This window comes from Stenotrophomonas aracearum (assembly GCF_031834615.1).
Taxonomy (GTDB): domain Bacteria; phylum Pseudomonadota; class Gammaproteobacteria; order Xanthomonadales; family Xanthomonadaceae; genus Stenotrophomonas; species Stenotrophomonas aracearum.
The window spans coordinates 3,973,070-4,030,740 of record NZ_CP115543.1; the positions used below are offsets into that span (position 1 = coordinate 3,973,070).

Sequence of the window (57,671 nt, forward strand, 5' to 3'; positions counted from 1 at the left end):
CGGCGCTCCGAATCTGGTGGTGTTCTTGGAACCGCTCGAACGCAAACCGCAATTGAGCCAACCTGGCGTCAGACGAGAACGCGTTGAACAACTCAAAGCTTAGCGGCACGTCGATCGTATCCGGCCAAGTTGCCGCGTCAGCTAGACCGCTGACTACTAGATCGAGTGGCAGCGAGGTTGGCACGTCCGGATTCGTGATGTGCGCATCAACCAATAACGACACGGCTTCCCCCCGGGCCCCGCACTTGGTCTTCGCCATAGCTAGCGCGGTGAGGACGCGATACCTCTCAGCGATCGGCGCATCTTCTAAAAGACAATTTAGCTGTTCGATCGCATCCTGCGCGCGACCGGTCTGAAGAAGGTGACGCGCAATGTAGGCACGGTGGCGATTCAAAGAAATCTGCACCCCCAACGAGCTCGGGTCTTTCCCGAAGTACAACAGCTCAATGGACGCCAGCGTAGTTCTATAAAGATCGGCGGCGACGATGGATGCTCGAGCCTGCTTTAAAGCAGTCGGCCTTGCGCACGCAAGCGTGAGTGGCGACACCCACGCGTCGTATACCGCGATCGTCTTCATCTGATCGATCATCGGCTTGTCGTTCTCCTGCTGAAGACAGGCTAGAACGACCTCCCGAAGATACAGACCCCAGGTATGTCCGTAATGCACATCCACCGTAGAGAAGATCGAGGTGGCCTCACCGTATGAATTTTCATCCAAGCGAAGTACGCTCATGAGGCTCGAGCAAAGGGCCGAATGCGCAGGGGAGAGACTTGGAATCGCGCAGCCTGACCGTACAGCTGCTCGCGCTAGGAGCGTCAACATTGCAGCATCAGTGGGGTCGCACTCTGCCAGGTACTTACCTCCCTGCTGCAGGACGTCTTCATACCCGCTCTGGAAATACGACTCAAATATCTTCGCCCGGGCGACAGCCTCAGCTCCGGCATCAAGTTCTACAACACATCCGAATGCCAAGCCAAGAGGGTCGAGCCTGCGGTCTTTAATGCGACGGCGTAGCAGTGAGACGGGCCTTTCCAAAGCCGCAGAAACAACCATCGGAAGTCGATCAGCTGTGGCCATATCCTGCAGCGTTGTGACCAATGCCTCATAATGATCGATCAGGCTCGCTTGCGCCTCGAAGAAAAGGTAGGCCGAAAGCTCACTTGGGTTGGCGGTGGATACATCGCTGACTCGGCTCGCAGCGTAGCTCCGGAACACGTCTGACACATCATTGAGCTTAGCTAGAACTTCGTCTTTGAGGAAGCGCTTAGTTCCACGGCTCTCTGCTCGGCGAGAGAGGTAATGAATCAGAAATGCTGAGATCGACTTCGGCGCTGCGGCATCGAACTGTTCTTGGACGCGCTGCCGCTCAACCAGAGGCGCGTTGTCACCAAGCGTCAACCAAGCTTGTGCGAGCCATAATGAAACACCAAATCGCCTCTCATGCGAGATCAGAGACTGCGCTGCATTTTCGAACCGCGACAGCAACATACTCGATTCAAATTTATTCCGTGCCGCAACGTATTCAGCGATCGCGTCGCTGTGGAGTAGGCATCTACACACCGCCCAGACGACCTCATTAACTGGCCCTACGGGTGCGCCGGCGGCTTGGATCCCGAACATATCTTTGTAGGCTTGAGGGAAAGGCTCGCCATGAAATGGAAGGAGACGTTTGGGCTCATTTATGAGCTTAGGGAACCGCTCGAAGAGCTCCGCGGGCGTGCTATTCGCCTTCAATAGAAAGAGAGTCTCCCTAGCGAAGTCCCCGCCCTGGCGAACAGCGCCGATAGAGCGGTGCAGCGAGTGCTTCCGTTTGCCTTTTCGGGCCATGATCTTCCTTGCAGTGTAGTTTCGACGATCGCGGGTTCTTCTACGAACGACTCTAGCCTGTGGCGAGAGGCCGCCTCGGCGTACTCTATCGAGGTTTAGATCGGGTTGGAACTGGCTTCGCGGTCAGCGAGTGCGAGGCCGAGTGATCCAGACCCATGGCGAGGGTCGGATGATGTCGCCAGGCGGTTTTGTTCTTGGGATTGCGCAATTGCAGGCAAAGCTGCGCCTCGCCCCAGGCAATATCCTGGGCGACCTATCCCAATCCACATCTCAGCGCTGGCTGCCAGCCAGCCCACTCTCCGTCAGGCGACGTTTCCCCTACGTCCGTAGCAGTTCGCAACCGCCGGACGATTCTCGCTGAACATTCTACGTCGCTTTTTTTGCTCGGATCCGCGCGGATTGCTCTGCTATGAACTTGTGCATCTCGGATCTGGATTCTCTCGCCGCCTGTGGAATATCCATCGCAAATTGCAGTGATAGAGATTTTGCGAGGGCAAATTGCGCGGGTGTGGGGGCCTTAAGATCCCAATCAATCAGTTCGGGAAACGCCTTCGATAACTCAGTTGAGAGCTTACTCCCGAATGCCGCCAAGTTGCCTTCGTCCTGAAGCCGCAAAAGCTGCCACTGCATCCGCTTCTGCGCGTCTTCCGTAAGGCCAAGCTCGATAGTGAAGTCCAAATCGGTACATACGAGAAAAAAAGGCATAGTGCTCCACCGATACTTTTAAGTAGCCTACCTTTAAAGTCGTAGTCTTAAAAGTATCAGATCAATAGCTTTGGCTCATGGATGAACATGAGCTACTGCCCAAAATTGGTTCCGCGCTTAGAGCTCGTCGCGTCGCCCTTGGCCTCAGCCAAGAGGCGTTCGCAGATAAGATTGGGATGCATCGGGCCTACTATGGGCGAATCGAGCGCGGTAGAACAAATTTGACTATTGGCACTCTCAATAGGCTGGCTGGGGGATTGAAGGTGTCCTTAGGCGCACTCTTTACGTCGGTGGAGGCTGAGTCGACTCGTGACGCCGGCCTGCTATCGGGGTCAGATGGTGGTTGACCACTTTCGCCATGAACCCCTGCCCCTGCACACGTAACATGCTATTCTCAAAAAGCCCACGTAACAAGACTGGATGGACAAGTGGCTGTTTTGGAGCGTGTCGCACGCCAATCCCGTGGAGAAGCGGGAGGGGCTAAGAATTCCCTTGGCCCTCTGCCGATGATCTTTTGGCAGGACAACAGCCCTTGGCGAGAAGTCAATTTATGGATCTCGCAGAAGAATGGTGTTGATGGCGCAACATTAAAATCTCTAATGACTCACCTCCTCGCATATGCCAAGTGGCTTGAGGAGACGGGTACACACTGGTGGCACTTTCCAGCAGACAAGGAGGACAGGTGCCTATTCCTCTACCGATCATTTCTAATTCGAGAGATAGCTGCCGGCAGCATTAACCGGCGGACCGCCGCGTCCAGGATTCGCGCCATCGTCCAGTTCTACCGCTGGGCGAACACTCACCACCTCATTTCCCCTGAGTGGCCGATGTGGCAAGACAGGCATATTGGTGTGCGTGTCTCAACCAACTTCGGCTTTGAAAGAACAATTCTGAAACTAAGCACGGATCTTCGCATTCCAGAAAGGCCCGCACCTTCTTCCACAGCTCTCGAAGACAACCTGCTTCCCATCTCTGCAGACGACCAAGAGTCAATCCAAGCATATGCGCGCCAGCATGGAACGGAAGAGCTGCAGCTGTTCCTGAGTTTGGGATTCCGCACAGGACTTCGGCTTGGAACAATATCGGACCTCAAGGTCCAAACTCTACATAGAGCCACGCTCGATCCGAACATGACCGGCTTCATGAGGATTCGCGTCGGGCCTGGGGCGCAGCCGCCGGTCGCGACCAAGCACAATGCGAATGGCACCATACCCATCCACAAGAGCGATCTTGATGCGCTGATTGCATATGCGACGAGTACCAAACGCCTAAGAAGATCGGCAAGCACCAGCTCAGAGCACCGTGACCTTCTGTTCCTCACTAGGTCAGGCCAGCCATACGCGGGAAAAGCCGGAGAGAATGAGTACCGCGCGATGGAGATGGAGATCTCACGGCTTAGATCTCGCGCAAGGCAAGATCGCTTTACCGCAATGAACGGGTTCAAGTTCCACAGGACCCGCGCTACTTTTGGAACCAGCACGGCTCGACTGTTTCTCAAGCATCTCAAGGTAGCTGACGCCCTAGCACTGTTGAGGGATCTAATGCTGCACTCCGACGTTGCGACAACCCTGAAGTACGTGAAGTTCATAGAAACCGGAGATCTCATCTCCTCTCTAGCGGACGAGTACACGCGAAGCTACCTGAAACTTACCGATGCTCGCTAAGCAGCCTAGAATTCCGAACCTCACCCTTCCGGGCTTGCCGCAAGGCCCGTCTCAGGTTCCACTGGATCTACAGCACCATCTGTATCTTGGCATGTCCGAGGCGATGATTGGCGTTGCTGCCAGAATCATCTCAGAGCGCCGAGCGGGCGAACCGATCCTAAGCAGACTCTCACTCTTGAGAAGTGTGCATAAGGGGCTAACGGACATGATCAAGAGCGGTGCAAGCCCGCAATCGATAAGGAACACTTGCAGATCACTTCGATACTACTTTGCCTGGTGCGACCGAGAAGGTCGACTAGAAGGCGAGTCCGAAGCTTTTTCAGACTTCACAGACTGGTGCAATCATCTCATTGATAGGGCAAATGGCCTGGTCAAGCTACCAGATTCCAGAGCTGCGCCGTTGGGTGCAAACCCTAGGGCGACGCAACGCAAAGACAGGATCGACATCCAGACCGCATTAGATCTGGCTTCTGCCGTGTCCCGCACCTTCACTCCTGCCCTTGGCATTGAACGCCCGATCGTCCGCTTTACGCGACTGCCCGCGCTTGCCGCGAAAGCTCGCGCGCCCTACAAAAAGAGCGATGCCATCTCCTTTGGGGAGGCATCCAACTTCGGCAGATTTCTAGTTCAGATATGCGATCAACTCACTGTTGAGAAGGTGCGGTCATCAATCCCGGTTCAGATAGAGCTAGAGTCAGGGCATACGCTCACTGAATGGTGCAAATTAAAGCCGCCGGAGAACGTAAGGGCACTCCAGGGCCTCACTTCTGTTGGAAGCCGAAATGTAGTAATCCGCGACCGAAAATTATGGGAAGAGGACGGAACTGTTCGCACGCGATACACGCTCGTCAACCTTCGGATTGAATGTGAGCTTCTGATTTTTCTCTCTCAGACGGGCATGAACCTAGCCCAAGCCCACTCATTGGGAAGAACTCACTTTCGTTACCAAAGTGCAGACAGCGACATTCATGTTTCCGCTCAATACAAGGCACGAAGGGGGGGCGACGTAAACTTCACAGTGTTCAAGGAGTACAAGAAAATTCTTCAGCGCTACCTGGAGTGGCTCGATGAGTTTGTACCCATTGACCAAGACGATCGCCTCTTCCCGTTCTACTATCCGTCTGCGATTCCTGCAGAGCATTCGCCCCCCAACTTTAGCTCCGTACGCATCAAGTGCAAGAAAGTTGGACTGCCATTCGTTGGCCCTCAGAAGCTCCGCAGTCTTCGCGTCAACTGGTTCCGCGTGAGATCCAGTGATGCAGTCGCGGCGGAAGTGGCACAACACACTGAACGGACTCTCCGCGATGTCTACGTGAGGCCATCCCATCCCGTCGCCGCAAGCGAGATCAATCGATTTCATGCCGAGGGCGAAGCCAGCCGTTCACCACCTGCGGCTGGCGACTGCGCCAGCAGTGATGGCCCGAGTCCCATAGCTAGCATGCCTGAAGGCGTGACCACTCCCGATTGCTTGAATGCAGCCGGCTGCATGTTCTGTAAGTATCATCGAGATGTGTCTAGCTTCGACTACGCCTGGTCGCTTGTCACATATCAGCAGCTAAAGCGCGCCGAGCTAGCAACCCACATCCAGGCGCCCAACAGACCGCCTCCACCGGTTGAGGCAATCCTGCTCCGCGTCAGCCAGAAGGTCACTGCATTTGCTGAGTCCAGCGCAGTAAGAGGCCAGTGGATCGAAGAATCCCGAGAACGGGTCACCGAGCGTAACTATCACCCATTCTGGGCGGCGTCTATTGAGATGCTGAATTAGATGAAAGAAGACATGCACTTCAGCTTGAGCCTGACCCACCCAAGTGTGTCGCCGACTGCGCCAAACTTCAAAGTTCCTGGCTTCCCACCTCCCCCGCACCATCCGGTCTCTGTAGCAGCAAATGGAACAGTTCTAAGCGTTTTTTCTGATTCATGCTGGGACCTGACTCCAATGGCCAGAAAGATCACTCGCATCTACTTCCGAGATGGGGCCGATGATAGATGGCGCATCATGGACCCAGCCAACGGAGCGATCTTTAGAACCGTTGCCTCGTACTGGCTGTGGGGCCGTATTGGAGTCGCGACAGCGACAGAGCTGAGCACGCGCGTGCAACTTATGAAGCCGATCTTCGCTCTTTGCGCAAGCAATGGCGTTACGGCAGACAGACTGCACCGGCATCCGCGAGTCGTGTCAAAGATTGCAAAGCTGATCAAGCCATCTGGAGCGAAGCACACTCTTCGTATTCTTCATGACCTCTATGAGGCTCGCGACGATCTTGGATTCTTCATCCTGCATCGTGATCAGATCGTCGCACTTGCCGCTAGGCTTCCGGATCATCAAAGGATCCAGACACCGTACATCCCGCCCCGCATCTGGACGTTCGTAATGCAGCGCTCTCTGCTTTTCATCGATGAGTTCCTCGCAGTAGCGGAAGAATACTCAACGACGTTCACGCAGCTGGTTGATGAGAAGCTCCAAGAAACCGGTACGCCCGCGCAGCCAACGCGCGCGTTGACAGCCTTAGCATCGAAATGGCTACTCAACACCCATAGCTTTACAGACGTCATGTCGAGCATTGCCACACTGGTCAATTTGTCCGCGTCAATTCAGATCATCTCCTATTCACTAATGCGAATTGAAGAGGCGTCAAGCCTGCCCCTCAATTGTCTAGTGATTGAGAGAGATGCTCTGGGAGACACAATCTATCTGCTTCGCGGCAAAACTACGAAGACAGTCAAGGACTACAGCGCTAGATGGATAGTGTCCTCTGACTGTGAGCGGGCAGTACGCGCGGCCAAGATTGTCGCCAAGCTTAGGCTTGACAGCAGACGGAAGCGGCTGGGCGAGGAATCAATCATCCCGGACGACGCCCCCCTCTTTCCTAGGTCCTATGAACCTTGGCAGGGTCGCAAGTCAGCACCGGAATCCCATTACTGGGATCTTAACGTTACCAAAGATCCCCAAGAGCTCCCAAGGGAGCTAGCGAGGCATCCTAAGCTCATACCATCGTCATCGTTGGAGATTACCGAGACGGACATGGTCGTGAGCCGACACCTGAACCCTATGGCGCTGGCTACAAAGATTGAGGCTGGACTCACTTGGCGGCTTGGGTGGCATCAGTTACGGAGAACTGGTGCGGTTAACATGCTCTCGTCAGGCATAGTTAGTGACCTGAGCCTTCAGTATCAGCTTAAGCACACCGGCCTCACCATGTCCCGCTACTACGGACGAGGCCACTTACTCTTGGGCGCAAGAATGAACGATGGCGCCAGGGGCGAGTATGTTCGCAACATGTATCAGATCCTCGCACATGAGTTTTCCAACCTGCGAAGCGACCAGTTCGTCAGTCCTTATGGCGAACGACACAAGGATCGATTGATTAATATCGTGTCCGCGACCGATCATAAGACTTTGGTCGCCGCTGGAAAGTCAGGGAAGATACAGTACCGACAGCATCTCCTCGGTGGTTGCGCGACTCCCAAGCCATGCAGCTTTGGAGGCTTTGAGAACGTTGTCGCGTGCAGCCTCCCCAAGCCTTGCGAGTACCTTCTGTACGATAGGACGCGGGTCGACAAGTTTCGCCATCTCTTGGATGACACACTGAGGAGACTTGCAAGTGCAGCTCCGGACAGTCCGCTTCATGTGGCTCTGACGGGCCAAGTGAAGGCGCTTAAGAGTGCAATCAACTACTGCGATTCAAGCAATGAAAATTAATAAGGCAGAAATTGCATTCATCGAGGCGTTTGAACGCCTTAAGGCAGGAAGATCCCTCATCTGCTCCATTGGCACGCCGGTTTCCCAGGCCAGTGTTGCCCGAGAGGCAGGTGTCACTCCGTCGGCACTGCGGAAATCTCGCTTCCCGCAGGTGGTTGCCATGATCCAACAGTGGATCGATGCTCATGAACTGCCAGATAGGCCGACCACTGGCTCCAGGATACTCCAGCGGCAAAAGGCACGAAGCCTGCGTCAGCGGATAGACGACCTCACCCAACAGCGCGACGAAATGGCGAGGCTACTAGTGGCAGCTGACGCGCAGATAGTCCAGCTCACCCTGGAGTGCGGCAGACTTCGGGCTCTTGCGCCCGAGAACAATGTGACCTTTTTTCCCCAGAAGAAACCGACAGCCAAAGAAGGTTGAGCGGACGTTGCAGGCCTGCCTCGCAGCTATAACTTTGCAGCTTCTAGTAACGTGGAAGCCGACAGCCCCAAGGCGTCGGCGAGCCGGATGAGCGTTGTGAGACGACAATCCTTCTTGCCCTGTTCGATATGCCCTAGCTGGGTCCGGTGCATTCCCAACTGCTCCGCAAAGTCCTCCTGAGACACTCCCAACGCCATCCGTCTCGCCTTAACGGCGGCGCCAAGGGCTAGCTGGGGCTTGAGAGTGCTCACTCCCTAAGCTTTCGTTTTGTAGTACTTTTGGTCTACAGTACTTACGGTAGCATCGCGACCGGTACTGGCCGGGCATCGGGCGACCAGGACTACTTAAGGACCATGGCAGGAATGCGAGCATGAGCTTCTTCTTAGTAGATGCTGAGTCAGAGTTCACCCTCGAGCTTTCGCTGAGCCCGGAGTCCGAAGTGGACCTCCGTCGACAGATTGCGAAGCTCCAGCAGTGTGCCGACGCAGGTAATCTATCCAGACGACTTGCCACCGAACTCTCTCGACTAGTTCCTGAGATGCTCGATTGGGACATCAAGCGACCGACGAAAGCCCAGATCGCTTACGCCCGCTCCATTTGCTACCAGCAGAAGATCGAGCTTCCAGAACGAGCCATGGAGTCTCGGCACGCGATGCACCTTTTTATCGCTTCGCGCGGCCAATGGCCTTGAACCGCCACCGGCTCGGACGACCGCTGAACAGGCGGCTGTAGGCTCTACCCGCCGACGGGCATGAGCCTACGCACCACGAAATCACGTTGCACTCCACATAGTCTCCCCAAACCAACAGTATGCTGATGGCTGGGTTCGTCGCCCCAGCGAGACGTCCATCTTCAGAGGGCCAACTGCGCTGACATTAATCTGCCGCGGTCAGGACCGCGATCTAGCCTCGGTGCGCCAGCACCTGGGAGCACCGGTGGTGGACGCCCGCTCAGCGCCGACCAGTGGAACACCTCTATCTCAAGTATCCAGCCCAGCCCCGCGCCTGCGCTAGCTACATCACTTGTGAGCTGATGCCAGTACGAAAGCTACATGGCCTATCGACTTCTGATTTGCGCTGATCTTCTTCTCAAGCAACTCAATGAGCTCCGCTTCGTTCTGGCCGGAAGGTGCGACTACTCGGACCGCTGTGGCCAGATTACCGCTGATCGCCAAGACACCCTTGAGCGTGATCCCAGTAGACAGCGCGTTCATGAGGCGCCCCCTGTTCTCCTCTGACATTGGCTCATCGGTTCCATCGGCACGGCTGGGCACGCCCAAGTCCGGGATGAGCTCCACTGCAGAGGAAGCCTCCTCGACAGAGAACTGAATTTGCCAGCCTTTATCCGGCTTCTGCGTCATATGCCAAGCGCTCGACGAGAGCTCAACGCCCCGATTGAGAAGCACCCACTGCTTCGTTCGACTGACTTGGAAGATGTGGACCGGCCACCGGAAGAACTTGGGCATGTGAATCTCAGCGACGCGGGTCGCCTGCGAAGCAAACTTCGCCAGTACACGATAGGCGCTCTCGTAGCGAAGCTGCCCAACAATCAAGTAATCCTCTAAACCTCCCAGGAGCTCAGAGATCGTAGGCGTGAATGGCTGACGCAAGTTCCAGTGGAAGGCGTGGAAGCTGTCAACGTCTCGGTCGCTGTGGAAGAACTGCGATTCAACCATCTTCTCGCCGTGAATCCCAACGTCTACAGCCGCCATATCTCCACGAATGAAGAGGTATGCAGCATCCTTGACCTGATCGAGGGGTACCTGCTGGACATCACATGCCTGAGTGATGTTCAGAATGTAACGACCATTGGCACGTCGTTCCTGCAGCACAGTGCCAAATCGAACATGCCGCTTCAGCCACTGGAGGCGCTCACTGGTGGCAGCGCGCTGTAGATGATCGGCGTACTCATCGAATTGTTCTTCCCGAGCACCTGCCATTACCTCCTTTAATCGCTTAGCGACCTCAGTTCCTCCAGCTCGCGGCGACAATCCGACGTCTGAATCAGCGAGCTTACCGGCGGCGCCCTCGATCACTTCAGCAACTTCAGCGACCGCAGTCGGCTCGACCTTCTCACGCTCAGGCACAGCTGGAATTTCCCCTAGCACTTTCCACCAGGCCGGTCGATGCCAGATTACGTCGGACATCAAACTCCTGATACCCAACTGCGCATCCCGAAGCTCAACACCTCTGGTAAGGATGGGCATGATCTTGTCACGCTCCTGATCCATGACTCGCTGAAGCGCCTTGACGCTTTCAAGAACAGCCCCGCGCTCCTCTGCCTCTGCCATGACGCGACGGCTAAGCAGATCGGACAAGTACTCTTCAATCTCCATTGAGTCATCCTTGGCAGTCGCTTCCAATACCGCAAAGGCACTGCCATCGAGATCAAGCAGCCTGAGCTCCATCGCCCTTGCCGCATCCTCAAGACTGACCTTCCAAGCCTTGACGAAGTTCTCCATAGGAATGATGAGGCGGCGCTGGCTCGCAAGCTGGGTCAAGGCCTGCGCCCAGCGCTCTTTGATCACCACCACTCCACCGCCAGGCGCGGGCGATGGCTTCTCCAGAATTCGGAAACGAGCGCTGGAGACTGCAATTTCCTTCTTGATGGTCTGCATGTTGGCAATCACACCGCCGCCGTTCGACGTCATGAGCACTACGAGAAGAGGCTTCTCCTCCACTTCATGCAGCTTCAACAATTTCTTGATGTATGGCGCGGTCTCATCCGGGCTTTCGCCGACCAAGTAGTAGTCGATCACGAGAAGATCGAAGATGTCGCCCGGCGCCTCTACCGTATCGCTCGGCGCCGTACGAACAACAGGCTCACTGCCTGTCCAATCTTTCACCCACTCGATGACCTTGCGCACCGAGGCGCCTGCGGCAATGATCTTCTCTCTGGCGGTCTCATATGGAACCCGAATGGATTCCGGCGCCTCCGCCAGCACCTCCGGGATGTGGAGGCTATCGAACAGCTCATTCTCGTTGCCAGTCTTCCCTCCGTGAGCGGCTGCAACAGCCACCAGCGCTTCGTTGTCGTCATCGGTGGTATCACGCAAGATATCGGATACCAGATGCGCAGGCGGCGAGGCCTGGTCGACATCAGTGAGCGCAGGCCTATCGCGAAGGTCGTCATCGACAAAGAGGACCTTCCGAATGCCGGCGTCCTGGATCAAGTCCTTGATTTCCATCATTGCTTCCTTGGTAGCTCGAGAACAAAAGTGTTTAGACCACCGCAGTCGCCGACGGAGGCATCAAGATACAGACGCCCTTGGTGGTACTCGGCGACTTCTCTGGCCAGATACAGGCCGTAGCCCTTACCCTTGGCGCGCAAGCTGAATCCGGGATGGAAAACACGCTCCCGATCGGAAAGCTTGACCCCGGGGCCATTGTCCGTAACCGACACGGTGTTTGAGCCTGGATCAATATCAATCGTGATTTTCGCCGACACGGTCTTGTCATCACGCTCGGCCAACCAGTAGACCGAATTACTGATGAGGTTCTCCAGAGCAAGACTGAGGAACCCTGGAACCATGTTCACAAGGAATGCCTCGGAGTTTTCCGGCTTTTCGATCACAAGACTGATCTCATGCCTGGCAAAGCGCGTCTCGTAACCAGAGGCGATCGTTCTCACTAGGCGCTCTACGTCGATGTCCTTTTTTACATGGCGAGCACCAGGCATGAGAGGGTCCATCTGCCGCAGGCGAACATTGATGGCTTTGATCTCCTGCTCAAGCTTGTCGAGTAGTTCCTGCGTATCTTTGTCAGCTCGACCGGAGATCTTCCTGATGAGCTCTCTCGTTTGGGCCGTGGTCCGGGTCAGCTCATGCATTACGCCGTGCATCACATTGCCAACGCCCGCAAGCTCAAGAATTTCTTCTCGGCCTTCTCCAGCCTTCTCCACAGCGCTCTCAAACTTTGTGACCTGGGCGGAAATGAAGTGAAGATGCGAGTCGAGGGAGCTAATGGCCCGCTTGAGTGGCTCGGGAGCTGAAGTGCGAAGCGAAGCAATATCCTGCTTGGCCAGTGTCAGTCGGTCTGCGAGAGTCGAAGTTCCATCGCTGACCAGACGCTCAAGATCTTGCTGCCGGGTCTTCTGATCCTCCATCTGTACCAGAGCGCGAAGGGGGTTGATGGCGACGCGAATGAGCAGTTCTTTGAGCGCCTCCACCTCCGGCGTCGAGATCAGGCCCTCTCGATTTGTTAGATCCCGAAGATTTGGGTTTCCACGATGCGTAATCTCCAGGGCGCCCATGACCTGAATTCGATTGACCACGTAGCCACTGCCACGGAGGGCTTTCGCATCCAAACCAAGCCAGTCACCGTCCTTGTCGGAACCAGTAAAGCCGACACGGAAGCCGTCTCGGTAGATGGCAATGCCACCCGACCACATATCTAGCTCTCTACGCACCAAGTCCCAATCCTGCTTGACCTTCTCGCGAAGCTGACGGCGATTGAAACGAAGAATGTGGAGCTTGAATGGGCCGATGGCCTTCAAGGTATGGAGATCGATAGGCGTCGCTTGATCGTTGACCGCCACTGCGTGCTTCTTTGCCTTTTTCCTGGCGCCGTCGGTATCGGTCAGTATGCGAAGGACCGCGCTAGCTGAGCGCGGCTGCTCTTCAGCGCTATCCACATCCTCGCCAGTGGTCAGCTTCATCCACAGCAGTGGATCAGTCAGTGACAAGACACCCTTGGGGTCAAAGCGAAGCTCAAGGACTTGGTCGGCATGACCCCGCATCGAGTCATGAAGCGGGGGAGTCGGAATTGGCCTTGAACCGTTCACCGAGACCCGAATCTTGAATTTTCTGACAGCCGAGAAGGGACTGCGGAGGCGTCTGATGAATGACTTCAGGCCACCGAGCTGCTCATTACTCTCAGTCCAGTCGCTCTTCAGTGGGAATACGCGTACCTGTGTACCGCTGGCACTCTCGCCAGGGATCTTCAAACGGCTGGTTGCGATAGGAATGTCACTAACTTGCAGATCAGCATTGTCGAACTGGCGCCAGTCAAACTCCACCGCCGTAGCTCGCGACGAGCCCTCGATCCAGGTAGTGACCTTCGCTCGGTCGCCGAGCCTCATCATGGCCAAGCGACCAATGCCCTTGTTACCCAGGCGCTCAGTGCCATCCGGGCTGCTCGGATTTAGGACTTTGTTGTCTGTGCCTACAGTGAGGAAGACCGGCACGATCGTACTGGAGGCCATTCCATGACCAGCGTCAGACACTTGGAGATAATTCAACCTCTCCAAGATGTCCACAATCGCGTCATCGCTGCGGGCGCGACCAATTTCTTCAATGCAACCATCAAAGTGATCGACTGCAACCTTCTTGAGGTCTCGCTCCTCGATTGCATTGTTCAGCTCCACGATCACGCCTTTCCTGACGTTCGCAAGCGTCTCACTGCTATCCCTAACCATCTCGATCAGGCTTGCCACCTCTGCAGGAGGGATCGGGCAAACGATAGTTACGTCAGCATTGGGAGAGCCTGCGTCGAAAGCGTTCTTGATCAACTCATTGATCGCGATCTCATCGGACGTGATGAGCTCCCGGCCAAGATGGAGAATGGTACGCGCGGCAACCCGGAATGACTTTGGTCCAGTAGGCTTTTTGACCCGCTTCGGAGCCACCTTCAGCTTCTGCCGCCGAACTGACACTACTTTCTTTTTGCGGGTTGCCATCGCTTACACGTCCCTTTGCTAGTTCCGCCAAGATTTCCATACCCGCCGAGCTCTCTTCTGTACCAGCGGGCGCGCCTAGATCGAATCTAGGACCTCTCGGACGGCATCTGACATGTATTCGGCAGCTTGTGCAACTTCTTTAGCGGTCGTCGATCGCCCAAAGCTGATTCGAAGCCCCTCACTAGCCGTCTCTTCATCCAAGCCAAGCGCTCTGAGGACCCTAGACGCCCTCAACTCCCCTGCAGAGCAGGCTGCCCCCGATGAGACCGCCAGCAATGGCAGAAGCCTTGCCAGCAAGTCCGGCGCTCCTGCCCCAGGAAAGCGGACGCTAAGGTGCCCGGGCAGACGATCCGACGGGTGGCCGATGACAACTGGCGATATGCCATGGCTCGCGAGGGCGCCGATGAACTGCGAGGCCATCGCCTGAAGATGAGCGCGCGCTTGTCCCATACGATCTCGAGCAAGCCGAGCCGCAACACCCAGCCCGACAGCCAAGTAAGTGGGAACGGTGCCGGAGCGCACCCCGCCCTGCTGCCCGCCTCCGTGAAGAAGCGGGGACAGCTCGGTTTTGAGCGTAGGGTCGAGCCAGAGCGCACCAATACCCGCAGGACCGTACAGCTTGTGACCGGAGATGCTCAGAGTGCTGATCCGCATGTCCTGGACAGAAATTGGAACATGGGCCGCCGTCTGGGATGCATCCACGTGAAACAGATGACCTTCGCCCGAAATAGCGGCACCAATCTCAGACAGCACCTGGATGGTGCCGATTTCATTGTTGCCATGCGCCAGTGCCACCAGTGCGCGTCCCCTGCCGGTCGTCAGTGCACTCTTCACAGCCGCAGGAGAGATGCTTCCCTGTGCATCATGCTGCAGCCGACCAACGCGGCACTGGCCAGTCTCGGCCAGGTGATGGGCCACCTCAACGATGGAGCTATGATCCAAGGAACTGAAATACAGACCTCCGATGCAATTGCCGGCCAGACCTTTCAGGGCCAGATTGTTTGACTCAGTCGCGCCGGAGGTGAAGATCACTCCGTCCGGGTCAGCGTCGAGAAGGTCTCCAATGTGCTGCCGCGCATCGTCAATGGCTCTGGCGGCGCGATGTCCAGGCAAGTGGTCGGCGTGAGGATTCGCGTGAGAGCCACCTAGCCATTCCATCATGGCATCTACGACCTCGGGCAACGGGGGCGCAGAGGAGGCAAAGTCGGCATAGATGGGCTCTAAATGCTTCATTGGCGGACCTTCTACTTCTGGCAGATGACGCAGGCGGTGCTCTCGCCGAACACCTCTTCCATCTCAACGCCCGCCGGCAACTCTACTCCCTGCCGAAGTGGGTTGACCCGACCTCGGCTTGAGGACTTTTCCTTCCTTCGCTCGAAGTCGCGCTCGATCGCTTCAATACGCTCGGGCTGCTCAAGATCGGCCAGAGACTCTCGATCGCTCCAGGTGAACGGCGAACCATGCTCCAGGGCTGTCTTTTCGTACTGCTTAGCTTCCTCGAATCGCTCCGGATGCTGCTGCTTGAGTCGCACCCACTCAATCTTCTGCTGGAAGAAGCAGAAGGTGCATCCGCTGCGAGACCTCCACTCGTAGTACTTAGGCAGGCCGACACCTGCACCTTCCAGAAGCTCCATTACGCCAGAGTGGTCGATGCCAGCCTCGCGAAACGGGAGGTGGACCGTCAAGTTCCGATGGCCCGAGTCGTATCCTTCGCGGTGATTCTCGTCCGAGCGGATGGCCACGTAGCTGTGAACCTTGTCACCAGCCTCAAGCCAAGGCTTGATCCAGTTCCGGAACGGGGTCAGCTTCAGCTGACGGGTACACCACCGGCTTCGAGGCGAAGGAAGGAAGTTGTTGTACTCCCGCAGCCAGAAGTCAAAGTCGCGCTGCGGGTTGAGCCTGAGAATTTCCTTGCCCAAGAACCCTTCAAGACTTCCCAGGAAATCGTAGACCTCCGGCAATTCTTTGCCGGTATCAGTAAAGAAATACTTGAGATCCAGCTCGGGATGATTGAGCCGCATATATACAGCTAGTGCCGCGCTGTCCTTGCCTCCAGAGATTCCTAGAACATGATGTTCAACCATTACGGGCCTCCGTCGCCATTCCATCCTCCAGCATCATTGCACCAGCTTCTGCGAGGGCTGCAAGGTAGAGCTCCTTTGACAGACCATCTCTCTTTGCCGCAGCAAGGATCACATCACGGACCTGCGAGATCAGCTCGCGGTCCTCATCGGCCACATCGATAGTGGCACTGACGGTCTTCTGGCTACCAAAGGCAACGGCGAGCGCATGGCGGCCAGACGGCCGACCCTGAACTGATGCCAGCAGCTCCACGCGTCGGAATTGGAACGCCCAATCAGCCAGCTGAATCCCTGCGCGTTCAATGTCCTGGTCGGTGAAGTCGCGAGCAGCACGGTTGGTCGCCAGCGACGCAAGACTCTCATTCTGGGGAGTAAGCCCATCGTACTCAGCCAGCCTGGAAACAAACGCATCGATTCGGAAGTCCCCTGTCCTTCCAGCGATTGCCTTCGCCCGCGACCGAAGGCGTGAGAGCGGTCCTGAGTGAGCCAGGGAAATCAGCAACTGATCCCCAAGCTTTCTGAGCACTCGCTCGTAGGCCGAGTCGAGCTCATTGACCACATTGATGATGACGTCAACGATCTCCTTGCCTGGCTTGAGGTCAAGCGCGTCCGGGAGGTCGACGAAGATCGTCTTCAGAGGATCAGAGGCACGAAGTAGAACAGAGCGCACATTCCGGGCCGGCTCACTGACCGAGACAGTCTTACGAGTCCAAGTAGGGAGCGAGAACGCCCACGCCACCAGTGCCCTGGCCGAATCCAAAGGGTCAGCCTGCACGGGCCGATCGGCGATAGGTTCAAGGCGGCGCGCAAGCTGCCGCAGCATCTTGCGCGCGCTATCATCAATGTGAAGCCACTTCCAACCGATTCGGGCCGCATCCTGCAGCCATGCATCGGAGTCAGCATCGCTCATCTCCGGCGTGAAAATCCCGTCGATATACAGGGTGATCTCACTGCGATGAGCTAGGAAGAAGGCCAGTGCAAATATCGGAATCAGACCATTGCGCACCCCGTAAGGTGCCCGTCTGGCTGTTTCAAACAGCGCAGACAGGGGAAGTGTTGATCTTGACTGGACCAACTGAAGCTTCCAATCCTGCCAGAGAGCAATGATGCTCGAGCCGCCCATCTCCTCCAACTGCGCCAGCGTTCGGAAGCCTGCTGCTTCGCCGTTGGGCCCGTGGAGCTGAAGCGGAGCCAGGATGGTGTGATAAAGACCTGCTTCAGCGGGGTACCCCTCGAAGCCAAGCTCTCTCTGATCGGCATGCGAGAGCATGCGGTGCATCAAAAGCCGCTGAGCCTTTGCAGCATTTGACGACAGCGTATCGCGATTGACCAACTCACTGAACACCAGCGGCGCTCTAGCAAAGGCCCTGTCGCACACGACGCTGGCGATGGGCGAAAGACCATCGTCAACAGTGCTGGTCAACACATCCGATCCAATGTGCCACGTCGCCGTAGAGAACGCCTCTCGCAGATCGGCGTCCAGCGAGTGGCGAGCATGTTCCAACCTCGCAGATATCTCTCGCCTGGCGACAGAATCGCCATCAAGCTGCGGCGTCGCCTTGGCCACCTGCTCCAAAGCCGCGAGCTCGGTGGCCTGCTCCGCCAACCCCAGATGGAGCTTCGGTACACCAATCACGCTAAGCGAGTCCTGGCAGCGCTTCGCCAAGGCCACCGTCGCATCGCGCAGTGCCTGCGGAGAGGTTTCTTCGTCCGGAACAAGCAGGATGAAGCGACCTGCAGTCGAGTCCCTTGGAGAATCAAGCATTTCACCAGCAGCCTTGGGCGTGGCCACAACTCGCTCGAACCAGCGCAGTGTTCCTGACAGGAAATAGTGCTTACGCGCACTCAACGCGGGGAGCGTGCCAACCTGCTTGAACTGCTGATCAATGGAAAGAGTTCGCTTACCTTTAACCTGCTCAACCGCCGCTTCAATATCGAAGTCGCTGCCGGCATACACGGCCCAAGCCGACAGGTGCTTTCGGTACACAGCAACACTGGACATCACAAGATCCGCCAGGGCGGCTGCGATATCCTTGGCAGTGTGACCGGGAATGCTTTGCTGCAGGACCTCATTGGTCGCCGCAACACCGGATCCGTTCCGAAACATGTCAATCAGCGCAATTGTCTTGATCAGAGCCACATGAGGTTCCTGGAAGCGCGCCTCCACCCGCTCAATTGCATCACTTGCCACCGCCCAACGATGTCCATCGGCCGAAGCCAGGATCGCCGGCTCGAAGTTGACGCGCAGGTAGTCCCAGAAGCGCGCGGGACTGTAGACGGCGGCGACTTCTCCCGTCTGGCCCCGCAGGAATTCCTGGAACCCCAGTGGCTCGGCCGAGCTAAGGAATCCAAACACGCTGCGCTCGTTCTGACCGAACCGCCGGCGCGAACAGGGCCCCAGCAGGGCAGCAGTAACAGGGTGAAGCGGCCAGCACGCGTCAAGCGCATCGGCAAGTGCGGCGGGAGAAGAGGGACGTCTCAGCCTGATCTGGTCTGCAATCGATCGGCTGACCTTGAGCGACTTAGGATGGTCCTGTTCTGACTCGATCGCGCCGCCAATCAGGCCGATGACCTCGTCCGTACCGGCCACCACAGGGATGTCTACGAAGCGACCCTGCACCTTAGCCCATTCCGCTTGAACACCGCGGTGTGATCTTCCTACGTACTGCTCAAAGGCCTGATGCAGTACACCCACGATGACAAGACGACCCTCGCAGCGGCTTGCCGCCTCGGCTAGCTCTTGCAACAGGTAGATGTCTTCTCCCGCCGCAGCAGCAGCCTCCAGAAGCTTGCCCATTTCATCAAGAATGACAAGCACACCACCAACGTCTGGATTCTCAGCACGCTTAATCAGCTCACTGACAACATCACGCACGCCCTCTCGCATGCGCTTGGCTCCGCGCAAGGGTGCATACTTATCAATGGCTTGGCTCAAGGCGGACTCAAGCGACTGCCGACGCCCCACCAACGGAATCACCGCCCACGCTTTGCGGCCGCCAAATGCGCGGGCAACCTCGTCGGCAGCGCTCAGCCCAAGCGCTACCTTGGCGCGCTTGCGCACCTGCGGCGTACCACCGGTCAGTTGCGCTAGCGCCAACGCGAGAGTCGACTTACCTCCGCCGTAGGGCCCGGTCCAGGTGAAGGCACGCTGTTGGGAAGTGCTCACGTAGCGTGCGGTCGTCTCAAGAGCAAGTTCGCCACTGCCATGCAGCACATAGCCGTCAAGCGCATCCTCTCGACCTAGGTCGGATTCCAGCTGCACCGAGCGTTGAAAGCGCGAAGCAACCTGTACCAACGGGCGCGAATTACTTGCCATAAGCCTTCCTGAATAGATCTGCAGTGAGTTCTTCCTGAGCTCCGCGAATCTGTCGACTGACCTGTCTTACCCCCGCGGTATCAGTCCACCTAAGCTGACCATCCGTCAGCGACTCGAGCCCCGAGAGTCGGTCTTCGATACCTCTCTCATCGAGCTTGAACACCCTGCCAGGGGAGCCGTACTCGTGTGAAATTGCCTCGAAAGAGAGCGTCGCTTGACCGGTACTGAGCCGCAAATCACGATCCGCCCAGAACTCAAGCAATGCCATCGCAAAAATGCCCTCAGGCAAAGAGCGTTGTGAGCCGCGCAAGAAAGAGAAGGATCCGCCCCCTCCTTCGTTGATCAGTCCGAGCTCAGACAGAAGTGGCTCGGCAGCTTCGTCGCCCCCGCGACCATCACGTTTAGCTGCGTAACACCGCAGGCAGACTTCCACGTCACGCTTGAGCGTCACCCGCGAGGTCTTGTGACCGGCCTGCTCGACAGCTGCCTTGAGCGAATCTGTCAGGAGTTCCACATCAAAGGCGTGTTGCGCGCCTTGATTGAAGACCCACCACCAAGTGGTTGAACGCTGAGATCGGCCCGCGAGCAGCCAATGGACCCACCAAGCTGTTGCCGGACGCTCTAGGAATGGATCAAGACCGTCCCTGCCAAACAGAGCGTGGCCGGTCGGCGCAATGGAAATGCGTCCGTCCCGGGTTTCGGCTATGACGTCACAGGCCATCGCCCAATGGCGAATGGCTGCCACCATGTTCTTACCGACACCAAAGCGGCGAATCCCCACTTCAGCTGCAAAGACCTCTTTGGCCGGACGCCCCTCTCCTTCTGCGGCAGCGTCGTAGGCCTTTCGCAGCCAAAGCTGCCGGAGAGGGAACGTCTCGTGGCCAGAAAACTGAACAAGCGTAGGGAGCGGGATCGAGGTCATGGCTAGAGTCTACTGGTGGAGTCCACCAGTTCAAAGTTGCGGCTGGAGAGCTACGCCAGCTCATTGATGTCGCATCAGCTAAAAATCAAACAACTCATTGAATATTATGCATTTTTAATGAAACCAAGAGTTGCCGAGCCGGAATTCGTGCTGAGGGTAATTTCCACCTGGTGCGCGGGAGAGACCCCAAATGCGTTTCGTCGCCTCCTCATATCCCCGTCTCAACGTTAGGGACACGGGGGCGTGTGCCGGAGTCGCGCGTAACAAGTGACCGGCAGAACCTCATGGGCCAGACCAGAAAGCAGCAACGTCTAGAGCTTGGCTTCAATGAACCTATCGGTGGCAGCTACAAGGTCAGAAATGAATCGAATGTGCTTTCGAAGGTCCTCTCGAGTGACCGCATGCGACACAGGCTGACCCGGCACAGGACGGAGAGAGCGGTGGGCAATGTCCCCCCGCTTTTTCGCGATCGCGCTCAGATGCCCCTTGGCTCGAGCAGGATCATAGTGATTCCAGACCCACCCTTCGAGAACATTGATCTGCAAGTACTTCTCAAAGATCTTCCCCACACGATCAGGGGTAGGCGTGTGGAAGTACTTCAAGTCGTTCTCCAGCGAAGCCAGATAGAACGCCCTGATTCGACCTCCCGATCCATCCCTGCCCACTACATGCTCAGCAGCCTCGCAGATCCGATCCTCAACGTAGGTTTCAAGAGCTGCGAGCGCCATGACCAGACCGGCGCGCTTGAGCACTTCAGCGTTGTCAGGTGAAGGCTGGGAATTGATCGTATCGAAGTGTGCAAGGAGGTCAGCCGCATCCTGGATGACATGAGTGAAGGTCTGGAATGCCTGAGATGTCATCGCTAAGTCCTTTTGGGTGACGAAAGATCCTGAGAGCCCCCTCAATCATCCACCTACTTGTGGAACCAGGGCGCCGGCCAGCCGGGATTGCAAGGCGCCCGTTGACTGCGTCGAGTATTGCACGGCGACGGCGAGCTGTTTTGTCCTTGCTGCTCATGGCATTGGTCATGATCGATGGCGATACGAAGGCGCTCGCTTGTACGCACGAGAATCTGGCCAGTACTACTGGGGGCCAGCGGGAACCTAGTAGCTGTCAATGCTGGGGCGTGACCTTTTTCTGATCATAGGTTGACCGCTAGTCAGCTCAGCATCTGCGCTTTCAGACATCGATCCCGAACTCGATGCGAGCGGCATGCAGAACGCGAGCCGGGTCGGCGGTCAGCATCGTAGCCGGCCGGGCGCCGTCGAGGAGCACATGCGGGGAAAGGAACCACTCGACTTCACCCCAGCCGGTGGTACGACGCATGCCATCCGGCTCACGGTGAAAGGGACCGTAGTCGCGCAACAGTGTCAGTATCTCTGCCAAATGATCTACGGGCTGTCCATCGGAAAGGAACTGCCAGGTTGGATAGCGGTAGCAGGGCACAGGTTGCGTGACGTACACCCCCAAGAGCTGGCTCTCGCGGCGTAGTTGGCTTGCGCGGCGGATGGCGGTGCTGGGCCTTCCGCCGAGGCGAGCGCCAACCTCGGCGGTACTGAGCCATTGCTCTGCCAGTGCCTCGCGCATGGCGGCGGCGCCGTGCAGGATCTGCTGGTTTGGAGCGAGGGTGCCCATCTCAACCTCCAGGTTCGGATCAAACATGCCGTTCTCTGAAAACCAATGCCCGTCAGCACTTCGTAAAGGGGAGCCTAGAGGGTTGCACATCACTCTGGCTTTGCCCTGCAGGTGGTCCATCGAGTCGTGGATGTGGCCATGTACCCACAGATGCGCTCTGCAGACCTAAGCGACCAGGTCTGAATCAAAGCCCGCCAACAGAAGCTGCCCCTTGTATCCTTCAGGAACCGATCTCGAAGACGGCCCCGTATGCGCCACAACGACCGTCGATCCATCGAACGACTTTTCCAGACGCTGCTGGAACCAGATGCGATCCTCCCAGTGCCAGTGGGCAACTTCCTAAGGCTTGACTCTCCGGTACCCGACTTTGGCGAGCCTGATCTTACGATAGCCATTCATTTCGGAACCGGCCAACTGCATGGCCTCTTGGATGCTGTCTGCGCCTAGCACCAGGAAATCGCTGCATAGGGTCGCACCCAGGAAACGGACGCCATCTATGGCCAACTCGCCCAGAGAGTAGATGTGAACGAAGGCAGAGCAAGCCTCCGCCAACTTTCCTTTCAGCGTGTCGCTCTTCTTGGCGTAGTCCTCATGATTTCCGTGCACATAGATGACTGGACGATCGGGAAGCCCCGGTCGGCCCACGCCAAAGCTCGATCACCCACGTCAATGTCGCCAGCCAGTATCACCAGGTCTGGTCGGCAAACATCGAGGTTGGGCTGCATCGCCCTAAGGATCTCTTGCGCTTGCCTCGGCGCATCACGCCATACCTCAAGATGCAGGTCGGACAGGATCAAGATGCGCATCGCTAGACGTCCCTACTCTGGCGTACCTCCTTTCCATATTGGCCAACATTGCCAATTCGTTCACTCAGTCGTCCAAGTGCGACGCTGAGTCCATCGTCTTCTGACGGATAAGGAGACCCAAACAAAGGAATCTGAACCCAGAGATGCTCCTGTCCCGGGTGGACATAGGGGCCGTGATCATCCAGTAGTAGAGCGTCGCCCAGGCGCGGCGAAGCCTGGAGCAGGTCCTTTGTCATTCCCATCCAGTTGATGTAATGGAGCCCTGCGAACCAGTCAGGTGCGCTGCCTTCGCGAACGAGTAGCGTAGCAATACCGCGAAAGCGATCTTCGGGAACTGTCGTGAACATCATCAGCTGATCAAACAGCAACTGGATGTCCTCCAGAAACCGATAGAGCCCTGGCCTGGGGATCTGGCTGATTGCATTGGAGATGAGCGTACCCTCAAGGTCCAGTGCCAAGATGGTCGGCTTCATATGTTGCCTCTGCCATAGGTGCGTGCGCCCACCTTCCTCCCTTGTCTGATCGCTGTCTAGCGCGTGACCCCACTGGTACGCATGAGGCGTGAGCCTACTGGTACAGCCACGGACCGCCCCCTCAACGCAGCCCCACAAAATCAATGACCCATTTCACGACTTAGTCTGCGCACCGCCTGATCCAAGCCGCAGCTCAGTCCGGACACGTGGTGTTGACGTACTCTGCCCACCAGCGGATAAACGTCTCCTGCTGTGTTGTCTCAATCGCACCAGGGCGTGCAAATCGAACCCTAGCCATGGCGTCCTCCGGATCGACGGCAGAGCCACTTTCCAATAGGAGCATGGACGCCACTGTGCCGGCGCGGCCAAGCCCGCCCTTACAGTGGACGACAACCTTGGCTCCGTCTAAAAGCTCCGCACAGAGCATTGGACCCAAGCTCTTCCAGCGGTCAAGTAGCCGCTCGTCCGGCGCAGCGCCGTCAGTGATCGGCAGTCCGTGCCATATCAGACCATGTGTGGTCGCGCACTGAGGCAATGAAGAGACACGTAGTTCCTCAAACTCCCATGCCTCGATCAGGGTGATCAGGTGCCGTGCCCCCCATTTGACGATCACGCCAAGATCCAGATCCAGATCCCTAGCCCAAGAACCGGTCATTGCGACCTCTTGGTACTTCCCGGGGGCGAAGGTGACACCGATCGCACCACCGCAACTTCCCACTGGTAGGGTGGCAATGTTCAAGGGATGGGTAAGACTTGTCCTGACCATCGGAGCACTCCAGCCCGTGCGCTCCACAGGGAAGGCGGGCGAATCGACACCGAACCAGTTCCGGCGCCGTCTGAAACGCTGCGCCTAATCGAGCGAAAAGTCCAATGCGTGAGCCTACTGGTACGTCCGGACGAGGTGATCCAGCGGGCAGCGTTCCCATTGACAGTCCGATGCGGCAATCAAACCGTCGGGTCTAGGGACCAGACGGATTGAACTCACTTGGCAACGTAAGTCAACCCTAGCAGGGAGGTTTGCGCTATCCCGATTGGCCCAGTTGCTACTAGTCATCAAGCTGGCGAGCGTGGAAAGGTTATCGATGAAGTCCCTTCCCCACGGGATGGCCACGCCACTTTTGCCTTGATCACTAAGATTGGCATGGCGTACACACCCGGCTGCTTGCCCTTGGGGCGTAGCTGGCCGGCGCTGAGCGATTTGCTGTAAGCGGGCGAGCCGACATTGGCGCCAACCGAACTTGATACGCCAACAACCCGGACAGGGAGAGGGCATGAAATTTTCCGACGTGCGGTTTGATGAGCTGAGCAACGATCAACTACGCGAGTTGCCGAAGGAATGGATTGTTCACCATATGGGCCGCCCTACACGGTCCAAAATCATCAGCGCCAAGCGCGCGACGCGTTTCAGGTCAGCATTGATCGCCGCACTGTGCATCTACACGTTTGCCACGCAGGGATCGCATCTTCTGGCAGCTCTTGAGTTGTGTCTTATTGGATATGAAATCGCGTACTACACGTTGTGGAAGGCCAAGTTGGAAGGCGACTACATCGATCACCTAAGGGCCTATACGGAGGAAGCCAATAACCTGCCTGAGTGGCCCGCTATCGAGGAATAGTGTCACTGCCGAAGGGAAGAGAGCCTATAGCCAATCCGGGCGTGGCCTGGCTGGCTTCTCTGCCCAGTCCAGCGACAGTGTCCCGCCGCTATTCGGTTCATTGGCCGCCGGGTGTCCAATTGGATGTCTCATCTTTCTTCCCAGAGAGCTGCGGAAGGCGTCAGACGAGCGACGATCTGAATAGGCCTGCTGGATGGGAGGCTGGGAAGCCGCTACGACCAGCCAATATCAATCCAATGCGGGGTGCCCCGCCGCGGGCATCAAAATTGTGCGAGAAACTGTCCATGCACAAGCACTTCGGCAATGGACAAGGCAATACTCCGCAACATGCTGATCCATATAGATAATTCATGTTGTCCATGCATGCATTGTTACATGTACACAAGCGGCTGGGCCGGCGACCGCAGTGGCCGATGCCGTTGCAGCGGTGAAGCCATCCAGCGGTACCGCGGTCGCGTGTCCGGCCCGCTGCTCGACCGCATCGACCTGCATGTGCAGGTGCCACGACTGGAACCACGAGAGCTGCGAAGCGACGCGCCCTGTGGAGAAGACAGCGCTACCGTCCGCGCACGCGTGGTGGCCGCGCGCAATGTGCAGCTCGAGCGCAGCAGCAAGCCCAATGCCCAGCTGCTACCGACGGAGCTGGACCTCCACTGCCGACTCGAGCCCGACGATCAACACCTGCTGGAATCAGCCGTCGAGCAGCTGCAGCTTTCTGCACGCTCGATGCATCGCATTCTGCGTGTGGCTAGAACACTGGCGGATCTGGCGCATAGCGAGCGAATTGCCACTGAGCACCTGGCTGAGGCGATCGGGTACAGGCAGGTGGATCGGGGCGGAACTGGATGAAGCCGGGGTGCCCGCACAAGCGCCCACACCGGCAGCCCTTTACTGGAAGTCCAGCGACAGCTCCACGAACATCGAGCGGCCAAACGCGTTGTAGACACCCTGGTCGTAGTACGGCCAGTTGCCGTTGGTGCGGTCCACCGGCGGTCGCTCGTTGGTCAGGTTGTTGGCCGTCAGCATCACGCTGGCCAGCTTGTTGATGCGGTAGTTGACCGTGGCATTCCAGGTCGTCCACGGGCCGATGTTGCGCTCTTCGCCGATCGCATTCCAGGTCGGCGCATTGCGGATGCCGTACACGTTGGTGCTGAACGCGCCGATGTTCCAGTTCGCACCGAACGTCGCCCGGTAGTGCAGCTCGTTGGAGTTGGCGCAGCACAGCATGTCGTAGACCGGGTCGCCTTCCTGCTGCTGCAGTTCGTGCTTCAGCGGCCGGTAGTAGCCCGCGTTCACGCCGAAGTCGCCCGCACGCCCCGCGCTCCACTTGTAGTCGGCCGCTGCCTGGATACCGGTCTGGCGCTGCTTGGCCAGGTTGATCGGGTACGAGAACACCTTGGACACGCCGTTGGGATTGATCGGGTCGGTGGCCGGCAGGCGCTGTACCTGGGCCAGGATCTGGCGGCAGGTCGGCGAGTTGATGTCGAAGTTCACGTCGCCATTCTCCGACGTACCCAGTCGGCAGTTGGCTTCGGAGGTGAGGATGCTGTCGGTACCGAGGATGGACACCTCGTTCTCGATCTTCACCGAGTTGTAGTCCACCGACAGGTTCAACGCATTGTCCAGCGCCGACCAGACGAAGCCGTAGGTGAACGTTTCGGCCGTGATGTCCTTCAGGTCGCGGTTGCCGGTGCTGGAGGACAGCACCGACAGGGACGACTGCGGGCACTCGTCGAAGTTCTCGGAGGTGAACCCCGCCTGCCGGCACAGGAAGGTGTCGACGTTGGTGGTGTAGCCGCTGCTCTCGCGCGAGTACAGGTAGAACATGTCCGGCGAGCGGAAGGCGGTCGCATAGCTGCCGCGCAGCAGCAGCGAGTCGATCGGGCGGTACTCCAGCCCCAGCTTCCAGGTTGCCTTGCCGTTGCCGCCGCCGCCCTGCAGCGAGTACTTGTCATAGCGCCCGGACAGGTTGGCACTGAAGGTGTCGAAGATCGGCACCTGCAGTTCGGCACCGATCGCGTACAGGTCGCGCTGGCCCTCGGCCGAGGTGCCTGCGGTCTGGCCGCGGAACAGGGTGGCGGCATTGGGATCGGCCGACTGGTTGAAGAACTTCTCGCGGGTGCCCTGCAGGATCATCGCAAAGCCGACGTCGCCGGCCGGCAGCTCGAACAGCGAGGTATTGGTCACCAGCGCGGTCACGCCGGTGCGCGACGCGTTGGATTCGGCGCGGTTGGTGCCACTGAACTGGTCGTACTGGCCGCGGGTCAGCGGCTGGTACAGCACGTCCAGGTTCGGCGCGTACGCGTCGTAGCCATTGACCTTGCCCAGCAGCGGACCGAGGTAATAGTCGTCGATACCGCCCACCGCCAGGAAGTCGGTGGACTTGCGGGTCACGTCGGTGCTGGAGCGGTTCACGTACACGTCGTAGTCGAACCCGGTGTCGCCCAGTCCGCCACGCGCACCCGCCGTGATGTTCCAGGAGCGCGTGTACACGCGCTGGTCCTTCGAATCCATGCCCACTTCTTCAGGCGCATAGATGCGCTGCCACTGCTCGTAGTTGGCTGGTCTGGTTGTAGAAGGTTTTGTTCCAGAACGGGCTGCCGCCCGAGTAGGTCGGCCGGCCGTAGCTGAAGAGGATGTCCGAGTACAGCTCGGTGGTTTCACTGAGGTGGTAGCGCAGGAACGTGGTTGCGTTCACGTCCTCGCTCTTGTTGTAGAGCGTGGCGGTGCCGACATTGTTCGGGCTGCCGCAGTAGTAGCCGGTACCCGCCGCGTTGCGGTGCGCGTAGCTGGTGCTGCCACCGAACAGATAGGACAGCGGCTCGCACGTGGCCTGGCCCGGATCGATGTAGCCGTTGGGCGACATCTGCATGCGCAGGAAGGTACGCGACGGATCCTGCGGGCCGGTCGGGCTGTCGTTGACGCTGTCGATGTAGCTGCGGTCAGAGGCGAAGATCGGCTTCTGTTTGGTGTACTCCAGCCCGTAACTGAGGTCCAGGTTGCCGAAGGTGTGGCCGTTGCTGAAGATGAAGCGCTGGCTGGAGCCGCCCCCGTCGCTGTAGCCGCCGGCGCGGTAGCGGAAGTGCGCGCCCTCCACCTTGTCCTTCAGCACGATGTTGATCACGCCGGCCACGGCCGAGGAGCCGTACACCGACGACTGCCCACCGGTGAGCACGTCGATGCGTTCGACCATGCCCAGCGGAATGTTGGCGATGTCCACGATGCTGGTGTTGCCGTTGTAGGCCAGCGGGTAGCTGTTGAGCGGGCGCCCGTTGAGCAGCGTGAGCGTGTAGCTCGGGTCCAGGCCGAACAGGCTGACCGTCTTCGCGCCCGGCGTATAGAACCCGGTGCCCTGCGAATCCTGCACCGAGCCATTGGCAACAGGCAACGAGCGCAGCGCGTCGAATACGGTGGTGAAGCCCTGGGCCTCGATTTCTTCGGCGGTGATGGTGGTCACCGGCGAGGGGCCTTCGATCTGTGCGCGGGGAATCAGCGAGCCGGTGACATTCACCGCATCGAGCTGGCGCGTGGCCGGCTCGGTGCCCTTTTCTTCGGGCGGGGTGGCTTGTGCCTGGGCGGCAAGGGGGGACATCAGTACGGACGACACCAGCAACGACAGCAACGTGCGCTTCATTCTGCAGCTCTCCAGTACAAGGTCTCCCGCTGCCGGTCCGGCGCAGGAGGGTTGGGTATGCGGGGGGTTCCGTGAAGCGTGGGGAGCCACTTTTCTAGATCGATCTAAATTGGTTGTCAATAATTTGTAATGAAACTAATTTCCCGGGATTAGATCGAACGAAATGGCACTTGCGGCGGTCCCGGAGGCTGGTGCAGGATCAGCGCGTTTGTTCCGTCACGTCCCGGAGTGCCGTCCATGCGTTTGCGCCGTTGCCTGATCGTTCCTGCCGTTGCAGCCGTCCTCGCCTTCCCCGCCGCACATGCTGCGGACATCACGCAGACCCGTGACGGGGTCACGCTGACCTACCAGGACCCGAGCGGTTCAACGAACGCGGAGGTGCGCGACCGCATCATCGCCACCTTCTTCTCCGCCTACCCGCGCGAACGCGCCGACTTCCACCCGGCCGCGCCTTCCAGCGTGCACATCGTCATGGACCCGTCCTACGACGGTGTTGCCTATGTCGGCGAGAAGGAGAAGGCCGCCACCATCACCATCAATCCGCGCTGGCTGGAGAAGCATCCCAACGACACCGACCTGGTCACCCATGAAGCGATGCATATCGTGCAGGGCTACCCGGGCTACGCCAGCGAGCAGGCGCCTTCGTGGCTGGTGGAGGGCATTGCCGACTACGCGCGCGATGTCTACGGCGTGGATAATGCCGCCGGCGGCTGGGCGCTGCCGGCGCAGGTCAAGGCCGAGCACAAGGTGGATACGGGGTACCGGGTGACCGGCGCGTTCCTGAAGTGGAGCGAGGCGGAACATCCGGGGTTGGTGGAAGCGCTGGATGGGGCGTTGCGCAAGGGCAGTTACACGCCGGCGTTGTGGAAGCAGCGCACCGGGAATGATCTGGCCGCGTTGTGGGAGGCGTATGTTGCGCAGCGGGCGGGTGGGAAGCAGGCGTAGTGCGGTGGCGTAGCTACGGAGGCATCGCTCCGTTTCAGGTCAATGCGTTGATGCATTGACCATCGTTACGTGCGGGCGTTTGGGAACCGCCCCTACCGGAGAACGAACTGTTCGAGTGCCAAGGCGACGCCGTCTTCCGCGTTTGTTGATGTCTGGTGCAGCGCTGTCGCTTTTACGATGTCGACAGCATTGCCCATCGCCACGCTCGTGCCTGCGTACTGCAGCATGGTGAGGTCGTTCTCCTGGTCGCCGATGGCCATCACCTGGCTGCGGTCGATACCCAGGTGTTCTGCCAGCTTCTGCAGGCTGGGGCCCTTGCCCGCGCGATGGTCGAACACCTCCAGGAAGAACGCAGCGCTCTTGAGCACCGCGAAGCGTTCGGTCAAGGCGGCAGGCAGGCGCGGAATGACCGCGTCCAGCACCTGCGGCTCGTCCACCATCATGAGCTTGATGAAGGACATTTCCGGGTCCATCTCGGCCACGCTGCGGTACGAGAGCGGCACGCGGGAAAGGTGGGAGTCGGCCACGGTGTAGATGCTGATGTCGCGGTTGGGCGTGTACAGGCGCTCGCCGTCCAGCGCCTGGAAGTGCACGCCCATCTCGCGGGCGACCTGCTCGCAGAACAGGAAGTCGTCGAAGCTCAGCGGGTACTCCACCACCACCTCGCCGGTGGCAACGCGCGTGACCAGGCCACCATTGCAGGCGATGCAGTAGTCCTCGGCACCATCGATGCCCAGCTCGTCCAGGAACGGCGCCAGGCCCGAAACAGGCCTGCCACTGGTCAGTACGATGCGGACGCCCTGCTCGCGGGCGCGGGCGATGGCCGGCTTCACCCGCGGGGTAAGACGATGCGCGGGATCCAGCAGGGTGCCATCCATGTCGATGGCCACCAGTTCAATCGCCGCCGGGCGCTGCCCACTATCCATTTCGTTCAACCTTGTTCACTACCGGTTCCCGGGCACCGCCCAGCGCCGTAGTTTAAGGCAGCCGAGCACCCGAACAAAAAGAGCCAGCCGGGTTGCCCCGGCTGGCTCCATCACTACACACGCATCAAGCGTAAGGCGACGGGGGTTTACCGCCCCATCGCCACCTTCTGCTGCTCTTCCTGCACCTGGCGCTGCTGCTGGGCCTCGTTATTGCCCAGCAGTGCGGCGTTGGTCTGCTCCAGCGGCGGGGCCTGGCTGAGGTCCACCGCCGCCCGGTAGCCCGGCGTGGTGCCCATCACGAAGGCCTTGCCGTCCTGCACGCTCACGCTCTGCAGCTTCTCCGCCGAGTCGATGCCGGCCTGCTTGGCCTGCAACGTGACGTTGGCCGCCGCCTCGTTGGAGATCGCCGCGGGCAACTGGCTGCGGATGGCGTTGTGCAGTGCCGTGTCCGGGTGCGCCTTGTCGCCGAGCTGCGGGCCAGTGGGGCTGCGGGTCTCCGCTGTCTGGACCTGTGTGGCGGCCAGCTTGGCGGCGGTCTCGCGACCCACCACGCCGTCGTCCTTCAGGCCCTGCTGCTTCTGGAAGGCCAGCACCGCTTCGCGCGTGTTGTCACCGAACTTGCCGTCCTCGGCCAGCGGATTGCCATTGGCATCGCGTACGCCCTGGCGGTTCAGCGCCTGCTGCAGCTCGGTCACCTCGTCGCTGCGGTCGCCCTTGCGCAGGGTGCCGGCCGGAGCATGCTCGTGGTCGTGCTTGCCCGCCTCCTGCTGTACACCCTTGTTCCAATAGCTTTCCGGGTTGATCAGCTTTCCGGACGCGTCCTTCATCTGGTAGTGCACGTGCTGCGCGTACTGGTTCGCGCCCTGCGGACCGCGCCCGCCCATGGTGCCGATCGGGTCGCCCGGTTCCACGTGCTGGCCCACCTTCACCTGGGTGCTCTGCATGTGCAGGATCTGGTGCGAGATGCCGTCCGCGTCCTGGATCATCACGGTGCCGTACTTCCCGCCCACCGAGGTCACGGTGCCGGCAATCGGCGCGTGTATGGTCGGGTGCTGCAGGTTGCGGCCGGTCTGGCCGCCCACGTAGTTGAAGTCGCTGCCACCGTGCGCCTTTTCGCCGCGGTGCTCACCAAAGTGGCCGGTGATGTGCGGCTTCACGCCGTTCTGCGGCGGCAGCATTACCTGCATGGTGTGTTCGTACGAACGCACCTGCGACGCCGCGCCAACGGCTGCTGCGGCGCCCACCGGCGCCGACTGTTGCTGCTGCGTCGGAGCCTGGTCCAGCGTCTGGCCCAGGCGCTGGTTCACGAACTGCTCGTACTCATCCAGGTGCGGCGCCACCTTGCGCTGCGACAGGCCGAGGCCGCCGTAGTCCCTGGTCGGGCCGTCATGGTGGTACTTGTAGATGTAGTCTTCGCCCTGGCCGCGATCGCGCGCCAGGTTGCGGTTGTCGACGAAGTGCGCCACCAGCGCGTCGGACTGCGCGTCCACGTCGAATCGGTTGGCGTTGTTCAGGCCGTAGTGCTTGCCGGTCCGGTCGATGAACTGGCCCAGGCCCGAGGCCGAGGTGGTGCCGGCGGCGGCATCCGGATTGAAGCCGGATTCCACGCGGGCAATGGCCAGTACGTAGGCGGTTTCGCGTGGCGTCAGGCCGGCCTCGCGCGAGGATTCGATCAGCGAGTCGATCACGCGCGACTGCACTTCCGGCGAAGCATCGCCCCAGCGGCGCGACTGGCCATGCAGGGTACGGGTTTCGTCGATCGGCTCGCGGTAACGGCTCCACGGCTCGATCTGGCTGCTGCGGTACGCCGCTCCAGGCGGCTGCACCATGCTGGTGTAGATGTCGTTGGGCATGTCTGTGCTATCCATTCTGTGAGAAAGGGGCTTTCCTTAAGGGGTGTTGCTCCAGTGTTTCAGTCTTCGATGTCGTCCACCTCCGGGTGTTTGATGCCGAGCTTGGCGATCAGTTGCGAGTACTCGTCGTTGTTGGGCGACTGCGCCTCGCCTTCGCCGCGCACCGGCGGGTTGCTGTGGGTGAGCTGCTTGCCATTGGCGTCGTACAGGTAGAACCATTCGCAGAACGCACAGCCGTACGGCAGCTCGCCGTACTGCACCACGAAATACGGTGTTCCCTGCGCGTCTTCAACGCAGGCCAGGCCAACGGCGGTGTAGCCACTCATTTCAGCCGGGGCATCGACGGTGCGGCGCTGGCCGTCCTTCTCGATTTCCAGGCGCGTCTGCGTCGCCTGCCCGTCCTGGGCTGGCAACGCGGTCAGGTGCAGCCGTGCACCTGCGCATTCCTTGTGCATGCCTTTCTCTTCCTGCTGGGTGGGTGAAGGGGTGGCTGCCGGCGCTGCGGCGGCAGGCTCGGGTGTGGCGGCGGCCCCGGGGGTTCCGGAGGGTGCACTGCACGCGGCCAACAGAAGGGCGAACGCGGGTACGAAACGCAGTTTCGACATCACAGGCTCCGTTGTGGAAAGGGCCGCGTGCGGACGCGCGGCACTCCAACTCAGATCGACTCGTCGGTCATGCGCACCAGCTGCCAGCACGGGCGCTGGGCGAAGTAGTACGACTGCTGGTTGCTGGTGTCCGGCGTACGGATCAGCACTTTCATGCTGCCGTCGTCCTGCCGGCTCACCTGCATTTCCCGCCCCATGTCCTTCAAGCCTGACGGATTGGGCATGACTGGCCAGGTCACGTCGGCCAGCGGTACGTTTTCGGTTACCAGTTTGGGCTCTTCGCCCTGGGTGTCGTAGCGCTCGCTGATCAGGGGGTTGGCCACGGACTTTTCCTGCAGTGCGATTTCCCGCCCGAACTGCGGCAGGAAGGCGTCGAAATCTGCGTGGGCGCAGTTGGCGGTCGCGTCAGCGCTCGTCGCAGCGGGTGCGGCAGGTTCACTGGCTTCGGGGGCGATCGTGGACGCTGTGGTCGACGGCGGCGCTGCGTTTGCGTTTGCGGGCTCGATGGCGGCGTCGGGCTTGCACGCGGCCAGCAGGATGCTCAGCGAAACGGCGAGCAGGGTCATGGAACGATGATGGGACAACGGATCCTCCTGATTCGTGTCGTGGCGTACATCACACTACGCCGGGTCGCGTAGCATAGCGACGCGCCAATGCGATGACGTTCACATATCCGCTACATCGCGGCTTGCGCATGCCATGCGTGATGTGAGGCACATGATTTACGTGAAGCTCATCACAATGTAATGCGTGTGCTTTTATTGTCTTCCCTGGCGATGTCAGCCCTTTGACACCCGCCCCTGCTTCCTGGTGATTGGCTCGATGCGCATCAACGTTCTCCAGCTTCCGGTGTCTGATGTATCCGCAGTCGCTGCGTGGTTCGGCGAGGTCATGCAACTTCCTGTACAGGGCAGTGCCGTGCAGATCGGCTGGACCACGCTGCAGCTTCGCGACGCTGGGAGTGACCCGGTCGGTGGCGTCCACCTGGCCTTCAACGTCCCGGCCGATCGCTTCGAGGCTGCCACCGCATGGCTGCTGGAACGCTCGCCGTTGCAGCGCAATGCCAAGGCGAGGCCCACTTCACCTTCGGCGGGCGCTGGGAGTCGGAATCGATCTACTACGACGGCCCCGACGCCTTGATCCTGGAACTGATTGGTCGTCGGCGGTTGCCTGCCTCCGGGCGTACCGGCGCGTTCCACGGCAGCGAGCTCACCTGCATCAGCGAAGTGGGCCTGCCCACTGCCGATGTCGCCGCGCTGACCGCCCGCGCCGAGGCGACCTTCGGGCTGCAGCCGCTCAGCCCGCCGACCCCGCACTTCGCCGCACTGGGCGACGACGAAGGCCTTTTGATCGTCGTGGATGCCACACGCCACTGGTTCCCGGAGCAGAAGGTGCTGCCCAATGCACGCGGGATCGAGGTCACGCTGGGTGATGTGGACGCCGGGCAGCTGGCCGATGACGTCGAAGGCTGGCAGCTCACTGCGCCCCAAGCAGGCTGAACACGCCGCCTGCGCGCATTCACCTGCGCGGCCAGTACATTTGCTGAGCCACGACGGGTAGAAGGACCGTTGCGCGGTCCCTGCGCCGGCAACACAGTGGCTGCAGCCCACCCCAGGTTGCCCGCCGTGGAACTGCTCACCTCCGCCCCCGCTTCCGACCCCACCCGGGACGATCCTGCACTTGGCCCCCTGCTGGAGGTGGATGCGCGGCTGGCCAAACTGGGAGGGAAGATTCGCATCCTCTCCGGCCTGGCGTGGCCCATCGAAACGGAGACCCGCTTCCTGGAAGGCTGGCGCGCCGGCAAGCCGGAACTGCCGGCCCCACCCACCCCGCCGCAGGACCACGCCGAAACCATCGCCGCGCTCGATGACATCCTGCAGCGCCTGGATCGCGGCCACCCGGTGGGCGACTGGCTGTACCGCACCGCGTGGAGCATGCGCGTGGCCGCGCGCATGCTCTCCAGCATCGGCACGCCGCAGTTCACCGAGTGCTCCACCCTGCTCTACGGGCACCCCAGTACCCAGTACCGCTCGCAGACCACCACCACGGCGCACTCGGCCGCGCAGATGCTGGCCATCACGGACCAGCTGCTGGGTTCGCAGTACGTACCCCGCATTGCCTACGACATTCCCGCGCCGGACTTCTCGGAGATGCTGCGCAAGCGCATCGATCCCTTCTTCACCGACGACCCGGTGAAGGTGGTGCTGGACACCGAGCTGGCCTCCAAGGCCGCCGCCGGCAGCAAGGTCATCCGCCTGCGCGCGGACGCGCTGTTCTCACAGCTGGACCTGGACCAGCTGGTGGAGCACGAAGCCTTCATCCACGCCGGCACCCTGCTCAATGGCAAGCACCAGCCATGGCTGCGTTGCCTGGGCACCGGCTCGCCGCGTACAACGCGTACGCAGGAAGGCCTGGCCACGTTCTCGGAGATCATCACCGGATCGATGGACATCAACCGGTTGCGCCGCCTTGCGCTGCGAGTGGTCCGGTTGCAGGAAGCGCTGGAAGGCGCGGACTTCATCGATGTCTTCAAGGCCTTCCTGGCCGCCGGCCAATCCGAGGAAGACAGTTACCGAAGCGCCGCGCGCATCTTCCGTGGTGGCGACGTGCGCGGTCGCGTGTGCTTCACCAAGGACGGCGCCTACCTGGAAGGCCTGCTGCTGGTCACCGCCTTCATCAAGCGCGCCCTGCATGAGAATCGCGGCGATACGTTGCGACTGCTGTTCTGCGGCCGCGTGGACCTGGGCGACCTGGTCACGCTGGCACCGTATCGCGCCTCCGGGCTGATCGCGCCGCCGCGCTATGTGCCGCCGTGGGCGCAGCATCCGGAGCGGGTGCTGGCTACGCTGGCCTTCTCGACGGCCGCACAGGCGATGCGGCTGGATACGTTCGACCTGGGGCGGTTCTCGGCGGTTGAGGATGAGTTGATGGCGGGGGCAGAGAGTCGGGCTACGTCGTGAAGCTGCTCACTCGGCCTCGTCCTCTTCCCGGTACAACCCCATGTTGGCCAGCGACAACTGCATGTACATGAAAGCGGCGGCCGCGTCGGACATCGTTCCGTCGACCGGACACGAATCAAGCCAGTCCCTGATCTCCGCGTTGTAGGGACTCACGGCGTTGGCGAACTCAAGCTTTTCCTCTTCAGTCGCCGTTTCCTCCACCACGTCCCTGATGGCGTCATCGCAGATGCCCCAGTACCAGGCCAGTGGCAACAGCACCCGCAAGCTCTCCGGAACATCGGCGGGGTCCAGCGGAATCCTGGCGGCGACGATGTCAGCCGGTGTCACGAGAGCGGCAAACTCCTCGGCGGTACCCATCTGGCCATGATGAAGCTTATCGCTGCGCTGGCCTCGAAAAGGCGCCAGAACATGGTCCAGCATTGATTTCACATCCATCGAGCATCTCCCCAATCAATCGAGATTCCAAGGCCATCCCTCAGCCCTGATCTACTGCTTCTTCATAGAACCCAAGCTCATCCAGGGCAGACTGCATGAACATGAAGGCGGCCGCTTCGTCGCTCATGTCGGAACCTTGTGGAAAGCTGTCCAGCCACTTCGTGATTCGAGCGTTGTACGGGTTTACGGAAGCCGCGAACTTTGATTTTTCCTCGACGGTGGCCGCGTCCAGTGCCGCTTCGCGAATGGCGTCGTCACCGATGCCCCAGCGCTCGGCAAATGGCACCAGCGCCCTCAGCTCCCCGGGAACCCTGGCAGGATTCACGCGGAGGCGCGCGGCTTCAATGTCCGCTCGGGTGACTCCGGCAGCGAACTCCTGAGCGGCGTCAATCTGACCGAGCTTGAGCTCTGAACCCTGGGACGCGCTACACCCACTCGACGCACAGCAAAGCACTGCGATCAGACCCATCCACTGGCTACGCTTACTCACGGTGTTCCCCTCATGAGTGATTCCGGTTTTGCCCGGTCGCGGCGATCTTAGTACAAAAAAGGCCCCGCCGAAGCGGGGCCTCATCGTCCGGCGCTACAGCCAGCCGTCACTCTTCTTCGTCCTTCCAGCCCTGCTGCTGGTTCTGGTTGCGCTGCTGCTGTTCCTGCTGCTGTTGCTGCTGCTGGTCGCGTCCGCGCCCCTCCTGCTGACCACGCTGGTTCTGCTGGGAACTCTGATTGCGCTGCTGGGCCATCTCGGATCTCCGGAAGCCGCGGGCGGGATGCCGCGGTCAGGGCCATGCTGTGCAGGGGTCGGTTAAAACCATGTGGCAATTTGCATACGAATTCGTCAAACGCGAGCATGAACTCGTCCGCAAGCAGCGCGTTCTCAGGGACTTTGGCGAGATCCCGGGCACGACTTATTCCACAATGGAATGCGCTCATGTCCCTATCCGCTTTCCGCCGCAGTCAGCAGCATGAACGCGCACCCGCGCGCGGATTCGGTGTCATTCGATTTGCGCAACCTATCGAAGTCCGATTGACGCCGTCTTTTGCACTGGGCAAAGCAGTTTCACGGGCCCTATCAGTAAAGCGCCAAACACGTTCCAGTTCCAGCACCTGAATTCGCATCATCTGGAATGGTGCAGATACGCACGTTGACGCCTCCCGGGGTGCCGCGCATGTTCCCTGCGATGAACACTTCACACACCATCGCAAGGCTGGGAGACATCGCCAGCATCCGCCAGGGACATCCTTTTCGCGGAGCGATCAGAGCAGCCGTGGATGGATCGGTTCGGGTCATCCAGTTGAAGAACGTCGGTGTGAATGGCATGGACGATGTGCATGCCCTGATGCGCACGCATCTAAGCAACCGAAAAGCGCCGGACTGGGTGAAGGATGGGGACGTGGTGCTTACAGCACGAGGTGGTCACCCGATGGCAGCGTTGCTCACCGATCCGCCAGAGAGGACGGTGTGCAGCCCTCACCTTTACGTGATTCGGGTAGCTGATGCGGTCAGGGCTTTGCCTGCGTTCATCGCCTGGCAGTTGAACCAGTCCTCCGCCCGGGAGCACTTACACAGGCAATCCGCCGGATCACGTCAGCAGAGCCTTCGGAAGGCATCCGTCGAGGACCTGCCGATGAGGCTGCCGCCGCTGCACCAACAGCAGCGCATCGTGACCATCGCCAGGGCGGCACTGCTTGAGCGCTCCCACTGCGAGCAGTTGATCGCAGCGCGCAATGAAGAGGTCTCGTGCTATGCGGCCCGCCTTCTCGACGGCGCAACCGTCTGATGCGTTGAAGCGCTGCACGCCGATGATTCTGCAAGCAATATCTTGTTTTCGGATATCGAGAGAACGGATGTAGGGTCGGCGAACCGATCACTACATACACGCGATGATGACAACCGAAACCCCGGCCACCCTTGCCGCCCTGGTCCATGCGCGTGATGCGCTCGGCGAGGTCAGGCGTCCCGATGCCGACACGCATCTGACCCTGTCCCTGCTCCTGCTCAAGCTGGCCAGCGACGCGCACCAGGCCTGCACCCCGCATGCTGCCCAGGCGCCGTTCGACCGGTTGCGTTCGGTGCCGTTCTGCGTTCCGGCGCATGCGCGATTCGCGACGCTGTACCGGCAACGCCACGCGCAGGGCAACGGGCTGCGGGTCATGACGGCGCTGCGGGTGTTCACGCTGGCCAACCCGCGCAAGCTGGGCGGCATCTTCCCCGCGCTGCAGCTGGGCGATGCGCTGCCTTCCGATGAGACCCGTCGTGACGAGGTGCTGCTGCACCTGCTGGAACGTCTGGCGCTGCCGGCGCTGAACTTCCGTGGGCAGCCCGGCTTTGGCAATGTCTGCATCAGCGATGCCGTGGAAGGTCTGCTGGAGCGCCCGGTGGCCGGGCGCGGCCCGGTCGAGGCGGGCCAGGTACCGGCTGCGTTGGCTTGGTTGATGGCGGCGCTTACCGATCCCGACGCCCGCGAGTCTGTGTACGACCCCATCTGCCGGCAGGGCACGTTGCTGCTGGCTGCCTCGCGCCGGATGCGCAGGAACGGAGCCGAGGGCAGCCCGGCGTACCGCTACCCGTTGTATGGGCAGGAGGCCGACCCGCTGCTGTGTGCCGTTGCTCGCCTGCGCCTGCTGCTGCATGGCAGTGACAACCCGCATCTGCGGTCGCGCGACGCATTGGAGGATCCGCTGCTGGAAGACGGTCGCCTGCAGCGCTTCCACGTGGCGCTGGCCTGTCCGCCGCTGCACCTCAAATGGATCTCCGCACAGGCTGCCCACGACCCGTACCTGCGCTTCCTGCACGGCACCGCACCCCGCCAGTGGGCGCATGCCGCACTGATCCAGCACATGCTGGCCACGCTGAATCCACAGCGCGGACGCATGGTGATAGTAGTGCCGCACGGGGTGCTGTTCCGCGATGGCGAGGAAGCCCGGATCCGCCAGGCATGGCTGGACGCGAACCTGGTGGAAACCGTGATCGGGCTGCCGGACCGCCTGTTCGCCGGGTCGTCGGTAGCGACCGCCCTGCTGGTGCTGCGTAGGGTGCGAAAGGACGAAGCGGTGCTGTTCATCGATGCACGCGGGCTGTCCACTGCGGGCAAGCGTGGTCCGCGCCTCGATATGGAGGGAGCGGAAGCGCTGCTGCGCCTGTGTGCAAAACGTACAAGCGAACCGGGATTGGCGCATCTGGCACTGCTCGATGAGATCACCGCCAACCACGGCAACCTGAGCATTGCGCGTTACGTGCGGCCAGTACCGGTTCACGCCGCTACCGACCTTGCCACTCTGCGTTCACGGCGTGCAGCGCTGGAAACGACATTCGCAGCGATCCAGCAGGAGTTGAACGCCGAGTTGGACGCGCTGGAGCGCGAGTTCTCGAAACTGGCCTGAAACGACGCGTAAAGGTGCGACCGATTGGCGTCCTCTATTCGAATTTGAAAATGCATTGATAACGCGTTCCGCGTTCTACACATCGAACGCATGATTCGGAATGATGCACACAGTGTGAGATGGATGTGATCGAACACACTGTCCGCATGAACATCGCCCACCCCAACTTCGTCGTCGCGGACGTACGTCTCCGCCCCCGTCTTTCCGAGGTGCTCGCATGAGCGTCAACCACGGAAGATTCGGTGTTCGCCACTCGGCGCTGGGCTGGTTGCGTCGACTTGGGTGGAACTACCTGGAAGCACGCGAGCTCGGTCCGCTTCGTGGGCTTCCGGAAAGCACACTGCTGGAGAACCGCCTGTTGCCGTGGCTGCGGCGCTTCCGGTTTGAGCGCCACGGCGAGCTGCTGCCGCTTTCGCCGGAAGGCATCCACGAGATCATTTCCGCAGTAGATACCTGCTGCCACAGCCTCGACTGGGAGGCATCCAGCGCGACCGCGCACCGCCTGCTGGTGGAGGGCGCGCGTACCGTGCAACAGCTGCCGGATGGAAGCCGCACCGAGGTGCTGGTTCCGCTGATCGACTGGGAGCATGTGCAGCGCAACCACTGGGACATGGCCGATGCGGAGCCGTATCCGGATCCGCTCGATCCCGACATCCGCGAGCTGGTCGGATACGTCAATGGCATTCCGTTGGTCGTGCTGGCGTGCGTGGAGCGCGACCGCGAGAAGCGCTGGGGCACCGTCGCTGCCGGAATTTCCCACCTGTGGCGTGGCAAGACCGCCTTTGTTTCGCATCGGCCAGCGCTGCACGCGCAACTGCTGCTGTGCCTGGACCGGCGCGGAGGCTGCTATGCCAGCGTGGGTACGCCGGCCCATGGCTGGATGCGCTGGCGGGAACATGGTTGGAGCCGCGAGAGGGTGGACCAGTTGCGCGAGCGTCCTGTGCCCTTCGCGGAGGTGACGCTGGACCCGCCATGGGCCGCCCATGCCGAACTGCTGCAGGGTGTGCTGGGGCCGGCGCGGTTCCTGCAGTTGCTGCGCGGCTTCCTGCACACCGGTGCGCATGGTCGCCGCTATGTGGCCCGCCCCGGGCAGTTCTTTGCCGTGCAGCATGCCCTGCAGGCACTGCGCTCCCGTGATTTTGAAGGCAGGCGGGGCGGCGGCCAGCTGTGTCTCGCAGCCGGCAGCGGGCTGCAGCGCGCACGGTACTGGCTGCTGCACGCATTGCGGGCAGATCCCGAGTTCGAAGGATTGCGCATACTGCTCCCGGTGGCCCGCCCCACTCCGACGCCGCAGGACCACAAGCGCAGGTCGGGCCCGCAGGCGGCCGACCAGCTCACCGAGTTCCTGGCCGGCCATGCCAGTTCGCCACACGAGGTTCCGCTGCGCGTGTTTCGTGGCTGGGGACGCAAGGCCGCCCCGCCGACGGCTGCAGCGGATGCCGGCACCGAGATCCTGCTGCTGGTCGATGCCAACTTCTGGGAAAGCCCGCCGGCATTGCTGCGCCGCCTGCGTCGCTGCCTGCCGCGTTCGACCTGGCTCACGTTGAGTTCGCAGCCGATCCTGCTGCCCGCCGCGGACCTGGACCCCGGCGCGCCGCTGTACCACTACCCACCGGAGCATGCGGTGGCCGACGGGGTGGTGGTGCCGGCATGGCGCGATGGAGGCGCGATCTACCCGGTGCTGAGTCGCGATATGCCAGCAGATGCGCAGGCCACCCCTGGAGAGCTGCGCCAAGCGCAGGTGGCCACGGCGATCAGCCAGCACTTCCACGGCGTTGTCCGCGTGGCCGAGCGCAACCTGCGCGGCACGCTGCTGGTGGAGACGCCGAAGGAAGCAGAGGACTACCAGCGTGCGCTCCATGCCGATGGGCGCCTGCAGACCCAGTTGACCGGCTACGACAGTCGCGGCCTGCCCACGCAGCGGGCATCGGAAGGCATTCCGCCGCAGGTGGAGCTGGTGATTGCACATGGCGATCTCCCAGCGTCGCAGGACGCGCGGCTGGGCCTGCTGTACGTCGACCGGCCGCTGTCGGACCCCGAGCGCCTGCGCGCGGTGGGGCTGATCAATGCCCCCCACCCGGACAAGCGCGCCGCACTGGTCGTGGACTTCCATGCCAGCGGGATGAATGACGCGCCCGGGCAGGAGTGGATGCCTGGGTCGGTGCAGGTCAACCGCGACGCCCTGGCGCGTGATGATCGGCGCCTGCAGGGGTTGTTGCCGGAACGTGCAGAAGAGAACTTCCACGCCTGCCGTGATCACCTTGCACCGGACTGGACGCTGGGCGCGCATGGCGACGACATCGACCTGAACCGGCGCCGACGTGACCTGCTGCATCGGCGCGTGACCGAGTTCGGCCAGAGGCTTCAGGTAGCCATCGCGTCGGAAGCGGCGTTTACCGGTGAACAGGCCGCTGTGAGCGCGCGCTACCGAAGTACCCTGCATCGCTACTCCGTGCTGCGCGACGCGGTCAGCCAGCTGGCGCTGGAAGAGGACCGTTTCAATCCGGAAGATCTGCGCGTGCGTCACTGGGCACGCGAGCGCGCACCGGCCGTGCACGAGGAGCCGCTGGACTACCAGGCAGTCGCTCCGGTGGAGCAGAGCGACCCGGCAGGAAGACAGCAGTCCAACGAGATGTACACCCGCCTGCGCCACCAGCTCGGCCAGACCGGTGAAGAACCGCATCTGATCGAGCAGGCTCGCTACAACCTGAGCCAGATACTGCTGAGCCCCACCGGCCAGATGCGACTGGACGCACTGCAGGCATTCGAAGCCACACAGCAGGTGTCACTGCACGGTGGCAGCGGCGTCCGTACGCCATCACGCGGTCTGGCGGTACTGGAAGGCCTGTTCGGCCCCACGAGGCACCAGGCCGACCGCATTTCCATGGGCGCTTTGATCGACGTCGTGGTAGCCGAAGCGCACGCCGGTCCCCGCATTCTGTTCCACGAACACCTGCGCGACCGGCTGGAACCCCTGCTGCGCCGACACCTGAAGGAAGTTCAGGTGCAGGCCGTGCTGCACGCAGTCCTGTCGCGCGCGCATGACTGGCCGCCGGGGTGAGCCCGGCGGTCGGTTCCGTCTACGGCATTACCGGCGGCACATAGGTCAGGGTCATTCCGAGCACCCACAGCAGCCCCAGCACCAGCGGGATGTGCACCAGTAGCTGTATGAAGGTGAAGCCGACAATGTCGCGGGCCTTCAGGCCCAGCACGCCGAGCAGCGGCAGCATCCAGAACGGGTTGATCAGGTTCGGCAGGGCTTCGGCGGCGTTGTAGACCTGCACCGCCCAGCCGAGGTGGGCTTTCAGCTCATTGGCCGCCTGCATCACATACGGGGCTTCGATGATCCACTTGCCGCCGCCGGAGGGTACGAAGAACCCAAGCACCGCCGAGTAGATGCCCATGACCAGCGCGAAGGTGTCGGTGGTGGCGATATGCACGAACACGGTGGACAGGCGATGCGCGAGGGTTTCGCCGCCACTGCCCACGGCGTGGGTAAGGATCATGGCGATGCCGCCATACAGCGGAAACTGGATCAGCACGCCGGTGGTGCTGGGGACGGCCTTGGCCACCGCGTTGAGGAAGCTGCGCGGGCGCCAGTGCAGCAGCAGGCCCAGCGAAATGAACAGGAAGTTGTAGGTGTTGAGGTTGGCAATGGCCGTGACCACCGGCTTGCTGGCGAACTCGCTGAACAACCAGCCGAAGGCCAGCAGCGAAAGCAGCACGGTGAGCAGCGGGCTGTACTCCAGCCATTCGCCGGCACGCGTGCGCGGCTGCAGCGGCTCCGGTTCGGCCTGGGCCGCGCCGGCAAAATCTCGTGAAGTGCGTGCCGTCGCCGGGCCCGGTGCGGTCAGCCACGCGATCAGCAGCGAGACCAGGATCAGCGCGGCCGTCAGCGCGATCGACTGCCACAGGAAGATGGTTTCAGTGAAGGGCAGCACGCCGGTGATCTCCACCAGGCCGGGCGGCATGCTGGCCGGGTTGGCCTGCAGCTGCGCAGCCGAGGAGCTGAGCCCCATCGCCCACACTGCGCCCAGGCCCAGGTACGCCGAGGCACCGGCAGCGCGGTAGTCCATGTGCAGTTCTTCGCGGCGGGCCAGTGCCCGCACCAGCAGCCCGCCGAACACCAGCGAGAATCCCCAGCTGAGCAGCGAGGCCAGCATGCTGACCAGGCCCACGTACACCACCGCGCCCCGGCCGGTGCGCGGCACCCGGGCCAGCAGCTCGATGAAGCGTGCCACCACCGGCGCGGTCGCCACGGCATAGCCGCCGATGACCACGAAGGCCATCTGCATGGTGAAGGGAATCAGGCTCCAGAAGCCGTCGCCGAAGGCCTTGGCGGTGGCCTGCGGGGTGGCACCGAAGCCCATGGCCGCCAGCGCCACGATCACCACGCCCAGCACCGCGAACACGTAGGCGTCGGGGAACCACTTTTCTGCCCATGCCGCCGAACGCAGCGCGGCGCGCGCCATCCAGCCGTCCTGCGTTGCCGCCGATGCCGTAGTGGCCATGCCCTACCCTCCCAGGTTCATCAATTGGTAGCACCCGGCCCCAGCCGGGTGGCCCTCAGCCCAGCGCCAACGCAGCAGCAATACCGGCGAACAACGCCGCGCCCACCCAGTTGTTGTGCAGGAAGGCCTTGAAGCAGGGGTCGCGCTCGCGCTTGCGGGCGATCCAGAATTCGTACGCAATCAGCCCGGCGGCCACGGCCACGCCCAGCCAGTAGTAGAGCCCCAACCCACTGCGCATGCCGACCATCGCCATGGTGCCCAGGAACAGCGCGTACAGGATGCCCTGGATGACCAGGTCCAGGTCGCCGAACAGGATCGCGGTGGAGTGCGAGCCCATCTTCAGGTCGTCGTCGCGGTCTACCATGGCGTACCAGGTGTCATACGCGGTGGACCAGAGGATGTTGGCGCCGTACAGCAGCCAGCCCACCACCGGCACTTCGCCCTGGATGGCGGCGAACGCCATCGGGATGCCCCAGCCGAATGCCATGCCCAGGTACACCTGCGGCAGGTGGGTATAGCGCTTGAGGTACGGATAGCTGGCGGCCAGGAAGATGCCGATGAAGCTCATGCCGATGGTCAGCGCGTTCAGGGTAAGCACCAGAGCGAACGCCACCAGCATCAGCCCGGCAAACAGCACCAGCGCTTCGCGCCCGGACACGCGGCCACTGGCCAGCGGGCGGTCCTTGGTGCGCTTGACGTGCGGGTCCAGCCAGCGGTCGGCGTAGTCGTTGATCACGCAGCCGGCCGAACGCGTCAGCCAGACCCCGGCGGTGAACACGAACAGGATCCACAGCGGCGGCAGGCCGCCGGCAGCCAGCCACAGCGCCCACCAGGTGGGCCACAGCAGCAGCAGGGTGCCGATCGGGCGATCGGCGCGCATCAGTTTCCAGTACTGGCCCCAACGCGACGGCGGTGCGCCGGCGGGGGCGTCAAAACGTTCGTAAGCCATGCGTAAAGGATACCGCCAAGCCCCCCGACGGGGTGCGCTGCGACGCGATTGGCCCAAGGGGGCAGACCTGCGCCGCGTTTACGGATAGAATGCCCGTCCCGCACCGTCTCATGGCGCTGCGGCGGTTCCAAGATGCGCCCGTAGCTCAGCCGGATAGAGTAGTGGCTTCCGAAGCCATTGGTCGGGGGTTCGAATCCCTCCGGGCGCGCCATCTTTCCCCGTTCCGCAGAATTCACCGCGCAGCCACGCAGGGCGTGGCTCTACCGCGTTGTGTTCGTCCGTGGTTGCGGGGTACCCGGCGCACCGAAGTTGCGCCGGGCTGGTCCATTGATCAGTACGTCCCGTCGAACGCGAAGATCGGCTTGCGCTGCTTCCACAGACCGGCGGTGAAGTCCGGGAACTCCAACGTCTGGAAGCTGTTGGCGATGGACTGCTCGGACAGCGGCGTGATCGCACTCCAGGTGATGGCATCGTAGATGTCGATCGGCATCGGGGCCTTGGCCTTGAGCGATTCAACGAACGCGTGAATCACGAACCAGTCCATGCCGCCGTGGCCGGCGCTGGCGGCAGTGTCGGCGTGCTGCTTCCACAGCGGGTGTTCGTACTGGTCCTGGTAGGTCTGGAAGGCTTCCCATTTGTGCGGCGGGCTGCGGCCTTCGATGTGGATGGACTGGTTGACGTCCATCCACAGGCCCTTGGTGCCCTGCACGCGGAAGCCCATGGAATACGGGCGCGGCAACGAGGTGTCGTGCTGCAGCAGGATGGTCTCGCCATTCTCGCAGGCCAGGGTGGTGGTCACGATGTCGCCCAGCTTGAACGTCACCTTGGTGCTGGGGTGGGTGGTGCCGCCACTCTTGGCCACGGTGTACTCATGCAGGCCGCGCGACTTGCTGGCGAAGGCGTTGATGTGGGTGAAGCGGTTGCCGCGATTGATGCCGGTGTACATGGCGCACGGACCGATGCCGTGGCTGGGGTAAAGCTCGCCATTGCGATCCACCGAGTGCTGGGTGCGCCAGCGCGCTTCGGACCAGGCGTTGGGGCCGAACTCCACGCCGCTGTCGTACGGCTGCGAAGGATCGCCGGAATTGAACTTCACCCCGCGCAGGTCGTGCTGGTAACCGGCCTGCAGGTGCACCAGTTCACCGAACACGCCCTTGCGCACCATCTGCAGCGCGGCCATCACGTCGCGGCGGTAGCAGACGTTCTCCAGCAGCATGTACGGCGTGCCGGTGGAGAGCTGGGTCTTGAGTACGTCCCAATGGTCCTGCAGGGTGATGCCGGCCACCACTTCGCAGCCCACGGCCACCTTGGCCTGCATGGCGGCGATGGCCATCGGGGCGTGGTATTCCCACGGGGTGGCGATGATCACGCCGTCCAGGCCGCGCTGCTCGAGCAGGCGCTTCCAGGCGTTGCGGTCGCCATCCTGGCCGTAGGCCTTGGGCGCGGGCTTTCCGGCCTTCGCCACCATGTCCATGCCCTTCTTGAGCATGATCGGTTCGATGTCGCACAGCGCGACCACCTCGACGTCGTCGCGGCGCACCAGCTCCTTGAGCAGCACCTGGCCGCGCATGCCGGTACCGATCAGGCCCAGCCGCAGCGTGCGCCCGCGCGCCCAGGCCGGGGTTTCCGGCAGCAGACTCGTGGCGGCCAGGGCCGCGCTGGCGGCAATGAATTCCCTACGCTTCATGGAACGTTACTCCTGTTGCAACAATCAGAATTTGTAGCCGACCTGCAGACTGTAGCTGCGGCCGAAGATGCTGGCATAGTCACTGGAGTCACCCAGGAAGCTGTTCGGGTCGTAGAACGGCAGACGGTTGAACAGGTTCTTGACCGTGAAGCCCAGGCTCCAATGGTCGTCCGGGCGCCAGCCCACGCTGAGGTTGGCGGTCCACCACGACGGCACGCCGTCGCACTGGGCCGGGTTCACCGGCAGCGAGCCGGCGGTACAGGTTTCCGGGTTGTTGTCTTCGGCATCCACGCGGTCCCACGCCCACTTGGTGGTGCCCACGTAGTTGATGAAGAAGCTGGTGGTGACCTGCTTGTAGTTCCAGTCGGCGTTCAGCGTGGCGCGCAGGCGCGGGTTGCCGTAGTAGCCGATGGTATTGCCGTAGTACCAGCGATCTTCATCGTTGATGTAGGCCTCCTTGCGGCGTGCGATGGTGGCCGCCATGCCGACGTTCAACGAACCCCAATCGCCCAGCGAGAAGCGGCTGCGCGCGTCGATATCGAAACCGTCCACCAGGGTGCGGCCCTGGTTCTTGTACTGGCCCACCACCGCCGCCACGTTACCCACGCTGTAGCCCGGCAGTGCGCCGGGGCAGCTGACGCCGCTGGCCGGATCGGCACACATCTGGGCCAGCGCGGCCTCGTTCGCGCGGTCATTGTCGCTGATCGGGTTGCGGGTCATCGAAAGGATGTCCTGCTCCTTGCTGTAGTCCGGCGCGGCAATCTCGTTGCGGCGATAGATGAACCAGTAGTCGGCGGAGATCGACATCCAGCTGGCCGGCTCGTAGACGAAGCCGAGCGTGGAGATCTTCGCCTTCTCCGGCTTCAGGTCCTGGTTGGGCTGGGTCATGCGCGCCACGGTACGGCTGCAGTCGCTGTTGAGCAGCGAGTTGCCCAGGTCGACGTCGCCGGGGCGGTTGGACTGGCGCAGCAGGTTGGCGATGGCGTTGGTTTCATCGCAACGGATGTCGTCCTCGAAACCGCCCAGCTGTGCGAACACGCCGCCGGTGCCGGCCTCGGCCAGGCTCGGGGCGCGGAAGCCTTCGGAGTAGGTACCGCGCAGCAGCAGCTGTGGCAGCACCTGGTACTTCAGGCCGATCTTCGGGGCGAGGTTGGCGCTGAAGTTGGGATACTTGTCCACGCGCAGTGCCGCGTCGAGTTCCAGCTTGTCGGTCAGCGGCGCCACCGCTTCGGCGAACAGCGCGTAGGTGTTGCGCTTGCCGTCGAACCACGAGCCGCCCTGCTGGGTGATCAGGCCGTTGGCCGCGTCTTCGTTGCCGGGGGTGTAGAAGGTTTCGCGGGTGGCGTTGAAGCCGAAGGCCGCGCGCACGTCACCGGCCGGCATGCTGAACAACGGGCCTTCGATCTTGCCGTCCAGCGTATGCAGGCGGGTCCAGGACTGGATGTCGAAGGTCGGGTACGCCTCGCGGATCAGCTGGGCGTTGGCTTCACTGATCACGCCAAACTGGTAGGCCGGATTGTCGGAGATGATCACCCGCCCGGTACCGGGGTCGATGGTGTACGGGCCGAAGGCGCGCTCGAAGCCGTCCAAATTCACGTTGACCGTCTGGTAGGTCACCGAGTGCGTACCGGCGGTGGCGAACGCGGTCTCCCAGTTCCAGTCTTCGCCCAGACTGCCGCGCAGGCCGGCCAGTACACGGTAACTCTGGTCGGTGTTGCGCTGGCCGAAGTGGTTGGCGCCCACGTCCTGCATCAGGTAGTTCAAGCCCACTACGCCACCCATCAGGGCCTTCAGCTCTGGGCTGGCGAGGTTGTAGACGTTGTTCGGCCCCAGATAGGGGGTGAGGAACTGATTGACCACGTTGCCGGTGTTGCGCGAGTACCAGCTCGACGGATTGCCGGTGGTGGTGTTGTAGGCCGAGGGCGTACCGCCGTTGGCGGTCAGATCGATGTCGGTGTAGGTGACTTCGGCGAAGGCCTCGGTGGTGTCGCCAATCAGGAAGTGCGAGCTGATGTACGCGGTGGCGCGCTCGGTCTTGGCACCGGCGTCGATCTCGCGGTTCATCCACGTTTCCCAGATGCAGCGCGTGCCTGCCGCGTCGGACAGGACGTTGTTGCAGCCCGGTGCCGCTTCACGCACCAGCGCGTTGGTGGTCGGATCGAAGGCAAAGTAGCTACCCGGGTTGAACACGCCCGGCTTGCTGCCGGTGCCCAGGCGCAGGTTGGTGATGTAGTTCGGGTTGTTGACGTAATACTGGCTGGGCCGCTTGTCGTAGAAGTCGCTGAGCGGAATCGCGTTGCGCCGGTACAGGTTGACCGAGGCGTAGATGTTGTAGCGGTCCTCGTCGAGGTCGCCGAAGCCGGCGGTGATGCTGCCCTGCTGCTCGCCGTAGGAGTCGATGCGCGAGGAACGGTCGGCGGTGATGTTGACCTCCGCGCCCTGGTAGCTCTGCTTGGTGATCACGTTGATCACGCCGGCGACCGCGTCGGTACCGTACACGGCCGAGGCGCCATCGGTCAGCACTTCCATGCGTTCGATGGCGGCAGCGGGAATGGCGTCGATGTTGACGAACTGGGTCTGGAACCCGGCGGGCGCGCCGTAGTACGAGAGGCGGCGACCGTTGAGCAGCACCAGCGTGCCCTGCGCGCCCAGGCCGCGCAGGTTGGCCTGCGAGGCGCCGTCGGAGCCGGTGAACAGCGAACGCGAATCCTGCTGGCCGGGCCGCGCAGCCGGCAGGTTGTCGAGCACCTGCAGCAGCGTGCGCGCCCCCATGTTCTCGATGTCCTGCTTGCTGATCACCTGCACCGGCGAGGACGTTTCCACGTCGCTGCGGCGGATGTTGGAGCCGGTGACCTGCACGCGCGCGAGTTCGGTAGCGTTGGCTTTTGACTTGGCGTCGGTGGCGGTGTCGTCGTCCTGCGCGAACGCGGGACCGCTCACAGCCAGGGCAAGGCCCAGCGCGACGGACAAGGGTGTGGCGGGGATGCGGCGATGGCGTGCGTTCAACATCGTTGGCTCCTTGTACATTCCGCAGCGTGGGGCTGCCAGGGTGGGTTTGTTTCGGGCAACAGTTCCCCGCACCACGGCCAGAGGGCCGAAGTCGGGAAACCGTGGGGTGAGGTGGTATGAAGCGTGGTGCGGTGGGTTACGGCGATACGATGCTGGCGGTATCGCCCTCCTGTCCGATCAGTGCGGCGTTGGCCCAGTTGCCGCATACCTGGGTAGGCTGCGTGCCTTGTGCGCCCAGGGTGCGCAGGCTGAGGGTCTGCAGCCCGCGGATGTCGAGTTCGGGTTTGACCACGCCCGGCGCCTTGACCAGGCCGCTGTCGTACAGCAGCCGGCCATCGCCCCAGACCTGGAACTGCATGCCACCAGCGGTGCGGCAGGCGTCATCGATACCGAGGTCGGCACGCAGCAGGCGCCACTGGCCCTGCAACTGCAGGTCGATGCGGCTGGCCGGACCCACGCCCAGTCCACGGCGGAACAGCAGGCCGTTCATGCGCATCGGCTGGCCGCCCTGGAAGGCGAGGTCGGCGCGCACCTGTGCGGTCGCGGCGGCGGGCAGCGCCAGCTCGGAGAGGTAGCGCTGCTGCGCCGGACGCTCGGGTACCTGGTGCTCCAGGATCTGGAACGTACTGAGCGTGATCGGCCCGACGTCGCGCGGCTGCAGGGCGTCCACCGCGCGGGCGACGCTGCCCTGCGCGGCGGTGACCATCGGATCGCTTCCGGCGGCGCCGTCGCCTTCCGGGTTCTGCACGCTGAGCACGCGGAAGCGCAGCAGGCGGCCAGCGTGCGCGGGGAAGTCGATCTGCTGCTTGTCCTGCTTGAGTGCCAGGCGGCCACGCTTGATCGGCTCGCCCCATTCGCCGTTGGTGTCGGCCAGGTAGATCTCGTAGTCGCGGACCTGGCCACTCTTCCAGTGCTGGTCGTTGCGCGGCGCCAGCACGATGCCATCGACCAGTCGGCGTTCGCCGAACCCGATCACCCATTCGTGGGCGCCGGTGCGCACGGCCTGGTTGCGCACGGTGCGGAACCAGGTGGCCGGGTCGTCGTCGAAGGCTTTCTCCAGTTCATAGCCGCGCTCTTCGGCCGGGCGGTTGACCACCAGCAGGCTGTCGGCGGGCAGCGCGCGGCCCAGCACCGGCGCGGCGGGGAAGGCGTCGTCGACAGGCGCCGTGGCCTGCGGGATGTCGAGCTGGAAGGCCAGCGGCGTGCGGATGTCCACCGCAGCGGTGCGCACATGCACGGTGCCCTTGCGCTCGGCAGCGTCGTAGTACCAGCCTTCGCTGGCCCCGTTCCACGCGGCAGCGTCGGCCAGCATTGGCAGGGCGCGGCCGTCGAGGGCCACCGCCGTCGGGCGCTGCCGGCTCAGCACGCGCAGCGCATAGCGGCGCTGCGCCAGCTGGCCCTGGTACTGGCCGCGTACGCCGTCGATGCTGACCTGCACCGGACCGCTGCCCTGCGCCGGTGCCTGCATGCGCACCTGCTGCTGGCTGGACTCGCCCTTCTCATAGCGGCGGGTGTTGCCGTCGTCTTCGTACAGCGTGTACTGCGAGCTGCCCTGTGGGTACAGGTCGAAGGTGACTTCGTCGAGCGGCTTCTCGCCGTCGAACAGCATCTCCGGGTACATCGGCACGATCGCACCGGCGCGCACGAACAGGGGAATCGTGGCCAGTTCCACCGGACGATCCAGGGTGCGGCCTTCCGCCCCCACCTGAAGTTCTCGACCGTCCCAGTAGTCGATCCAGCGGCCCTGCGGCAGATGGATGTCGCGGCGCCAACCACGGCTGGCGGCCTGGCTGCGGTACACCGGCGCCACCAGCAGGTCGCGGCCGAGCAGGAACTGGTACTTGAACGTTTCGTCCCACGCATTCGGATCCTGCGGGTAGTCCCACATCAGCGCGCGCAGGATCGGTGCGCCGGTGGTGGCCGCCTCATGCGCCAGCCCGTACATGTACGGGGTCATGCGCATCTTGAGCTTGAGGTAGTCGCGGTTGATGCTGCGGTAGGGTTCGTCGTACCACCACGGGTGCTTGCGCGCACTGCCCGACCAGCCGGACATGCCCATCAGCACGGGAGTGAACGCCTTCCACTGCAGGTCGCGGGTGAAGGTTTCGGCGCTGCCGCCGAAAATCGCATCCACGTCGCCGCTGGCGTAGGCCATGCCGGACAGCCCGGAACCGACCAAGGTGGGAATGTGCCAGCGGATGTAGTCCCAGCTGCTGCTCTGGTCGCCGGTCCAGGCCACCGCGTAACGCTGGATGCCGGCCCAGCCCATCACCGTCCACAGGAACGGGCGCGAGTCGGAGTTGTGCAGGATGCCGTTGAACGCGGATTGGTTGGCGTCCATCGCGAACTGGTAGCCCTTGCCGGTCCAGGCCACGTCCAGCTTCTGCACGCGGGTACCGGCGGTGCCCACTTCCCAGGCGATCTTGTCCACGCCGTTCTCGGTCCACAGCCCGGTCTTGAAACCGTAGCCGGCCAGGCCCTTCACGGTCTCCGGAAGGCCCTTGTAGCCGCAGCCGTAGCCGTCGTTGGGCAGGATCCAGCCACCAGGCATGTCGTGCGCGCGGTACTGCTTCGCCACGCTGTCGACCACGTCCGGGGTGGTGCCGGTGGGGCCATCGCTCCAGCCTTCGGGCACGCTGCCGGGCTTCTTGATGTTGTCGCCGTCGTTGTAGCAGTCGGCGTCGCCATACGAGAACGCCCAGCGCGGCAGCAACGCGGCGCGGCCGGTCAGCGCGGTGTAGCGATCCAGCAGCGCGGGCAGACCGTCGCCGACGAAGTAATAGGCATCGAAGCGGTCTTCGCGATGCAGCAGCGTGGCCTGGTCGGCCTGGCGCAGGTCGTAGCTGCCATCGCTCCAGGTGTTGCGCAGCATGCCCCAGCCACGCGAGCTGAGCAGCATTGGCGCGGGGTTGGGGCGGTCGCCCTCTTCCCAGCCGCCGGAATAGGACACCTCCAGTTCGCGCCCCTTGAAGGCGAACCGGCCGTTCTGCTGGCCGCCGCCGACGAACTGCTCGTCCGGCTGGCTGCTGAGCACCTGCACGCTCTGTGCGGTGTCCAGGTCCAGCGGTTGCAGTTCGCGCCACAGCGCCACGTCCTTGCCGCCCTCGCGGCGGTCCAGTGCAAGCCGCAGTGGCTTTCGCTGGATGTGCAGTACCAGCGCGTCGGTGCGGATGCGCACCTCGGCGGCGTCTTCTTCAAGCGTGAACGGCACGGCGCTGGCAGGCTGCGGCAACACAATCGGCGCAGCCTTGTCGCCCGCCGGTTGCAACGTGCCGGTGCGGCTGGCCTGCACGCGCAGCAGATCGGTGCGCAGCAGGTCCACGCGCACGGTCATGCCATTGTCGGTGCTGAGGTTCCAGGCGGTGGTCTCGCTGCCAGGCGCAGCCTGCACCGTGGCGAGATTGCCCAGCGGCGCGGCCATCGCAGGCAGGGCCGCCAGCGACAGGGACGAAAGCAGCGCGATGGCCAGTACGGTGCGTCGACAACGGGTAACCACTTCGCCCCCAAAGCCCGCAGTTGGCGGGTGTCCGAAACCAGTGCGGCCGACTATGGGGCAGGCTGTCGAAAGATGTCAATAAATTGCAAAGAAAAAAGCTTAGGAATTTGTTTGAAACGAAAGTTGATGCAAAGCACCACTTGCTTTCTGCCACCTGAATGCGCGGATTTTCCCTTGAGGCGTCGAGGCGCACACGATTCCGATTGCGCCGTGCGGAAAATTGCGATTGCAAACTGTGACCGACCAATCTTATTTATATCTTTCGTTATTTGACATTTCGAAAGAAAACGAAGATTGTTTGCCTGCCCAACAGGAATCGCGAATGGACGTCACCCTGCTCCCTGATTTGCCCGCCTGGCAGCGCCTTGGTGGCGCGCACACCGCTGAAGAGATCGCGCAGCAACCGGCCCTGTGGTCGAACCTGGCTGCGGTGATCGACGGCGCGCGCGAACGAATCGACGCCTTCCTGGGCGACGCCCTGAACGATCCCAACCAGCGGGTGATCTTCACCGGCGCCGGAAGCTCGGGCTTCATTGCCGAGATGGTGGCCGACCAGATCAACGCGCAATGGCCGGCCGACATGCGCGCCCTCCACACCACCAGCCTGCTGACCCACCCGGCGCTGTACCTGCAGCGCGACCGCCCGACCCTGCTGGTGTCGTTCGGGCGCAGCGGTTCCAGCCCGGAGAGCGTGGCAGCAGTGGAACTGGTGCGTGCGCAGGTGGACGAGGCGCGCTTCCTGGACATCACCTGCAATGCCGATGGCGCGCTGGCGCAGCGCGGCCAGGGTCGCAGCGACACGCTGTCTCTGCTGATGCCGCCGGCCAGCTGCGACCGCGCGTTCGCCATGACCAGCAGCCTGAGCTGCATGCTGCTGGCCGCCCTGAGCGTGTTCGAGCGTGCTCCGTGGGCCGAACGCACCGCGCGCCTGCGCAACCTCGCACAGTGTGGCGAACAGGCCGTGCAGGCCTGGGACGCGCCGGTCGCTGCGCTTGCGCAAGGTGACATCTCGCGGGTGATCTATCTGGGCAGCGGACCGCTGGAGGCTACCGCACGCGAAGCCGCGTTGAAGGTACTGGAGCTCACCGCCGGCCGCGTGCTCGCACTGGCCAACACGCCGCTGGGCTTCCGCCACGGCCCCAAATCCACGCTCAACGGCACCACGCTGGTGGTGATGCTGCGCAGCGCGCAGCCGCTGGCACGCCGCTATGAGCAGGACCTGCTGGAAGAGCTGCGTCGTGATGGCATCGCCGCGCGGGTGATCTCGGTCGGCCCGGCCGGCGCGGACAGCGCCGAAGGCGACTTCGTGCTCGACGTGCCCGCCCTGCCCGACACCTGGCTCGCCCCGCTCTGGCTGGTGATGGCGCAGTGCTTCGCGCTGCAGCGTTCGGCCGCGCTGGGCCTGACCCCCGACAACCCCTTCCCCGACGGCACGGTCAATCGCGTGGTGCAGGGCGTGACCATCCACGACCATGGCTGAGTCCGATACGCCCCTGCAGCGCTGGTATGGCATCGACATCGGTGGCACCAAGATCGAACTAGTGGCGTGCGATGCCGGACTGAAGGTGCACCACCGCCAGCGCGTGGCCACCCCCACCCACGACTACGCCGCGTTCGTCGAAACCATCGGCCAGCTGGTGGACGATGCCGACGCTGCGCTCGGAACGCGCGCCAGTGCAGTGGGCATCGGACTGCCCGGCGTGCGCGACCGCGACAGCGGTGTGCAGCTCAGCGCCAACGTACCGGCCCTGAGCGGGCGTACCGTCGGGCACGATCTGGAAGCGCGGCTGCAACGCCGGCTCGCGCTGGGCAACGACCTGCAGTGCTTTGCGCTGTCCGAGGCGCATGACGGTGCCGCGGCCGGTTACCCCAGCATGTTCGGCGTCATCCTGGGCACCGGTGCCGGCGGCGGCTACTGCCTGCACGGCCAGCTGGTGGCTGGCAACAACGGCATCGCCGGCGAGTGGGGTCACTGGAGCCTGCCCGCCACCCTGCAGCTGCGCCACGACCTGCCACTGCTGGACTGCGGTTGCGGCCTGCGCGGCTGCCTGGAGCGCTACGTGTCCGGCAGCGGCCTGGCCATGATCCACGAACGCCACGGCGGCCAGGCCCGCGACGCCACTACGGTGGTCGAGCTGGCGCACGCCGGCGACCCGATCGCGCTGCGCGCACTGGCGATCCATCGCGACCTGCTCGGCTACAGCTTCGCCAGCCTGATCCTGGCGCTGGACCCGCACGTGATCGTGCTGGGCGGCGGCCTTTCCAAGCTGGAACAGCTGTACCGCGACCTGCCTGCGGCCATCGCGCCCTACCTGTTCAATGGCGTGCGCGTGCCGCCGATCCTGCCGCCGGTGTTCGGCGATGCCGGCGGTGCACGCGGCGCGGCGTTGCTGGCCCGCCAGCTGCACGGCGCGCCCTGAATCCCTTCCCCCATTCTGCTGCGCCAGGAGTGCTGCCATGTCTGCCGTTCAATCGTTGATCGCTGCCCATCGCCAGGGCCAGCCTGTTGGCCTGTACAGCGTGTGCTGCAGCAACGAGCAGGTGCTGCTGGCGGCCATGGACGTGGCGCGTACGTACGACACGGTGCTGCTTGTCGAAGCCACCTCCAACCAGGTGGACCAGTTCGGCGGCTATACCGGCATGACCCCGCCGCAGTACCGCGACTACGTACTGAGGCTGGCACGCAACCACGATTTCCCGGTGGAGCGGCTCATCCTGGGCGGCGACCACCTCGGTCCGAATGCCTGGCAGAAGGGGCCTGCCGACGTGGCGATGGCCAACGCGCGCACGCTGATCGCTGCGTACGTGGCGGCCGGCTTCCACAAGATCCACCTGGACTGCAGCATGTCCTGCGCCGACGATCCGACCCCGCTGCCCGACGCCATCGTCGCGGCGCGTTCGGCGGAGCTGGCGCGCATCGCCGAGCGTACCGCTGCCGAGAACGGCCTGCCGCCACCGGTGTATGTGATCGGCACCGAAGTGCCGGTGCCGGGCGGCGAGGCCTCGCTGGAAGGCGGGCTGGCGGTAACCACGCCGACGGCCGCCGCGCTCACGCTGGCGATCCATCGCGAAGCCTTCTCTGCACCGGACCTGCTGCCGGCATGGGAACGGGTGATCGCGATGGTGGTGCAACCCGGCGTGGATTTTGACCACAGCAGCGTGCACTACTACGACCCGGCCGCCGCGCAGGCGCTCTCCGCGTTCGTGGAAACCCAGCCGCGCATCGTGTTCGAGGCGCACTCCACCGACTACCAGACCGAAGCGGGCCTGCACGCGCTGGTGCGCGACCATTTCGCCATCCTCAAGGTCGGTCCGGCCGCGACGTATGCGTTCCGCGAAGCGGTGTTCGCGCTGGCGATGATCGAACGCGAACTGCTGCCCGCCGCCGAGGCCTCGCAGCTGATCGACGTGCTGGAGCGCTGCATGCTGGACAAGCCCGGCAGCTGGGCCAGCTATTACACCGGCAGCGCGCACGAACAGCGCCTGCTGCGTGCGTACTCGCTGAGCGACCGCAGCCGCTACTACTGGGGTGAGCCGGAAGTGCAGGCGGCGTTGGCCACGCTGGTCGACAACCTGACCCGGGTGCCACCGCCGCTGATGCTGCTCAGCCAGTTCCTGCCGGAGCAGACCCGTGCGGTGCAGGCCGGCGTGCTGGCCGTCGAGCCGCTGGCGCTGATCCGCCACAAGGTGGGGCTGCGCTTGGCCGAGTACGCGCGAGTGTGCGTCAACGAAAGTTTTTCTGCCACGGAGGTTTCGGAACGGTAAGCTTCGGCTTTCCTTCCGAACGGAATCGCCTTCATGCGAAACACACGGCAGCGCCGCCAGCAGATCCTGCAGTTGCTGGTCGACCACGGCAACGTGCAGGTCAGTGAACTGGTGGACCGTTTCGGCGTGTCGGCCGTGACCATCCGTGCCGACCTGACCCACATCGAGTCGCAGGGCCTGGCCACGCGCACCCACGGCGGTGCCACGCTGGTGCGCAAGCCGCCGCTGGAACAGGACATCCACCAGAAGGACGCGCTGAACCTGCCGCTGAAGGACAGCATCGGCGCGCATGCCGCGCGGCTGGTGCGGGCCGGCGACAACATCATCATCGACTCCGGGTCCACCACCATGACCCTGGCCCGCCACCTGCGCGAACACCAGGACGTGACAGTGATGACCAACGGGCTCAACATCGCCTGGGAACTGGCCAATGCACCGGGCGTGGAACTGCTGCTCACCGGCGGCCTGCTGCGCAAGCAATCGCTGTCGCTGCAGGGCAGCCAAGCCGAGGCCAGCCTCAACACCTACAGTTTCGACACCCTGTTCCTGGGCGTGGATGGCCTGGACCTGCAGTTCGGGCTCACCACCCACCACGAAGCCGAAGCCCGCCTCAACCACCGCATGGTGGAGCGCGCGCGCCGCGTGGTGGTGCTGACCGACGCGTCC

44 protein-coding genes, 1 tRNA gene and 2 pseudogenes (2 of these 47 running past the window's edge) are annotated in these 57,671 nt (G+C 62.1%); 19 read left to right on the forward strand and 28 right to left on the reverse strand.

Annotated elements, in window-relative coordinates; translation table 11 throughout:
• Positions 1–1,489 carry the 5' end (the start) of a hypothetical protein gene (locus PDM28_RS17835; protein ID WP_311183060.1) on the reverse strand. Its footprint begins 1,688 nt before the window's first position, so 1,489 of the gene's 3,177 nt are visible here — the first part of the coding sequence; the start codon lies at positions 1,487–1,489; its stop codon lies beyond the left edge, outside the window.
• Between the two features lie 705 nt (positions 1,490–2,194).
• Entirely contained in the window at positions 2,195–2,533 is a 339-nt protein-coding gene (locus PDM28_RS17840) for a hypothetical protein (RefSeq protein WP_125360002.1), read from the reverse strand.
• A gap of 77 nt (positions 2,534–2,610) precedes the next feature.
• On the opposite strand from PDM28_RS17840, the gene PDM28_RS17845 reads away from it, so the two are divergent.
• From PDM28_RS17845 to PDM28_RS17865, 5 genes are all read left to right on the forward strand, one after another.
• On the forward strand, positions 2,611–2,880 hold the full coding sequence (locus tag PDM28_RS17845; RefSeq protein ID WP_125360003.1) for a helix-turn-helix domain-containing protein: 270 nt from the start codon (positions 2,611–2,613) through the stop codon (positions 2,878–2,880).
• A gap of 252 nt (positions 2,881–3,132) precedes the next feature.
• Positions 3,133–4,197, forward strand: coding sequence for a hypothetical protein (locus PDM28_RS17850; protein ID WP_311183061.1), 1,065 nt, complete (start codon positions 3,133–3,135; stop codon positions 4,195–4,197).
• A 91-nt stretch (positions 4,198–4,288) separates the two neighbouring features.
• Positions 4,289–5,962: a hypothetical protein gene (locus tag PDM28_RS17855; protein ID WP_311183062.1), complete on the forward strand. Its 1,674-nt coding sequence runs from the start codon at positions 4,289–4,291 to the stop codon at positions 5,960–5,962.
• Positions 5,963–6,370: 408 nt separating this feature from the next.
• Positions 6,371–7,897: a site-specific integrase gene (locus PDM28_RS17860; protein ID WP_311183063.1), complete on the forward strand. Its 1,527-nt coding sequence runs from the start codon at positions 6,371–6,373 to the stop codon at positions 7,895–7,897.
• Positions 7,887–8,321, forward strand: a complete 435-nt coding sequence (locus tag PDM28_RS17865) for a hypothetical protein (protein ID WP_311183064.1) — start codon at positions 7,887–7,889, stop codon at positions 8,319–8,321. Before PDM28_RS17860 ends, PDM28_RS17865 begins: the two co-directional genes overlap by 11 nt.
• Before the next feature lie 26 nt (positions 8,322–8,347).
• On the opposite strand, the gene PDM28_RS19330 is transcribed toward PDM28_RS17865, so the two are convergent.
• Positions 8,348–8,572: a helix-turn-helix domain-containing protein gene (locus tag PDM28_RS19330; RefSeq protein WP_425507613.1), complete on the reverse strand. Its 225-nt coding sequence runs from the start codon at positions 8,570–8,572 to the stop codon at positions 8,348–8,350.
• A 119-nt stretch (positions 8,573–8,691) separates the two neighbouring features.
• On the opposite strand from PDM28_RS19330, the gene PDM28_RS17870 reads away from it, so the two are divergent.
• Positions 8,692–9,012 carry a hypothetical protein gene (locus PDM28_RS17870; RefSeq protein ID WP_311183065.1) on the forward strand — a complete coding sequence of 107 codons (321 nt, stop codon included), beginning with the start codon at positions 8,692–8,694 and terminating at the stop codon, positions 9,010–9,012.
• A gap of 327 nt (positions 9,013–9,339) precedes the next feature.
• Here PDM28_RS17870 and PDM28_RS17875 read toward each other — a convergent pair whose 3' ends face one another.
• From PDM28_RS17875 to PDM28_RS17920, 11 genes are all read right to left on the reverse strand, one after another.
• Positions 9,340–11,508 carry a hypothetical protein gene (locus PDM28_RS17875; protein WP_311183066.1) on the reverse strand — a complete coding sequence of 723 codons (2,169 nt, stop codon included), beginning with the start codon at positions 11,506–11,508 and terminating at the stop codon, positions 9,340–9,342.
• Positions 11,508–13,997: a sensor histidine kinase gene (locus PDM28_RS17880; RefSeq protein WP_311183067.1), complete on the reverse strand. Its 2,490-nt coding sequence runs from the start codon at positions 13,995–13,997 to the stop codon at positions 11,508–11,510. The genes PDM28_RS17875 and PDM28_RS17880 overlap by 1 nt, the downstream gene beginning before the upstream one ends.
• Positions 13,998–14,072: 75 nt before the next feature.
• Entirely contained in the window at positions 14,073–15,230 is a 1,158-nt protein-coding gene (locus PDM28_RS17885) for a cysteine desulfurase family protein (RefSeq protein ID WP_311183068.1), read from the reverse strand.
• Positions 15,231–15,241: 11 nt separating this feature from the next.
• Entirely contained in the window at positions 15,242–16,081 is an 840-nt protein-coding gene (locus tag PDM28_RS17890) for a phosphoadenosine phosphosulfate reductase domain-containing protein (RefSeq protein ID WP_311183069.1), read from the reverse strand.
• Positions 16,074–19,394 carry a hypothetical protein gene (locus PDM28_RS17895; protein WP_311183070.1) on the reverse strand — a complete coding sequence of 1,107 codons (3,321 nt, stop codon included), beginning with the start codon at positions 19,392–19,394 and terminating at the stop codon, positions 16,074–16,076. Before PDM28_RS17895 ends, PDM28_RS17890 begins: the two co-directional genes overlap by 8 nt.
• Complete coding sequence (locus tag PDM28_RS17900) at positions 19,384–20,316, reverse strand: DUF4007 family protein (protein ID WP_311183071.1); 933 nt, start codon at positions 20,314–20,316, stop codon at positions 19,384–19,386. Before PDM28_RS17900 ends, PDM28_RS17895 begins: the two co-directional genes overlap by 11 nt.
• A gap of 311 nt (positions 20,317–20,627) precedes the next feature.
• The gene (locus tag PDM28_RS17905) at positions 20,628–21,176 is read right to left on the reverse strand and encodes a HEPN domain-containing protein (RefSeq protein ID WP_311183072.1); all 549 of its coding nucleotides are present in this window, start codon (positions 21,174–21,176) and stop codon (positions 20,628–20,630) included.
• A gap of 319 nt (positions 21,177–21,495) precedes the next feature.
• A complete protein-coding gene (locus PDM28_RS17910; protein WP_311183073.1) occupies positions 21,496–21,978 on the reverse strand; it encodes a hypothetical protein in 483 nt (160 codons plus the stop codon).
• A gap of 533 nt (positions 21,979–22,511) precedes the next feature.
• On the reverse strand, positions 22,512–22,757 hold the full coding sequence (locus tag PDM28_RS19335) for a metallophosphoesterase (RefSeq protein WP_425507614.1): 246 nt from the start codon (positions 22,755–22,757) through the stop codon (positions 22,512–22,514).
• 2 nt (positions 22,758–22,759) lie between these two features.
• Positions 22,760–23,230: a hypothetical protein gene (locus tag PDM28_RS17915; RefSeq protein ID WP_311183074.1), complete on the reverse strand. Its 471-nt coding sequence runs from the start codon at positions 23,228–23,230 to the stop codon at positions 22,760–22,762.
• A gap of 193 nt (positions 23,231–23,423) precedes the next feature.
• Positions 23,424–23,996 carry a cyclin-dependent kinase inhibitor 3 family protein gene (locus PDM28_RS17920; RefSeq protein ID WP_311183075.1) on the reverse strand — a complete coding sequence of 191 codons (573 nt, stop codon included), beginning with the start codon at positions 23,994–23,996 and terminating at the stop codon, positions 23,424–23,426.
• 505 nt (positions 23,997–24,501) lie between these two features.
• On the opposite strand from PDM28_RS17920, the gene PDM28_RS17925 reads away from it, so the two are divergent.
• Together PDM28_RS17925 and PDM28_RS17930 are read left to right on the forward strand one after the other, a co-directional pair.
• Entirely contained in the window at positions 24,502–24,846 is a 345-nt protein-coding gene (locus PDM28_RS17925; RefSeq protein ID WP_311183076.1) for a hypothetical protein, read from the forward strand.
• 354 nt (positions 24,847–25,200) lie between these two features.
• Positions 25,201–25,695: pseudogene (locus PDM28_RS17930) on the forward strand (magnesium chelatase subunit ChlI family protein); the annotation flags it as partial.
• Positions 25,696–25,734: 39 nt separating this feature from the next.
• Here the strand turns inward: PDM28_RS17930 and PDM28_RS17935 are convergent.
• The gene (locus PDM28_RS17935) at positions 25,735–27,360 is read right to left on the reverse strand and encodes a TonB-dependent receptor (protein ID WP_343236713.1); all 1,626 of its coding nucleotides are present in this window, start codon (positions 27,358–27,360) and stop codon (positions 25,735–25,737) included.
• Between the two features lie 10 nt (positions 27,361–27,370).
• The gene (locus PDM28_RS17940) at positions 27,371–28,480 is read right to left on the reverse strand and encodes a TonB-dependent receptor plug domain-containing protein (RefSeq protein ID WP_311183077.1); all 1,110 of its coding nucleotides are present in this window, start codon (positions 28,478–28,480) and stop codon (positions 27,371–27,373) included.
• A 237-nt stretch (positions 28,481–28,717) separates the two neighbouring features.
• Between PDM28_RS17940 and PDM28_RS17945 the strand changes: the two genes are divergently transcribed.
• Complete coding sequence (locus PDM28_RS17945; protein ID WP_311183078.1) at positions 28,718–29,425, forward strand: basic secretory protein-like protein; 708 nt, start codon at positions 28,718–28,720, stop codon at positions 29,423–29,425.
• 92 nt (positions 29,426–29,517) lie between these two features.
• Here the strand turns inward: PDM28_RS17945 and yidA are convergent, their stop codons facing one another.
• The 4 genes from yidA to PDM28_RS17965 all read right to left on the reverse strand — a co-directional run bounded on the left by yidA (position 29,518) and on the right by PDM28_RS17965 (position 33,393).
• Positions 29,518–30,351 carry a sugar-phosphatase gene (gene yidA, locus PDM28_RS17950; RefSeq protein ID WP_311183079.1) on the reverse strand — a complete coding sequence of 278 codons (834 nt, stop codon included), beginning with the start codon at positions 30,349–30,351 and terminating at the stop codon, positions 29,518–29,520.
• 146 nt (positions 30,352–30,497) lie between these two features.
• Complete coding sequence (locus PDM28_RS17955; RefSeq protein WP_311183080.1) at positions 30,498–32,204, reverse strand: peptidoglycan-binding protein; 1,707 nt, start codon at positions 32,202–32,204, stop codon at positions 30,498–30,500.
• 59 nt (positions 32,205–32,263) lie between these two features.
• Positions 32,264–32,809: a hypothetical protein gene (locus tag PDM28_RS17960; RefSeq protein WP_311183081.1), complete on the reverse strand. Its 546-nt coding sequence runs from the start codon at positions 32,807–32,809 to the stop codon at positions 32,264–32,266.
• Positions 32,810–32,859: 50 nt separating this feature from the next.
• Positions 32,860–33,393, reverse strand: coding sequence for a hypothetical protein (locus PDM28_RS17965; RefSeq protein ID WP_311183082.1), 534 nt, complete (start codon positions 33,391–33,393; stop codon positions 32,860–32,862).
• Positions 33,394–33,631: 238 nt separating this feature from the next.
• On the opposite strand from PDM28_RS17965, the pseudogene PDM28_RS17970 reads away from it, so the two are divergent.
• Both PDM28_RS17970 and PDM28_RS17975 read left to right on the forward strand, forming a co-directional pair.
• Positions 33,632–34,308, forward strand: a pseudogene (locus PDM28_RS17970) (VOC family protein).
• A gap of 126 nt (positions 34,309–34,434) precedes the next feature.
• A complete protein-coding gene (locus tag PDM28_RS17975; protein ID WP_311183083.1) occupies positions 34,435–35,769 on the forward strand; it encodes a peptidase MATCAP family protein in 1,335 nt (444 codons plus the stop codon).
• Positions 35,770–35,775: 6 nt separating this feature from the next.
• Here PDM28_RS17975 and PDM28_RS17980 read toward each other — a convergent pair whose 3' ends face one another.
• The 3 genes from PDM28_RS17980 to PDM28_RS17990 form a co-directional block, all read right to left on the reverse strand.
• On the reverse strand, positions 35,776–36,204 hold the full coding sequence (locus PDM28_RS17980; protein WP_311183084.1) for a hypothetical protein: 429 nt from the start codon (positions 36,202–36,204) through the stop codon (positions 35,776–35,778).
• 40 nt (positions 36,205–36,244) lie between these two features.
• A complete protein-coding gene (locus PDM28_RS17985; RefSeq protein ID WP_311183085.1) occupies positions 36,245–36,694 on the reverse strand; it encodes a hypothetical protein in 450 nt (149 codons plus the stop codon).
• Positions 36,695–36,800: 106 nt separating this feature from the next.
• Entirely contained in the window at positions 36,801–36,947 is a 147-nt protein-coding gene (locus tag PDM28_RS17990) for a hypothetical protein (protein WP_171966802.1), read from the reverse strand.
• 438 nt (positions 36,948–37,385) lie between these two features.
• On the opposite strand from PDM28_RS17990, the gene PDM28_RS17995 reads away from it, so the two are divergent.
• From PDM28_RS17995 to PDM28_RS18005, 3 genes are all read left to right on the forward strand, one after another.
• Positions 37,386–37,985: a restriction endonuclease subunit S gene (locus PDM28_RS17995; protein WP_311183086.1), complete on the forward strand. Its 600-nt coding sequence runs from the start codon at positions 37,386–37,388 to the stop codon at positions 37,983–37,985.
• Positions 37,986–38,091: 106 nt separating this feature from the next.
• Positions 38,092–39,588: an N-6 DNA methylase gene (locus PDM28_RS18000; protein ID WP_311183087.1), complete on the forward strand. Its 1,497-nt coding sequence runs from the start codon at positions 38,092–38,094 to the stop codon at positions 39,586–39,588.
• A 217-nt stretch (positions 39,589–39,805) separates the two neighbouring features.
• A complete protein-coding gene (locus PDM28_RS18005) occupies positions 39,806–42,649 on the forward strand; it encodes a type I restriction endonuclease (RefSeq protein WP_311183088.1) in 2,844 nt (947 codons plus the stop codon).
• A 19-nt stretch (positions 42,650–42,668) separates the two neighbouring features.
• Here the strand turns inward: PDM28_RS18005 and PDM28_RS18010 are convergent, their stop codons facing one another.
• Together PDM28_RS18010 and ubiA are read right to left on the reverse strand one after the other, a co-directional pair.
• Positions 42,669–44,060, reverse strand: a complete 1,392-nt coding sequence (locus PDM28_RS18010; protein WP_425507678.1) for a short-chain fatty acid transporter — start codon at positions 44,058–44,060, stop codon at positions 42,669–42,671.
• A gap of 94 nt (positions 44,061–44,154) precedes the next feature.
• On the reverse strand, positions 44,155–45,048 hold the full coding sequence (gene ubiA, locus PDM28_RS18015) for a 4-hydroxybenzoate octaprenyltransferase (RefSeq protein ID WP_102946290.1): 894 nt from the start codon (positions 45,046–45,048) through the stop codon (positions 44,155–44,157).
• Positions 45,049–45,182: 134 nt separating this feature from the next.
• Between ubiA and PDM28_RS18020 the strand changes: the two genes are divergently transcribed.
• Positions 45,183–45,259 (forward strand) — tRNA-Arg (locus tag PDM28_RS18020).
• 120 nt (positions 45,260–45,379) lie between these two features.
• Here PDM28_RS18020 and PDM28_RS18025 read toward each other — a convergent pair.
• From PDM28_RS18025 to PDM28_RS18035, 3 genes are all read right to left on the reverse strand, one after another.
• Complete coding sequence (locus PDM28_RS18025) at positions 45,380–46,735, reverse strand: Gfo/Idh/MocA family protein (RefSeq protein WP_311183091.1); 1,356 nt, start codon at positions 46,733–46,735, stop codon at positions 45,380–45,382.
• 24 nt (positions 46,736–46,759) lie between these two features.
• Positions 46,760–49,744, reverse strand: a complete 2,985-nt coding sequence (locus PDM28_RS18030) for a TonB-dependent receptor domain-containing protein (protein WP_311183092.1) — start codon at positions 49,742–49,744, stop codon at positions 46,760–46,762.
• 136 nt (positions 49,745–49,880) lie between these two features.
• Positions 49,881–53,165, reverse strand: a complete 3,285-nt coding sequence (locus PDM28_RS18035; RefSeq protein ID WP_425507679.1) for a TIM-barrel domain-containing protein — start codon at positions 53,163–53,165, stop codon at positions 49,881–49,883.
• Positions 53,166–53,562: 397 nt separating this feature from the next.
• On the opposite strand from PDM28_RS18035, the gene PDM28_RS18040 reads away from it, so the two are divergent.
• The 4 genes in view from PDM28_RS18040 to PDM28_RS18055 are tightly spaced (at most 37 nt apart) and all read left to right on the forward strand, a layout consistent with a single transcriptional unit that may run on beyond the window.
• Complete coding sequence (locus tag PDM28_RS18040) at positions 53,563–54,720, forward strand: SIS domain-containing protein (protein ID WP_311183094.1); 1,158 nt, start codon at positions 53,563–53,565, stop codon at positions 54,718–54,720.
• Positions 54,713–55,660: an ROK family protein gene (locus PDM28_RS18045; RefSeq protein WP_311183095.1), complete on the forward strand. Its 948-nt coding sequence runs from the start codon at positions 54,713–54,715 to the stop codon at positions 55,658–55,660. Before PDM28_RS18040 ends, PDM28_RS18045 begins: the two co-directional genes overlap by 8 nt.
• A 37-nt stretch (positions 55,661–55,697) precedes the next feature.
• Positions 55,698–57,005 (forward strand): D-tagatose-bisphosphate aldolase, class II, non-catalytic subunit, encoded by a 1,308-nt coding sequence (locus PDM28_RS18050; RefSeq protein ID WP_311183096.1) that lies wholly within the window; start codon positions 55,698–55,700, stop codon positions 57,003–57,005.
• Positions 57,006–57,038: 33 nt separating this feature from the next.
• Positions 57,039–57,671: the 5' portion of a DeoR family transcriptional regulator gene (locus PDM28_RS18055; RefSeq protein WP_102946284.1), read on the forward strand. The gene runs 144 nt beyond the window's last position; 633 of the gene's 777 nt are visible here — the first part of the coding sequence; it begins with the start codon at positions 57,039–57,041; the stop codon falls past the right edge of the window.

What these genes read in the sequence shown, in the direction of transcription:
- PDM28_RS17840 (WP_125360002.1), bottom strand. Translation starts at nt 2,533, where the DNA reads ATGCCTTTTTTTCTCGTATGTACCGATTTGGACTTCACTATCGAGCTT.
- PDM28_RS17845 (WP_125360003.1), top strand. Translation starts at nt 2,611, where the DNA reads ATGGATGAACATGAGCTACTGCCCAAAATTGGTTCCGCGCTTAGAGCT.
- PDM28_RS17850 (WP_311183061.1), top strand. Translation starts at nt 3,133, where the DNA reads ATGACTCACCTCCTCGCATATGCCAAGTGGCTTGAGGAGACGGGTACA.
- PDM28_RS17855 (WP_311183062.1), top strand. Translation starts at nt 4,289, where the DNA reads ATGTCCGAGGCGATGATTGGCGTTGCTGCCAGAATCATCTCAGAGCGC.
- PDM28_RS17865 (WP_311183064.1), top strand. Translation starts at nt 7,887, where the DNA reads ATGAAAATTAATAAGGCAGAAATTGCATTCATCGAGGCGTTTGAACGC.
- PDM28_RS17870 (WP_311183065.1), top strand. Translation starts at nt 8,692, where the DNA reads ATGAGCTTCTTCTTAGTAGATGCTGAGTCAGAGTTCACCCTCGAGCTT.
- PDM28_RS17875 (WP_311183066.1), bottom strand. Translation starts at nt 11,508, where the DNA reads ATGGAAATCAAGGACTTGATCCAGGACGCCGGCATTCGGAAGGTCCTC.
- PDM28_RS17880 (WP_311183067.1), bottom strand. Translation starts at nt 13,997, where the DNA reads ATGGCAACCCGCAAAAAGAAAGTAGTGTCAGTTCGGCGGCAGAAGCTG.
- PDM28_RS17885 (WP_311183068.1), bottom strand. Translation starts at nt 15,230, where the DNA reads ATGAAGCATTTAGAGCCCATCTATGCCGACTTTGCCTCCTCTGCGCCC.
- PDM28_RS17890 (WP_311183069.1), bottom strand. Translation starts at nt 16,081, where the DNA reads ATGGTTGAACATCATGTTCTAGGAATCTCTGGAGGCAAGGACAGCGCG.
- PDM28_RS17895 (WP_311183070.1), bottom strand. Translation starts at nt 19,394, where the DNA reads ATGGCAAGTAATTCGCGCCCGTTGGTACAGGTTGCTTCGCGCTTTCAA.
- PDM28_RS17900 (WP_311183071.1), bottom strand. Translation starts at nt 20,316, where the DNA reads ATGACCTCGATCCCGCTCCCTACGCTTGTTCAGTTTTCTGGCCACGAG.
- PDM28_RS17905 (WP_311183072.1), bottom strand. Translation starts at nt 21,176, where the DNA reads ATGACATCTCAGGCATTCCAGACCTTCACTCATGTCATCCAGGATGCG.
- PDM28_RS17910 (WP_311183073.1), bottom strand. Translation starts at nt 21,978, where the DNA reads ATGTTTGATCCGAACCTGGAGGTTGAGATGGGCACCCTCGCTCCAAAC.
- PDM28_RS19335 (WP_425507614.1), bottom strand. Translation starts at nt 22,757, where the DNA reads ATGCGCATCTTGATCCTGTCCGACCTGCATCTTGAGGTATGGCGTGAT.
- PDM28_RS17915 (WP_311183074.1), bottom strand. Translation starts at nt 23,230, where the DNA reads ATGAAGCCGACCATCTTGGCACTGGACCTTGAGGGTACGCTCATCTCC.
- PDM28_RS17920 (WP_311183075.1), bottom strand. Translation starts at nt 23,996, where the DNA reads ATGGTCAGGACAAGTCTTACCCATCCCTTGAACATTGCCACCCTACCA.
- PDM28_RS17925 (WP_311183076.1), top strand. Translation starts at nt 24,502, where the DNA reads ATGAAATTTTCCGACGTGCGGTTTGATGAGCTGAGCAACGATCAACTA.
- PDM28_RS17935 (WP_343236713.1), bottom strand. Translation starts at nt 27,360, where the DNA reads ATGGATTCGAAGGACCAGCGCGTGTACACGCGCTCCTGGAACATCACG.
- PDM28_RS17940 (WP_311183077.1), bottom strand. Translation starts at nt 28,480, where the DNA reads ATGAAGCGCACGTTGCTGTCGTTGCTGGTGTCGTCCGTACTGATGTCC.
- PDM28_RS17945 (WP_311183078.1), top strand. Translation starts at nt 28,718, where the DNA reads ATGCGTTTGCGCCGTTGCCTGATCGTTCCTGCCGTTGCAGCCGTCCTC.
- yidA (WP_311183079.1), bottom strand. Translation starts at nt 30,351, where the DNA reads ATGGATAGTGGGCAGCGCCCGGCGGCGATTGAACTGGTGGCCATCGAC.
- PDM28_RS17955 (WP_311183080.1), bottom strand. Translation starts at nt 32,204, where the DNA reads ATGCCCAACGACATCTACACCAGCATGGTGCAGCCGCCTGGAGCGGCG.
- PDM28_RS17960 (WP_311183081.1), bottom strand. Translation starts at nt 32,809, where the DNA reads ATGTCGAAACTGCGTTTCGTACCCGCGTTCGCCCTTCTGTTGGCCGCG.
- PDM28_RS17980 (WP_311183084.1), bottom strand. Translation starts at nt 36,204, where the DNA reads ATGGATGTGAAATCAATGCTGGACCATGTTCTGGCGCCTTTTCGAGGC.
- PDM28_RS17990 (WP_171966802.1), bottom strand. Translation starts at nt 36,947, where the DNA reads ATGGCCCAGCAGCGCAATCAGAGTTCCCAGCAGAACCAGCGTGGTCAG.
- PDM28_RS17995 (WP_311183086.1), top strand. Translation starts at nt 37,386, where the DNA reads ATGAACACTTCACACACCATCGCAAGGCTGGGAGACATCGCCAGCATC.
- PDM28_RS18000 (WP_311183087.1), top strand. Translation starts at nt 38,092, where the DNA reads ATGACAACCGAAACCCCGGCCACCCTTGCCGCCCTGGTCCATGCGCGT.
- PDM28_RS18005 (WP_311183088.1), top strand. Translation starts at nt 39,806, where the DNA reads ATGAGCGTCAACCACGGAAGATTCGGTGTTCGCCACTCGGCGCTGGGC.
- PDM28_RS18010 (WP_425507678.1), bottom strand. Translation starts at nt 44,060, where the DNA reads ATGGCGCGCGCCGCGCTGCGTTCGGCGGCATGGGCAGAAAAGTGGTTC.
- ubiA (WP_102946290.1), bottom strand. Translation starts at nt 45,048, where the DNA reads ATGGCTTACGAACGTTTTGACGCCCCCGCCGGCGCACCGCCGTCGCGT.
- PDM28_RS18025 (WP_311183091.1), bottom strand. Translation starts at nt 46,735, where the DNA reads ATGAAGCGTAGGGAATTCATTGCCGCCAGCGCGGCCCTGGCCGCCACG.
- PDM28_RS18030 (WP_311183092.1), bottom strand. Translation starts at nt 49,744, where the DNA reads ATGTTGAACGCACGCCATCGCCGCATCCCCGCCACACCCTTGTCCGTC.
- PDM28_RS18035 (WP_425507679.1), bottom strand. Translation starts at nt 53,165, where the DNA reads ATGGCCGCGCCGCTGGGCAATCTCGCCACGGTGCAGGCTGCGCCTGGC.
- PDM28_RS18040 (WP_311183094.1), top strand. Translation starts at nt 53,563, where the DNA reads ATGGACGTCACCCTGCTCCCTGATTTGCCCGCCTGGCAGCGCCTTGGT.
- PDM28_RS18045 (WP_311183095.1), top strand. Translation starts at nt 54,713, where the DNA reads ATGGCTGAGTCCGATACGCCCCTGCAGCGCTGGTATGGCATCGACATC.
- PDM28_RS18050 (WP_311183096.1), top strand. Translation starts at nt 55,698, where the DNA reads ATGTCTGCCGTTCAATCGTTGATCGCTGCCCATCGCCAGGGCCAGCCT.